Annotated in this window: 50 protein-coding genes and 1 pseudogene (1 of these 51 running past the window's edge); 33 read left to right on the top strand and 18 right to left on the bottom strand. The window is 66.9% G+C overall.

Annotation, left to right across the window (positions count from 1 at the left end; genetic code table 11):
* Nucleotides 1-181: hypothetical protein (locus SPI01S_RS22900; protein WP_218017616.1), on the top strand; the 181-nt coding region annotated here is incomplete at its 5' end.
* Nucleotides 154-2091 carry a DUF6972 family protein gene (locus SPI01S_RS14115; protein ID WP_066723687.1) on the top strand — a complete coding sequence of 646 codons (1938 nt, stop codon included), beginning with the start codon at nt 154-156 and terminating at the stop codon, nt 2089-2091. The genes SPI01S_RS22900 and SPI01S_RS14115, both read left to right, overlap by 28 nt.
* Before the next feature lie 495 nt (nt 2092-2586).
* On the opposite strand, the gene SPI01S_RS22345 is transcribed toward SPI01S_RS14115, so the two are convergent.
* Complete coding sequence (locus SPI01S_RS22345; RefSeq protein ID WP_157084699.1) at nt 2587-2745, bottom strand: hypothetical protein; 159 nt, start codon at nt 2743-2745, stop codon at nt 2587-2589.
* Nucleotides 2746-2898: 153 nt separating this feature from the next.
* Between SPI01S_RS22345 and SPI01S_RS23370 the strand changes: the two are divergent.
* The 6 genes and pseudogenes from SPI01S_RS23370 to SPI01S_RS14145 all read left to right on the top strand — a co-directional run.
* Nucleotides 2899-3081, top strand: a pseudogene (locus tag SPI01S_RS23370) (hemagglutinin repeat-containing protein); the annotation flags it as partial.
* On the top strand, nt 2993-3682 hold the full coding sequence (locus SPI01S_RS14125; protein WP_373278318.1) for an aldo/keto reductase: 690 nt from the start codon (nt 2993-2995) through the stop codon (nt 3680-3682). The pseudogene SPI01S_RS23370 and the gene SPI01S_RS14125, both read left to right, overlap by 89 nt.
* Before the next feature lie 257 nt (nt 3683-3939).
* A complete protein-coding gene (locus SPI01S_RS14130) occupies nt 3940-5046 on the top strand; it encodes an alpha/beta hydrolase (RefSeq protein ID WP_066723694.1) in 1107 nt (368 codons plus the stop codon).
* An 861-nt stretch (nt 5047-5907) separates the two neighbouring features.
* Nucleotides 5908-11484 (top strand): beta strand repeat-containing protein, encoded by a 5577-nt coding sequence (locus SPI01S_RS14135; RefSeq protein WP_169804516.1) that lies wholly within the window; start codon nt 5908-5910, stop codon nt 11482-11484.
* A gap of 4 nt (nt 11485-11488) precedes the next feature.
* Nucleotides 11489-13240 (top strand): ShlB/FhaC/HecB family hemolysin secretion/activation protein, encoded by a 1752-nt coding sequence (locus SPI01S_RS14140; RefSeq protein WP_066723704.1) that lies wholly within the window; start codon nt 11489-11491, stop codon nt 13238-13240.
* Entirely contained in the window at nt 13237-14124 is an 888-nt protein-coding gene (locus tag SPI01S_RS14145) for a sulfotransferase family protein (RefSeq protein WP_084253473.1), read from the top strand. The genes SPI01S_RS14140 and SPI01S_RS14145 overlap by 4 nt, the downstream gene beginning before the upstream one ends.
* A gap of 208 nt (nt 14125-14332) precedes the next feature.
* Here the strand turns inward: SPI01S_RS14145 and SPI01S_RS14150 are convergent, their stop codons facing one another.
* Entirely contained in the window at nt 14333-14956 is a 624-nt protein-coding gene (locus tag SPI01S_RS14150; protein WP_066723707.1) for an arylesterase, read from the bottom strand.
* Between the two features lie 50 nt (nt 14957-15006).
* Between SPI01S_RS14150 and SPI01S_RS14155 the strand changes: the two genes are divergently transcribed.
* From SPI01S_RS14155 to SPI01S_RS14165, 3 genes are read left to right on the top strand one after another with little or no spacing between them, the layout of a single operon-like run.
* Nucleotides 15007-15705 carry an ABC transporter ATP-binding protein gene (locus tag SPI01S_RS14155; protein WP_066723710.1) on the top strand — a complete coding sequence of 233 codons (699 nt, stop codon included), beginning with the start codon at nt 15007-15009 and terminating at the stop codon, nt 15703-15705.
* Nucleotides 15702-18197: an ABC transporter permease gene (locus tag SPI01S_RS14160; RefSeq protein WP_066723712.1), complete on the top strand. Its 2496-nt coding sequence runs from the start codon at nt 15702-15704 to the stop codon at nt 18195-18197. The genes SPI01S_RS14155 and SPI01S_RS14160 overlap by 4 nt, the downstream gene beginning before the upstream one ends.
* Nucleotides 18198-18231: 34 nt before the next feature.
* Nucleotides 18232-18570, top strand: a complete 339-nt coding sequence (locus tag SPI01S_RS14165) for a hypothetical protein (protein WP_066723714.1) — start codon at nt 18232-18234, stop codon at nt 18568-18570.
* Between the two features lie 23 nt (nt 18571-18593).
* Here SPI01S_RS14165 and rsgA read toward each other — a convergent pair whose 3' ends face one another.
* Nucleotides 18594-19631, bottom strand: coding sequence for a ribosome small subunit-dependent GTPase A (gene rsgA, locus SPI01S_RS14170; RefSeq protein ID WP_084253474.1), 1038 nt, complete (start codon nt 19629-19631; stop codon nt 18594-18596).
* Between the two features lie 447 nt (nt 19632-20078).
* On the opposite strand from rsgA, the gene SPI01S_RS14180 reads away from it, so the two are divergent.
* The 3 genes from SPI01S_RS14180 to SPI01S_RS14190 all read left to right on the top strand — a co-directional run bounded on the left by SPI01S_RS14180 (nt 20079) and on the right by SPI01S_RS14190 (nt 22529).
* Nucleotides 20079-20573, top strand: coding sequence for a DUF427 domain-containing protein (locus SPI01S_RS14180; protein WP_066723928.1), 495 nt, complete (start codon nt 20079-20081; stop codon nt 20571-20573).
* A gap of 155 nt (nt 20574-20728) precedes the next feature.
* Nucleotides 20729-22276: a hypothetical protein gene (locus tag SPI01S_RS14185; RefSeq protein WP_157084702.1), complete on the top strand. Its 1548-nt coding sequence runs from the start codon at nt 20729-20731 to the stop codon at nt 22274-22276.
* A gap of 10 nt (nt 22277-22286) precedes the next feature.
* Nucleotides 22287-22529 carry a hypothetical protein gene (locus SPI01S_RS14190; protein ID WP_157084703.1) on the top strand — a complete coding sequence of 81 codons (243 nt, stop codon included), beginning with the start codon at nt 22287-22289 and terminating at the stop codon, nt 22527-22529.
* 114 nt (nt 22530-22643) lie between these two features.
* Here SPI01S_RS14190 and SPI01S_RS14195 read toward each other — a convergent pair whose 3' ends face one another.
* The gene (locus SPI01S_RS14195) at nt 22644-23237 is read right to left on the bottom strand and encodes a cysteine hydrolase family protein (protein WP_066723721.1); all 594 of its coding nucleotides are present in this window, start codon (nt 23235-23237) and stop codon (nt 22644-22646) included.
* 77 nt (nt 23238-23314) lie between these two features.
* On the opposite strand from SPI01S_RS14195, the gene SPI01S_RS14200 reads away from it, so the two are divergent.
* From SPI01S_RS14200 to SPI01S_RS14210, 3 genes are read left to right on the top strand one after another with little or no spacing between them, the layout of a single operon-like run.
* A complete protein-coding gene (locus tag SPI01S_RS14200; protein WP_066723932.1) occupies nt 23315-24049 on the top strand; it encodes an NUDIX hydrolase in 735 nt (244 codons plus the stop codon).
* Nucleotides 24049-24882 (top strand): band 7 protein, encoded by an 834-nt coding sequence (locus tag SPI01S_RS14205; RefSeq protein WP_066723724.1) that lies wholly within the window; start codon nt 24049-24051, stop codon nt 24880-24882. Before SPI01S_RS14200 ends, SPI01S_RS14205 begins: the two co-directional genes overlap by 1 nt.
* Nucleotides 24883-24889: 7 nt before the next feature.
* Nucleotides 24890-25789: an NAD(+)/NADH kinase gene (locus tag SPI01S_RS14210; RefSeq protein ID WP_066723727.1), complete on the top strand. Its 900-nt coding sequence runs from the start codon at nt 24890-24892 to the stop codon at nt 25787-25789.
* A gap of 297 nt (nt 25790-26086) precedes the next feature.
* Here the strand turns inward: SPI01S_RS14210 and SPI01S_RS14215 are convergent, their stop codons facing one another.
* From SPI01S_RS14215 to SPI01S_RS14260, 10 genes are all read right to left on the bottom strand, one after another.
* Nucleotides 26087-27580: an ABC transporter permease gene (locus SPI01S_RS14215; RefSeq protein ID WP_066723729.1), complete on the bottom strand. Its 1494-nt coding sequence runs from the start codon at nt 27578-27580 to the stop codon at nt 26087-26089.
* Nucleotides 27580-28488 (bottom strand): ABC transporter ATP-binding protein, encoded by a 909-nt coding sequence (locus tag SPI01S_RS14220; RefSeq protein ID WP_066723732.1) that lies wholly within the window; start codon nt 28486-28488, stop codon nt 27580-27582. The genes SPI01S_RS14215 and SPI01S_RS14220 overlap by 1 nt, the downstream gene beginning before the upstream one ends.
* Before the next feature lie 67 nt (nt 28489-28555).
* Nucleotides 28556-29368: a hypothetical protein gene (locus SPI01S_RS14225; RefSeq protein ID WP_066723735.1), complete on the bottom strand. Its 813-nt coding sequence runs from the start codon at nt 29366-29368 to the stop codon at nt 28556-28558.
* Nucleotides 29369-29460: 92 nt separating this feature from the next.
* Nucleotides 29461-29868 (bottom strand): hypothetical protein, encoded by a 408-nt coding sequence (locus SPI01S_RS14230; protein ID WP_066723737.1) that lies wholly within the window; start codon nt 29866-29868, stop codon nt 29461-29463.
* A 31-nt stretch (nt 29869-29899) separates the two neighbouring features.
* The gene (locus SPI01S_RS14235) at nt 29900-32110 is read right to left on the bottom strand and encodes a YqhG/Tai3 family protein (protein ID WP_218017617.1); all 2211 of its coding nucleotides are present in this window, start codon (nt 32108-32110) and stop codon (nt 29900-29902) included.
* Between the two features lie 206 nt (nt 32111-32316).
* The gene (locus SPI01S_RS14240; protein ID WP_066723741.1) at nt 32317-32928 is read right to left on the bottom strand and encodes a DUF4852 domain-containing protein; all 612 of its coding nucleotides are present in this window, start codon (nt 32926-32928) and stop codon (nt 32317-32319) included.
* Between the two features lie 176 nt (nt 32929-33104).
* A complete protein-coding gene (locus SPI01S_RS14245) occupies nt 33105-33980 on the bottom strand; it encodes a hypothetical protein (RefSeq protein WP_157084704.1) in 876 nt (291 codons plus the stop codon).
* 11 nt (nt 33981-33991) lie between these two features.
* Nucleotides 33992-34843, bottom strand: coding sequence for a hypothetical protein (locus tag SPI01S_RS14250; protein WP_157084705.1), 852 nt, complete (start codon nt 34841-34843; stop codon nt 33992-33994).
* 188 nt (nt 34844-35031) lie between these two features.
* Nucleotides 35032-37971: a CHAT domain-containing tetratricopeptide repeat protein gene (locus SPI01S_RS14255; RefSeq protein WP_084253475.1), complete on the bottom strand. Its 2940-nt coding sequence runs from the start codon at nt 37969-37971 to the stop codon at nt 35032-35034.
* A 72-nt stretch (nt 37972-38043) separates the two neighbouring features.
* Complete coding sequence (locus tag SPI01S_RS14260) at nt 38044-38595, bottom strand: hypothetical protein (RefSeq protein ID WP_066723750.1); 552 nt, start codon at nt 38593-38595, stop codon at nt 38044-38046.
* 88 nt (nt 38596-38683) lie between these two features.
* Here SPI01S_RS14260 and SPI01S_RS14265 point away from each other — a divergent pair, with 88 nt between their 5' ends.
* Nucleotides 38684-39376 carry a response regulator transcription factor gene (locus SPI01S_RS14265; protein WP_066723752.1) on the top strand — a complete coding sequence of 231 codons (693 nt, stop codon included), beginning with the start codon at nt 38684-38686 and terminating at the stop codon, nt 39374-39376.
* A complete protein-coding gene (locus SPI01S_RS14270; RefSeq protein WP_066723755.1) occupies nt 39373-40695 on the top strand; it encodes a sensor histidine kinase in 1323 nt (440 codons plus the stop codon). The genes SPI01S_RS14265 and SPI01S_RS14270 overlap by 4 nt, the downstream gene beginning before the upstream one ends.
* 161 nt (nt 40696-40856) lie before the next feature.
* Here SPI01S_RS14270 and SPI01S_RS14275 read toward each other — a convergent pair whose 3' ends face one another.
* Nucleotides 40857-42314: a methyltransferase gene (locus tag SPI01S_RS14275; protein ID WP_066723757.1), complete on the bottom strand. Its 1458-nt coding sequence runs from the start codon at nt 42312-42314 to the stop codon at nt 40857-40859.
* 117 nt (nt 42315-42431) lie between these two features.
* On the opposite strand from SPI01S_RS14275, the gene SPI01S_RS14280 reads away from it, so the two are divergent.
* From SPI01S_RS14280 to SPI01S_RS14310, 7 genes are all read left to right on the top strand, one after another.
* Nucleotides 42432-42746, top strand: coding sequence for a hypothetical protein (locus tag SPI01S_RS14280; protein ID WP_157084706.1), 315 nt, complete (start codon nt 42432-42434; stop codon nt 42744-42746).
* Nucleotides 42747-42890: 144 nt separating this feature from the next.
* Nucleotides 42891-43823 carry an aKG-HExxH-type peptide beta-hydroxylase gene (locus SPI01S_RS14285; RefSeq protein WP_169804519.1) on the top strand — a complete coding sequence of 311 codons (933 nt, stop codon included), beginning with the start codon at nt 42891-42893 and terminating at the stop codon, nt 43821-43823.
* Entirely contained in the window at nt 43813-44973 is a 1161-nt protein-coding gene (locus tag SPI01S_RS14290) for a hypothetical protein (RefSeq protein ID WP_066723763.1), read from the top strand. The genes SPI01S_RS14285 and SPI01S_RS14290 overlap by 11 nt, the downstream gene beginning before the upstream one ends.
* On the top strand, nt 44970-46157 hold the full coding sequence (locus SPI01S_RS14295) for a radical SAM protein (RefSeq protein ID WP_066723766.1): 1188 nt from the start codon (nt 44970-44972) through the stop codon (nt 46155-46157). Before SPI01S_RS14290 ends, SPI01S_RS14295 begins: the two co-directional genes overlap by 4 nt.
* Complete coding sequence (locus tag SPI01S_RS14300; protein ID WP_066723769.1) at nt 46154-47305, top strand: aKG-HExxH-type peptide beta-hydroxylase; 1152 nt, start codon at nt 46154-46156, stop codon at nt 47303-47305. Before SPI01S_RS14295 ends, SPI01S_RS14300 begins: the two co-directional genes overlap by 4 nt.
* A complete protein-coding gene (locus SPI01S_RS14305; protein ID WP_066723772.1) occupies nt 47302-48585 on the top strand; it encodes a YcaO-like family protein in 1284 nt (427 codons plus the stop codon). The genes SPI01S_RS14300 and SPI01S_RS14305 overlap by 4 nt, the downstream gene beginning before the upstream one ends.
* Nucleotides 48582-49697, top strand: a complete 1116-nt coding sequence (locus tag SPI01S_RS14310; protein ID WP_157084707.1) for a TfuA-like protein — start codon at nt 48582-48584, stop codon at nt 49695-49697. The genes SPI01S_RS14305 and SPI01S_RS14310 overlap by 4 nt, the downstream gene beginning before the upstream one ends.
* A 301-nt stretch (nt 49698-49998) precedes the next feature.
* Here SPI01S_RS14310 and SPI01S_RS14315 read toward each other — a convergent pair whose 3' ends face one another.
* The gene (locus SPI01S_RS14315) at nt 49999-50292 is read right to left on the bottom strand and encodes a hypothetical protein (protein ID WP_218017618.1); all 294 of its coding nucleotides are present in this window, start codon (nt 50290-50292) and stop codon (nt 49999-50001) included.
* 255 nt (nt 50293-50547) lie between these two features.
* On the opposite strand from SPI01S_RS14315, the gene SPI01S_RS14320 reads away from it, so the two are divergent.
* From SPI01S_RS14320 to SPI01S_RS14325, 3 genes are all read left to right on the top strand, one after another.
* Complete coding sequence (locus tag SPI01S_RS14320; protein ID WP_066723780.1) at nt 50548-51357, top strand: hypothetical protein; 810 nt, start codon at nt 50548-50550, stop codon at nt 51355-51357.
* A 251-nt stretch (nt 51358-51608) separates the two neighbouring features.
* A complete protein-coding gene (locus SPI01S_RS22910; RefSeq protein ID WP_218017619.1) occupies nt 51609-51755 on the top strand; it encodes a hypothetical protein in 147 nt (48 codons plus the stop codon).
* A 209-nt stretch (nt 51756-51964) separates the two neighbouring features.
* Nucleotides 51965-53041 carry an MBL fold metallo-hydrolase gene (locus SPI01S_RS14325; protein WP_066723783.1) on the top strand — a complete coding sequence of 359 codons (1077 nt, stop codon included), beginning with the start codon at nt 51965-51967 and terminating at the stop codon, nt 53039-53041.
* Nucleotides 53042-53051: 10 nt separating this feature from the next.
* Here the strand turns inward: SPI01S_RS14325 and SPI01S_RS14330 are convergent, their stop codons facing one another.
* Nucleotides 53052-53948, bottom strand: coding sequence for a LysR family transcriptional regulator (locus tag SPI01S_RS14330; RefSeq protein WP_066723786.1), 897 nt, complete (start codon nt 53946-53948; stop codon nt 53052-53054).
* 118 nt (nt 53949-54066) lie between these two features.
* Here SPI01S_RS14330 and SPI01S_RS14335 point away from each other — a divergent pair, with 118 nt between their 5' ends.
* The 3 genes from SPI01S_RS14335 (at nt 54067) to SPI01S_RS14345 (ending at nt 56025) form a co-directional block, all read left to right on the top strand.
* The gene (locus SPI01S_RS14335; protein WP_066723935.1) at nt 54067-54867 is read left to right on the top strand and encodes a type 1 glutamine amidotransferase domain-containing protein; all 801 of its coding nucleotides are present in this window, start codon (nt 54067-54069) and stop codon (nt 54865-54867) included.
* Nucleotides 54868-54935: 68 nt separating this feature from the next.
* Nucleotides 54936-55232 (top strand): putative quinol monooxygenase, encoded by a 297-nt coding sequence (locus SPI01S_RS14340; protein WP_066723790.1) that lies wholly within the window; start codon nt 54936-54938, stop codon nt 55230-55232.
* Nucleotides 55233-55260: 28 nt separating this feature from the next.
* Nucleotides 55261-56025, top strand: a complete 765-nt coding sequence (locus SPI01S_RS14345; protein ID WP_066723792.1) for an alpha/beta hydrolase — start codon at nt 55261-55263, stop codon at nt 56023-56025.
* Between the two features lie 52 nt (nt 56026-56077).
* Here SPI01S_RS14345 and SPI01S_RS14350 read toward each other — a convergent pair whose 3' ends face one another.
* A complete protein-coding gene (locus tag SPI01S_RS14350; protein ID WP_066723795.1) occupies nt 56078-56803 on the bottom strand; it encodes an SDR family oxidoreductase in 726 nt (241 codons plus the stop codon).
* Between the two features lie 120 nt (nt 56804-56923).
* On the opposite strand from SPI01S_RS14350, the gene SPI01S_RS14355 reads away from it, so the two are divergent.
* Nucleotides 56924-57671 carry the 5' portion of a LysR substrate-binding domain-containing protein gene (locus tag SPI01S_RS14355; RefSeq protein WP_066723798.1) on the top strand. It continues 176 nt past the right edge of the window, so the window shows 748 of its 924 coding nt (coding positions 1-748); it begins with the start codon at nt 56924-56926; the stop codon falls past the right edge of the window.

Genomic DNA, 57671 nt, shown 5'->3' on the forward strand with positions numbered 1-57671 from the left:
CCCGTCGAAGAACAGCCTGACCACCGGCACGCTCCACGCCGGCGACCTCGGGAACCGGGAGACCTGGGACGCCAGCCAGACCTCGATCGGCGGCGGCATCGGCGGGATCAAGGCGGGCAAGCCTCGCAGCAGGGCGCCACGCCGCTGCCGGGGATGCCGATCAAGGGCATCGGCACGGTGAGCGCGACGCCGCCGATGGCGATGGGGGCGAGCGGCGACCAGTCCGGTACGACCTGGTCGGCGATCGCGAACGGCACGATCACGATCACCTCGGGCGACGCCGCCAGCGCCGCGCTCGCCCAGACGATCAGTCGTGACACCAGCGGCGCCAATGCCGGCGCGCTGGTCCAGCAGTTCGACGAGGCCAAGCGCCAGGACATCGCCCAGGGCTTCCAAGCGGCGCAGACGCTGGCGGCGGAGACGACTGCGTTCCTGAGTAGCCAGGCGTCCAAGGCCGACAAATGGACCAGGGAGCATCCCAACGAGGATCCGAAGTCCAACCCCTATGCGATCTGGGGTGCCGGTGGCGCCGGGCGGCTTGTGCTCACGGCGATCAACGGCGCTGCCGGATCGGACGTCGCCGGCTCGCTGACCAGTCTCGTGCAGGGAGCGGCGGTCAACGTGCTGCAGGGCCTGGCGACGAGCAAGGTCAAGGACATCGCCGACAAGCTCCGTAGCGAAAAGGCCCGCGCCGCGCTGCAGGGGCGGGTCGGCTGTGCCGGCAGCGCCGCAGGGGGCTCGGGCGACCGTGCCAGCGGGGCGATGGGGGCGGCCGCAAGCGTCGTGCTCAACAACCTGCTAGCGTCCATCGACCAGAAGGCGTCCGAAACGATCTCGGTGGACGCGCAGGGCGCTGTCGTGCGCACCTACACGCAGCAGGAGCAGCAGGCACGCAGCAACCTGGTCGGTGCCCTCGTGGCCGCCATCGCGCAGACAGCCGGGCTCGACACGCAAGCTGCCACCCTTTCCGCGCAGGTCGAGACGCAGAACAACGCGTCCAAGAACGTCTCGAGCCCCGGGGGCACGGTGAAGATATGCACCGTCGGCGACAATGCGTGCGCAGGCGCGCATCCCTTGAACACCTGGAAGCATGGTACCAAGGCCGAGCAGGAGCGCTGGAACGCGTTCGCGGAGCTATATCCGGGGGCAAGCGACGAGCAGATCATCGCGGCGATGGACCGCTTCTATGATGCTGCGCGGGCCAAAATCGCGGACCCTAAGGCGCCGACGCTGACGGAGGCGCAGGCGATCGCGCAGGTCAAGCAGGACGATGTAGCCGGACAACGGCAGGCGGATGCGTGGCTCTGCAACGGAAATACGCCGTTTCTGTGTGCGGTTCAGAGCGTCAATGCTTTCAACCAGACGCCGACCGGGGTGCGACTGGTCGGCGGTATGCAGTTGGTCGGCGGGGGACTTGAGGCGCTAGGAGGCGTCGCCACGATCGCCGCAGGCGCCGCCTCTTGTCCGGAAAGTCTGGGTCTGGGTTGCGGAGGTGTTGTCCTTGGTGTCGCGTCTATCGGCATGGGGGGTGATCAGGCGGTGTCCGGGCTGCGCGCGTTGTGGAGCGGTACGCCAGTAGGGACACTTGGTGGATATGGACTTTCTGCTGCCAGCGGGATGTCCCGGGCAGAGGCGGAGGCTTGGTATGGCCAGGCAAACATGGTGGTGGGCTTTGCGTCGGCTGGCTTCGCAAATGCTGCCGAGCTTTCTGCACTGGCTAATGTCAGGAATGGCTACGTCTATAGCGTTGCCGCAAAGGGTGTTCCCACCGACGGGTTGGCATTTGAACTAAAGTATCTGGACCGCCATATTGAGGGCGCAGCGCAAGCTAATCGGATGCTTAGGAAGGGCGAAGCGGTTCACGTTTTCGAAACGAAAACAGCAGCAGGCGATGTTGCTCAGGCGATAATTGAACGCGGGGAATACACCGGCAGTCGCGGAGGTTTTGATCGCTACGGCCTTCAATTTGATGCTCCAATTGGCTATCGGATTGCGCCGGAAGGTAGCCGGATTCCATTGTCATACGGTCAGCTTAAAGTCAGACCGGATGGAATGTATCATGTCATTCCTAGAACGGGGCCAGGTCAATGAGTGAATATGCGTGGTATGAAGTTTGGGCCGATGACACTGCGCGGCCGCCATATATCTTACTCTTGCTCGGGAACGATTCGAAGCAATTGTTTGACATTTACGACCCTGGTGAAAGGTCTATGCAACATTCTGCAAGCTCATATCAAGACGCTATGTTCTGGCTGACAGAAGACGAGTACACGAAAGTAGATGGAAGGATGGATATCGAATAAGTCTCAAAGGATTTGTTCGCCGTAGTATTAAGGTATTGGTTATTGAAATACGCGGCGTGATCTTATTGTTAAAGATTGGGGCGAGATGGGGAAAATTTTTCTACGAACTCAATAGAACTGTTTATGCGCGCGCGGGTAGCCAAATATTATTTTCGTAGTGAGTGATGTTGGCGGATGCATGGCCTGGCTTTGGTGCTCCAACACTCCGCGATATACTCTTTCAGAGATTTTAGATTGAGGGTGGTGGCTTGGTAGTCGCCAGCTCATCCGCACGGCCACTTGGCTAAAGATCGTCCATCATCAGCTTGGCGGCGAAGCGGATCCGCGCCAGTGCATCCTGCGCGCCTATGACAACATGCCCGACGTCGCGCGCCCGGCGTTCGTCTAGCGTTTCGCCGGGCGGATCTACGCCTTGGGCAATCTCTCGAATGGCAACCAGCATGGGAATTACGGTGACAGTTTACTAAATACCCGAATTTCATTTTGCTTTGGGGTCGGGCTTGTGCGCTGCTAGCGTTCCCCGGTGCGCGCACCGGCCGGCGCGACCTTCGGCATCTCCAGGTCGAGCGCGACCAACACCACGCACGACGAGACGGTGGTCGGCAGCGCGGTGCACGGCCGCGACGTGACGATCGTCGCCAACGGCACCGGCACCGGCGGCACGATCGACGTTCGCGGTTCCACCGTCGATGCCGCGCGCGACCTCACCCTCGCGGCGAACGGCGCCATCACGCTGGCGGCGGCGACCGAGGAGGACCGCCAGAGCGGCAGCGCCAGGAGCAGCGGCTTCACGCTGGCGGTCACCTCGGAGATCACGCTCAACAAGAGCGGCGAAGGCGTGGAAAGCGCGACAAGCCCAGTGGGCGGCTCTCCTGGAAATCCAGCGCAGCGGCAAGGCGCCCGCGGTTGGCGTCAGCAACTATGGCCGGCATCACCTGGAAGAGATCGCTGCGGCCGGGCTGGAGATGCCCGCGGTGAACCAGATCGAGCTCAATCCCTGGTCCCAGAAACCCGATCTGATCGCCCATATGCGCGACCAAGGCATCTTCCCGATGGCCTATAGCAGCCTTGCGCCGCTCTCCACCTGGCGCGTCGAACCCGGCCAGGACAGCGCCAAGACCGCGGATACGAAGCGGGACGATGCGGTCTTCTCGGCGATGGCAACCAAGTACGGAACCACCGAGGCCCAGCTTCTGCTGCGATGGGGCATCCAGAAGGGCTATGCCGTGCTGCCGAAGAGCCTGAACGTGGCGCAGATGCAGCAGAACCTGGCGCTGGCCGGCTTCGCCATCGATGCAGGCGACATGGCCGTGCTGGAAGGGCTCGACCGCGGGTTCGGCGTCGCGTGGTCCGTCGGCGATCCCGTCGGGATGAAGTAGGGCGGCAGTGCGGGGCGGTCGGATTCCGGCAGGAATCCGGTTGCGTCGGCCGCCGCCGCACCCTCGTAACGCTCGGGAACTGCGCCAGAAGGCAGTTCAACGATGCCTGCAGGCTATAGGCCTGTGCGCGCAAAGCATGAGCACAGCTCATCGCCTCATCAAGGCGGCGCGGGACTGATGAAGCCGGTGCCGGAGCGTATAAACGGCATGCAGGATCCGGCGGCATTCGCGAGCCGAGATAAATCGAAAGCAAGGTCATGGATTTTTCAGAGCAGAACGGCAATGTCGCCACGAACCACGAAGAGGCGCGTTTTCGACGTCGAACGATGCTGAAGATGTCCGGCATCGGGCTCGCTGCCGCTGGTGTTTCCTCGATCGCCGATATCAGCAATGCGGAGGCGGTGACGATGTCAGCCGAATGGGACAAGCTATTTCCCCGGAGCGACAAGGTCGATCACCAGAAGGTCAGCTTCCAGAATCGCTACGGCATCACGCTCGTAGGCGATCTATACCTGCCCAGGCGCCGCGGTAGCGAGCGCCTGCCGGCAATCGTGGTCGGCGGGCCCTTCGGTGCGGTGAAGGAGCAGTCCTCGGGTCTCTATGCGCAGACCATGGCCGAACGCGGTTTCGCCACGCTGGCTTTCGATCCGTCCTACACCGGCGAAAGTGGTGGAGCGCCCCGCAACGTCGCGTCGCCCGATATCAACACCGAAGACTTTAGTGCTGCCGTGGACTGCCTCGGCTTGCGGCGCGAGGTTGATCGCGAGCGGATCGGCATGATCGGCATCTGCGGCTGGGGCGGCATGGCGTTGAATGCAGTCGCGGTCGACAAGCGGGTCAGGGCTGTCGCGGCCGTCACGATGTACGACATGACCCGCCTCATGGCGAAGGGGTACAACGACAGCGTGACCCTGGAACAGCGCACGCAGGTGCTGGAGCGTCTGGGCCGGCAACGATGGGCTGACGCCGAGAAGGGCGCGCCGGCCTATGGTCCACCGATGAACATACTGAAGGGCGGCGAACCGCAATTCGTGATCGACTATCACGATTACTACATGACGCCGCGCGGCTATCACAAGCGAGCGATCAACTCGGGCAATTCTGGGACGATCACGACGCCGCTATCGTTCATGAACATGCCGCTGCTGACGTACATCAAGGAGATATCGCCGCGGCCCATCCTTTTCGTTCATGGCGAAAAGGCCCATTCGCGATATTTCAGCGAAACCGCGTACGCGAATGCGGCAGAGCCCAAGGAACTGGTGATCGTACCGAATGCCGTCCACACCGACCTGTACGACAAAGTGGACGTGATCCCGTTCGACAAGCTGACGGCGTTCTTCACCCAGCATCTGGCAGTGTGATCTTTGGGCTCGTAAACTTGGAAGCGGCCTGTTGTTGAGGAACAGGTCGCCGTCTCCAGGCTGGCTATAGCAAGACGGCACAGGCCCGCACCTCGCCGTGATCGAGGAGGCCAGCTTGCCCGCTCAACCAAGGTTGGGCGGGTGTGCACCTGCCAGATCGATCCCGCCTGGCGCGCGCCGTTGCAGGATTGATCGACTATCCCCTTCAAGAATGAAACGAGCGCGCCGCGCACCATTTCCGGCCGCCTGAACCGCCGAGCGATCACCGGGGGCGAACAGATCGCGGATAGCGAGAAGGGGCGGTCCTCCTTGCCGAACGCCGCCCACCATTGCATGCGGTCTGTGGCCCTTTCGCGATCTGCGGATCGACGTCGTTGCCGCGAACCCAGGCAGTCGCAACGCCCGCCGCGCAGCTCGAATCGTGCAAAACGTCTCAATCACCCTCCACCGCGTCTCAAAGCGCGCCGCGTGTCTTGACGGGATCGGCGCGTGCTTGCCTTGCAGGCGCGGGGCAACAGAAAGCGGGGGGGGCATGATGCCTAGCGGGGGTAAGGCATCATCGAACGCGGCAGTGGCCCGGCCGGGGGTGGTGGCCGGTCGTTTGAAGAAGGAACGTGGCACGACCTAGCGTGTGCGTCGCCCAGTGGCAGGCGCTGCGTCGTCCGCGGAACCCTTGCCCCCTCGAAGCCCCGGGCGCGGCGATGGTGCCGTGCCCATCCTATCGTCGGTACGAGAGAACGAGGCATGTCGATGCGACGCCGTGGCGCGATGGCACAACCTGTAATGGATGCGCCGCATTCAACCGAGAGGCGGCGTCGCCGCCTGCTGCTGTGTGCCACCATCCTGGGTGGGGCCGTTCCCGTGGCCGCGCACGCCCAGACCGCGCCGGCGGGCGCCACGCTGCCGTCCGGGGGGACGGTGGTGTCCGGGCAGGCGTCGATTTCCCAGGCGGGCGGGGCGCTCGCGATCCACCAGTCGGGGGATCGCGCGATCATCGACTGGACCGATTTTTCGATCGGCGAACAGGCGAGCGTGGTGTTCAACAACGGTTCGGGTGCGACCCTGAACCGGGTTTCTGGCGGGTCGGTATCGACCATCGACGGGCTGCTCCGCGCCACCGGATCGGTGTATCTGGTCAATCCGAACGGCATCGTCATCGGCGCGCGCGGGGTGGTGGAAACCGGCGGCAGCTTCATCGCGTCGACGCTGGATCTGCCCGACGCGGCGTTCCTCGGCGGCGGCAGCATGACCTTCGCCGGCACGTCGCGCGCGCGGGTCGTCAACCTCGGCAAGGTCGGCGCACTGGGCGGGAACGTCGCGCTGATCGGCGCGATCGTCGAAAATCGCGGGAGCGTATCCGCGGCGAACGGCACCGCCGGGCTGATCGCCGGCAGCAAGGTGCTGATCCGCGACGGCGCCCATGACGGCGGGGGGCTGTTCTCCGTCCTCTATGGCGACGCTTCGACCAGCGCCGCCAATGGCGGTGCGATCGATGCCGCCAATGTCGAGCTGCGCGCGCAGCAGGGGAACGTCTATGCCCTGGCGGGGAACACCGCCGGCACGATCAATGCCACCGGCGTGCGCACCGGCGACGGCAAGGTCTGGCTGGTCAGCGAAGCCGGCACCACGGCGGTCGCCGGCGCGATCCGCGCACGGGGAGCGAGCGGATCGGCGGGGGCGATCGAAACGTCCGGCCATCTGCTCCATATCGGCAATTCGAGCATCGACGCGCAGGGCGGCACCTGGCTGATCGACCCCGAGGACCTGATCGTCGACAGCGCCGCGGCGACGACGATCAACGGCACGCTCGGCAACAACACCAGCGTGACGCTGACCACCACGGCCGGCGGTGCCAGCGCCTATGGCAACGGCGCAAGCAGCGGCGCGGGCGACATTCTGGTCAATTCCGGCCTGTCGTGGAACACCGGGGCTACGCTCACGCTCGATTCCTACCACGGCATCGCGGTCAACGCGAACATCGCGGTCAACGGATCGGGATCGGTGGTGCTCCGGACCAATAATGGCGGCAACGGCGGCGACCTCACCTTTGCCCGCGGTAGTTCGATCGCCTTTGCCGATGGGAATGGCGGGCAGTCGCTCACCATCGACGGGACCGCCTATTCGCTCCTCTACTCCTGGGGCGATCTGCAGGCGATCAGCGGGCGGAGCGGCGCCTTCGCGCTGGCGCACGACCTGCAGCCGGCAGGGTTTACTGCCGCCGCCGTGACCAGTTTGAACGGCACGCTAGAGGGGCTGGGGCACGCCCTAGATATGTCGATCTCGCCGCACAACATCTCCGATGTCGGCCTGATCGGCACCATCAACAGCGGCGCGGTGGCGCGGGATCTGGTCGTTTCCGCGACGGTGCTCGACTGGTCGACCAACGGCAGCAGCCGGATGGGCGTGCTGGCCGGGACCAACAACGGCACGATCCAGAACGTCGCCACCGCCGGCTCGGTAATGACGGGCGATGGCGATAATATCGGCGGACTGGTCGGGAGGAACACCGGCGTCCTCCGCAATACGTCGTCGAGCGCGTCCGTGACCGGCGACAACGCCGTGGGCGGGCTTGTCGGCCAGAACCTCGGCCAGATCAGCGCGTCCTACGCCACCGGCGATCCCTGGGGCGCCTACCGGGTGGGGGGCCTTGTCGGAGAGGGTCTGGGCGGATCCATCACCGATTCCTATGCGACCGGCCCGGTCATCGCGAATCGCTATTATGTGACGAGTTCGAACGGCACCTTTGCGGCGACCCCCTATGCGGGGGGGCTGGTCGGCCTCAACTACGGCACGGTCACCCGCTCCTTCGCGACGGGGAGCGTAAGTGGATCGAGCTATGTGGGCGGCCTCGTCGGTGCGCAGATGCTGGGATCGATCAGCATGGCCTACGCTACCGGTGAGGTGACCGCGTTTTCGATCGCCGGCGGGCTGGTCGGCAGCCAACGCTATGACTCGACGATCCGCGACAGCTATTCGACGTCGGCCGTAAAGGGCGACGATACGCTGGGCGGCCTGGTGGGCTATTCGACCGGACCGATCGAAAATTCCTACGCCCTCGGAAAGGTGACGGCGACAAGTCTCATCAGTATCGGCGGCGTGGCTGGTTTTACCGGTGGCATCGACCAGATGACCGGCGTTCGCTGGGATGTGTCGAGCACGGGGCAGTCCCGGGCGGTCGGCGATCAGATACCCGTTACCGGCGCCAGCGCCATGGGTGGCAGTTCGGTCATGAAGGCCTCTACGTACGAGGGCTGGGACCTCGATACGACTGGCGGCCAGTCCACCGTGTGGCGCATCTATGAAGGCTCGACCGCGCCGCTGCTCAAGGCGTTCCTCAAGACGGCGAACGTCACCCCGGGGGGCGGGGCGTCCGCCAGCGTGGTCTATGACGGCACCAACCAGGCCGGCCGTATCACCACGACGGTGCTCGACCAGCGCGGGAATGCCGTGGATGCAGCGAAGATCCTCGGCACCGCCAGCTTCGCCTGTTCGGGCGGGGACGCCTCCTGTTCGAACGTCGGCAGCTACGGCGTTCGCGTGACGGGCGGGCTGTATTCGACGCAGTCCGGCTATGACCTGGTGTTCTCCAACGCACAGGCCAGCCTTGCCATCACCCCCCGCCCGCTCACGGTGAGCACAAACTTCGGCACGATGGTCTATGGCGATGCCGTTCCGACGCTGACCTACGCGTCGGGCGGCCTGGTCAACGGCGACACGCTGAGCGGGGCGCTGACGACAGCTGCGAGCTCGGCGAGCGGGGTCGGCAGCTATGCGATCGGCCAGGGCACGCTGAGCGCGGGGGCGAACTATGCGTTGAGCTTCTTCGGCGCGAACCTGTCGGTCACCCCGCGCCCGTTGGCGGTAACCGCGAACGACGGCACGATGGTCTATGGCGATGCCGCGCCCACGCTGACCTACGCGGTGGGCGGAAGCGGCCTGGTCAACGGCGATACGCTGAGCGGCACGCTGGCCACCGCTGCGGGCGCGACGAGCGGTACCGGCAGCTACGCGATCGGCCCCGGCACCCTGACTGGGGGCGCGAATTATGCGCTGAGCTTCACCGGCGGGACCATGTCCGTCACCGCGCGTCCGCTGACGGTGACCGCGAACGACCGCACGATGGTCTATGGCGAGAACCTGCCGACGCTCGGCTACACGATCGGCGGAGGCGGGCTGGTCAATGGCGACACGCTGAGCGGCGCGCTGGCCACCAGCGCGAGCGCGACGAGCGCGGTCGGCAGCTATGCGATCGGCCAGGGCAGCCTGGCGGCGAGCGCGAACTATGCGCTGAGCTTCACCGGCGGCAGCATGTCGGTCACTCGCCGTACGGTGGCGGTGACGGCGACCGATCGCACGATGGTGTATGGCGAGAGCCTGCCGGCGCTCACCTATTCGGTAGGGGCGGCGGGCAGCGGCACCGGCCTCATCAATGGTGACATGCTGAGCGGCGCGCTGTCGACGGGGGCGAGTGCGACCGCTGCGGTCGGCAGCTACACGATCGGGCAGGGCAGCCTGACGGCGAGTTCGAACTACACGCTGGACTTCACCGGCGCGAGCGTGTCGGTCACCCCGCGTCCGCTGGCGGTGAGCGCGACCGATCGCACCATGGTGTATGGCGAAGCCCTGCCGTTGCTGACCTATGCGGTGGGAGCCACCGCGACCGGGACCGGCCTGGTCAACGGCGATACGCTGAGCGGGGTGCTGACGACGGCTGCAAGCGCGGCGAGCGGTGTTGGCAGCTATGCGATCGGCCAGGGATCGCTGAGCGCGGGGGGCAACTACGCGCTGCGTTTCACCGGCGCGAACGTATCGGTGACCGCGCGGCCGCTGACGGTGACCGCGAACGACCGGACGATGGTCTACGGCGATGCCGCGCCCATGCTGACCTACGCGGTGGGCGGAAGCGGGCTGGTGAACGGCGACACGCTGAGCGGCGCGCTTGCCACCGCCGCGAGCGCGACGAGCGGGATCGGCAGCTATGCGATCGCCCTTGGCACGCTGAGCGCGGGCGCGAACTACGCGGTTAGCTTCACCGGCGCGAACGTTTCGGTCACCGCGCGGCCGCTGACGGTTACGGCGACCGACCGAACGATGGTCTATGGCGATGCCGTGCCGACGCTGAGCTACGCGGTGGGCGGAAGCGGGCTGGTCAACGGCGACACGTTGAGCGGCGCGCTCGCCAGCGCAGCCAGCGCGACGAGCGGGATCGGCAGCTATGCGGTCGGCCTCGGCACGCTGAGCGCGGGTGCGAACTACGCGGTTAGCTTCTCCGGCGCGAACGTTTCGGTCACCGCGCGGCCGCTGACGGTGACGGCGAACGACCGAACGATGGTCTATGGCGATGCCGCGCCGACGTTGACCTACGCGGTGGGCGGAAGCGGGCTGGTCAACGGCGATACGCTGCACGGCGCGCTGGCCACCGCTGCAGGCCAGGCAAGCGGGGTCGGCGGCTACGCGATCGGCCAGGGCACGCTGCGTGCGGATGCCAACTACACGCTGGACTTCACCGGCGGGACCCTCTCGATAACCCAGCGTGCGCTGGTCGTGACGGCGAACGACCGCGCCATGGTCTATGGCGACGGCCTGCCGGCGCTCACCTATTCCGTGGGCGCGACGGGCAGCGGCACCGGCCTGATCCAGGGCGACACGCTGAGCGGCGCGCTGACCACGGCTGCGACCGCGGCGAGCGGTGTCGGCAACTATGCGATCGGCCAGGGTACGCTGAGCGCGGGCGGGAACTACGCGGTCAGCTTCACCGGCGGGACCGTGTCGGTCACCCCGCGTCCGCTGGCGGTGACTGCGAATGACCGGACGATGGTCTATGGCGATGCCGCGCCCACGCTGACCTTTGCGGTGGGCGGGGGCGGACTGGTCAACGGCGATACGCTGCGCGGCGCGCTTGCCAGCGCAGCAAGTGCGACGAGCGGTGTCGGCAGTTATGCGATCGGCCTGGGTACGCTGGGTGCCGGGCCGAACTATGCGCTCAGCTTCACCGGCGGGCGCGTGGCGGTCACGCCGCGCCCGCTCACCATCGTCGCGGAGGACCAGGTCAAGCTGGTGGGGGCGAGGCTCGATCTCGGCGGTTCGGCGTTCCAGGCGATCGGGCTCGTCAATGGCGATCGGGTCGACGCGGTGCGGCTGGCCAGCGACGGGGCGGCCGCGGACGCGCCGTTCGCATCGAGCCCCTATGCCATCACCGTCTCCGACGCGGTGGGGGCGCGGCTGTCCAACTACGCGATCACCTATCAATCCGCGCCGACCGGCCTGACCCTGCGCGCGCCAGACGTGCGGCCCAGCCCCATCACGATCCGGCTGGCGGGCGACGTGGTGCCGGCCGGAAACCCGTTCGGGATGACCGGCGCCGTCCCGGTGCGCCGGCAGGACGGTGCCGTCGCGATGCCGCGGTGGCCGAGCATCTTCTTCAGGCAGCAGAACTGATCCCGTGCATATTTCGCATTACAGCTTCGGCGCCCCGCGCGGCGCCGGCCTTCTCCTGCGGATGGCGTTGCTTCCCTGCGCCGCCTTGCCGCACCACGCGTTCGCGCAGGGCATCGAGCGGAACCCAGCGCCGGTTCTCCGGCCGGAGCCCGCCGATCCGGCGCCGCCGCTCGAAATCGACCGCAACGACGATCCCACGCCGCTGGGGGTGACGCTGACTGGGCTCACCCTCGTCAGGGGCGACGCCGCGCCGGATCCCGGCGGCCCCGGCGTCACCCTGAAGGGGTTGGCGGACGCGCCCTGGCTCGCCGATCGCCTGCGCCATTTTATCGGCACCCCGCTCTCGCGGCGCGAGATCAGCGCCATCAAGGCGGCGATCGCCGGGGCCTATCGCGATCGCGGCCGTCCCTTCGTCCATGTCTCGGCACCGGAGCAGGATATCTCCGCCGGCCATCTGACGCTTCGGGTCGAGCCGTTCCAGCTGGGGCAGGCGCGGGTATCCGGGCGCGGCGCAGCGGATGCGAAGCACGTCGCGGCGGCGATCCGCCAGCAGCCCGGTGCGGCCATCGACGCGCAGACGATGAGCGACGATCTCGACTGGCTGAACCGCTACCCGTTCCGTCGGGTAGAGGCGGTGTTCGAACCCGGCCGCGACTATGCGACGACCGACGTCACCTATGTCGTGACCCGCGAGCGCCCTTGGGCGATCGGCGGCGGCTATGCCAATACCGGCAGCCCGAATACCGGGATCGCCCGCTATTTCCTCTACGCGCTCGCCGGCATTCCAGGCCTGCGCGATGCCTATGGCAGCTATCAGCTCACCACCTCCGGCCAGCGCCTGGCGGGGCTCGGTGCCGACCCCGGGGGCAGCCGCCGCTATGTCAGCCATGCAGGGCGGATGTGGATCGCGATCGCGCCGCGGACCAGCCTGGAGGCGAATATCGGCGACATTCGTTCCAACCAGCCGTTCGAGGCGTTCGACGCGCGCCAGCACACCCGCGAAGTTGGCCTTACCCTGCGCACCTCCCTGGCGAATGTGGCGGCGGGCGTGCGGGGCGAGGTCTATGCCGGGCTCGACTGGAAGGAGCAGACCAGCCGCCTGCTGTTCGGCACCATGCCCGTGCGCCCGCAATCGCGTTTTCATGTGGGGCAGGTCACGGCGGGCTATGCGCTGCAGGCCGTCGACGGGATGGGATCGACGACGCTCGACATTGCCGTCCATGTCAGCCCCGGCGGGATCGACCGGTACAGTACGGCTGCGGTCTATGAGACGGCGTCGCTCCACCAGTTCGGCGCGGCGCGCTATGCCTATGTCAGCGGCCTCGTAGCGCGGCGCACCCGCTTCCGCGGGTTCAGCCTGGTGCATCAGCTGAACTGGCAGTTCGCCGGCGTCGCGCTGCCGCAGACCGAACTGCTCGGGCTTGGCGGGCGGAACCAGGTCCGCGCCTACACGCTCGACGACGGGGCGTTCGATCGCGGCTTCGTGCTGCGCAACGAGATGCGGCTCGATCCGGTGCGGATCACGCAGGGTGCGCTTCCCTCGACGATCGAGCCGTGGCTGTATCTCGACGGCGGCTATGCCGGCCGCCTGCGCGGGGGGGCGGGCGGCCCGGTCGCCGCCGCCGGGGCGGGGGCCGACTGGGGGCTCGGCCGCCGCCTCGTCGTCTCCGGCGACGTGGGGGTTGCAATGCGGACGCTGGGCAATACCAAGGCCGGGGACGTCAGGGCGAATATTCGGGCAACGGTGAACTTTTGAGCAGGACCGGGGGCAACAACGAATCCGACGCGGCGCGCCCGACGGCCGGTGCCGCGCCGGGCCTGGTGTGCGTCACGGGGCTGCCCCGCGCCGGGTCGACCCTGCTGTGCCAGATCCTTGCCGCGCACCCCGCCATCGCATGCGAAGGGTTGAGCTCTCCCCTGTGCAACACGTTGCTGGCGATCCGGCGACAGGTGAGCCAGGACGACTTCTTCCTCTCCCAGCTCGATCACGCGCGCGACTCTGCCTATGGCCGTCTCCAGGCCGCGATGACCGGCTATCTGCGGGGCTGGCTGGGCGGGGCGGACCGAACGCTGGTGGTCGACAAGAACCGCGCCTGGCTGCACTGCATCGAGATGCTGCTGGAACTGGCGCCGGAGACGCGGATGATCGTCTGCCTGCGCGACCTGACCCAGATCGCCGCCTCGATCGAGGCGCAGCACCAGAAGAGCATCCTGATCGACTTCGCCGACGGTCTGGCCGATTTCGACCGGTTCGGGCGGATCGACGCGCTGTTCGGCAAGGGCAGGGTGGTGGGCGATGCGCTGGTGTCGCTCCATGCGATCAACGATCTTCCGGATGCCGTGCGCGAACGCCTGTTCTTCCTGCGGCTGGAAGATCTGCTGGCGCACCCCGCCGCGGTAACCACGCGCCTGTTCGACTGGCTGGGGCTGCCGGCGCACGCGATCGATTTCAACGCGCTCCCGCTGGGGCCTGCCGAAAGCGACAGCCATTTCCGCCTGAAATATCCGCACACGCGCCACGCGCGACTGGCACCCTTGCCCCGAAGGCCGCTGCCGCCGCGGATCGAGAAACAGATCCACACCGCGTGCCGCTGGTATTACGAACAATTTTATCGCGATGCGCTGCTGTCCATAAACTAGGTTTCGGCTGCGCAACGGCCCTGGAGTGATCCGCTTTCGCTGGGATTTGCGCCACAAGGCTCAACGACGACCAGCGAATCGCCCGCTTTTGGCGGCGAAATCCCGAGCTACGCGATCACGCCGGAGGCGCTGTCGACCGACGCGGACGATTTCGACAATATCAACATCGATGCCGATCGGGGCTAGGCGCTCGAGAGGGCGGAGCCGGTCATCCTCCGCGCGCCGCCTGCCCGCGCAACGCCTTGCGCACGCCAGCCACGATGCGGCCGACGATGACCTCGACGCCCCGAGCATTCGGGTGCATCCCATCCGCCTGGAGCAGCGCGCGATTGCCGGCCACCCCGTCGAGGAAGAACGGGTAGCGCGCGACGCCGTGCTTCCTGGCGAGCGCGGGGTAGATGCCGTCAAAGGCGCCCACATATTCCGGCCCCAGATTGGGCGCGGCGCGCATGCCGGCGAGCAGCACAGGGATGCGCCGATTATGCAATTCGGTGAGGATCGCATCGAGATTGGCCCTGGTCTGCGCCACCGGAAGGCCGCGGAGCATGTCGTTCGCGCCGAGCTCGACAATGACGAGATCGGGCGTCGTTCCCAATCCGCGCAGCCCCCACCGCAAGCGGGCGCGGGCCTGCGCGGCCGTGTCGCCGGCGACGCCGCCGTTGCGCACCGTCGCCTTTACGCCTGCCCGACGCAACGCCGCTTCCAGCCTGGCGGTGAACCCCAGGGCAGGGGGGAGGCCATAGCCGGCGCTGAGGCTATCCCCGAACGCCCAGATCACCGGTGCGCGCGGCGCGGCATCGGCGCTCGGCGCAAATACGAGGACCGAGAGCATCGCGAGATGGACAATCCCCCGCAACCCTCCATATCGCTTCGGGCGTGACCATGGCATCCCCCTCCGATAGCGCGCTGATCGACGCGCGCAACGTTTCGCTGTCGCTGGGCAGGGCCCCCGCCCGGGTGGAGATTCTCCGCGGGATCGACCTGCGCGTGTCCGCCGGCGAAAGTGTTGCGCTGCTCGGGCCCTCGGGATCGGGCAAATCGTCGTTGATGGCGGTGCTCGCCGGGCTGGAACGCCCGAGCGGTGGCACCGTCTCGGTCGCCGGACTGGACTTCACGGCGCTGGACGAGGATGCGCTCGCCGTCGCGCGGCGCGGCCGCATCGGCATCGTGCTGCAGGCCTTCCACCTGCTGCCGACGATGACCGCGCTGGAAAATGTCGCGGTGCCGCTGGAACTGGCCGGCGCGCGCGACGCGTTCCCCCGCGCCGAAGCCGAGCTCGCCGCCGTCGGCCTCGCGCACCGGACCGGCCACTATCCCGCGCAGCTCTCCGGCGGCGAGCAGCAGCGGGTAGCGATCGCCCGGGCGCTGGTCGGCGGCCCGGCCCTGTTGTTCGCCGACGAACCCACCGGCAATCTCGATACCGCCACCGGTGCCGCGATCATGGACCTGCTGTTCGCGCGGCATGCTGCCAGCGCGACGACACTGTTCGTCATCACCCACGATCCCGCCCTGGCGGGGCGGTGCGCGCGGGTCGTCACGCTCGCCGACGGGCGCATCGCCACCGATCGGCAGCGCGCATGAGCATCGCCTGGCGGCTGGCGCTGCGCGACCTGCGCCGCGGCGGGCGCGGGCTGGTGCTGCTGATCGCCTGCCTCTTCCTCGGCACCGCCGCGCTGGCCGGGATCGGCAGCCTCGCCGCCAGCATGATCGCTGCGCTCGACGCGAACGGGCGGCAGATCCTGGGCGGCGATGTCGAATTCACCGTCTCGCAGCGCCGCGCCACGGTGGCGGAGCTTGCCGCCTTCGCAGAAGCGGGCCGCGTGTCCGAGACGGTGTCGATGCGCGCGATGCTGCGGAAAAGCGCCGACAGCCCCGCGATGCTGATCGATCTGCGCGGGACCGACGCGGCATGGCCGCTGGTCGGGCGCTTCCGGCTCGCGACGGGGGCGCTGTCCGGCCGCCCCCAGGGTCGCGAGATCGCGATCGCGGCGGCGACGGCCGATCGGCTGGGCGTGAAACCCGGCGACCGCGTGCGGCTGGGCTCGGCATGGCTGCGGGTGATCGGGATCATCGCCGAGGAACCCGATCGGCTCGGCGCGGGGTTCACGCTCGGGCCGCCGGCGCTGGTCGACCTTGCCGGACTCGACGCGACCGCGCTGGTGCAACCCGGCAGCCTGTACGAAAGCCATTATCGCATCGCGCTCGCGAAGCCTGCGGACGCAGCCGAGGTGCAGAAGCGCCTGCTCGTCCGCCTGGGCGGCGCGGGCTGGACGGCGCGGACCAGCGACCGCGCAGCGGGCGGGCTGCGGCGCGGGATCGACCAGTTCGGCCAGTTCCTGATGCTGGTCGGGCTCGCCGCGCTCGCCATTGCCGGCGTCGGCGTGGGGAGCGGCGTCGCCGCCTATCTGGCGGGCAAGACCCGGATCATCGCGACGCTCAAGGTGTTGGGCGCGACCTCGCGGACGATCGCGGCGATCTTCCTTACGCAACTTGGGGCAGTCTCGGCGCTCGGGATCGGCAGCGGCCTGCTGGTCGGCGCGGCCGTGCCCTGGCTGCTGACCCGCTTCGTCGGCGCGGCGCTGCCGGTGCCGCCGCGCCTTGGACTCTATCCGCTGCCGCTAGCCACCGCCGCGGCGCTGGCGCTGCTGGTGGCGTTGCTGTTCGCGCTGCCGGCGCTCGCCCGGGCGCGCGACGTGCCGGCGGCGACCTTGCTGCGCGACGCGCTCGGCATCGGGCGCAGGCCGTCGGCGATCGTGCTGGGCCTGATGGCATTGCTGGTGGCGGCGCTGGTCGCGCTTGCCGTCCTGACCGCGTCGGACCGGCTGCTCGCGCTGGGCTTTGTCGGTGCGGTGGCGGCGCTCATCGGGCTGTTGTGGAGCTTCGGCCTCGCCATCCGGTTCGCCGCTTCGAAACTGCCCCGGGCGCGCACGCCGCTCCTGCGGCTGGCGATCGCCAACCTGCATCGGCCCGGCGCGCAGACCGATCGGCTGGTGGTCGCGTTGGGCCTGGGCTTCTCGCTGTTCGTCGCGCTGGCGGTGATCGATGCCAGCCTTGCCGCCGAACTGCGCAATGCCGCACCGGCCAAGGCCCCGCGCTTCTTCGCGATCGATTTGCAACCGGAGGATGCCGCGACCTTCTCCCAGGCTGTCCGGAGCGTTGCGCCGGGTGCCACGATCGAAACGCTGCCGTCGCTGCGCGGATCGGTCGTCGCGCTGCGCGGCCAGCGGGTCGCCGACATGAAGACGCTGCCCGAAGGCGCCTGGGTGCTGCGCGGCGACCGCACCCTCACCTGGTCGGCCACGCTCCCGCCCCGCAACACGGTCGTCGCCGGACGTTGGTGGCCGGCGGACTATCGCGGCCCCCCGCTCGTCTCGCTGGAAGACAAGGCGGCTGCCGCGCTGGGCCTGAAGGTGGGCGACAGCATCACCGTCTCGGTGCTCGGCGTCGACGTGCCGGCGCGGATCGCGGCATTGCGCAAGATCGACTGGGGCGGGCTCGGGCTCAACTTCGCCATCGTCTTCTCGCCCGGCTATATCGAGGAGGCGCCGCACGGCCTGCTCGCCAGCGTCTACGCAGACCCCGGGCGCGACGGCGCGGTGATGCGCAGCGTGGGAACCGCGCTCCCTTCCGTCACGCTGATCCGCGTCGGCGACGTCATCGGCCAGCTCGGCGCGGTGCTCGGCCAGGTCGCGGTGGCGATCCGCGCGGCGGCGGCGGTGACGGTGGCGGCGGGCATCGCGGTGCTGATCGGCGCGGTCTCCGCCTCGGCCCGCGCGCGGCGCTACGATGCGGTGATCCTCAAGCTGCTCGGCGGCAGCCGCCGCCAGGTGCTGGGCGCACAGGCGCTGGAATATGCCATGCTCGCCGCCGCCCTGGTGCTGGTGGCGGTCGGCGTCGGCACGGGCGCGGGATGGTATGTCGTGACCCAGGTGTTCGCCATCGCCTGGGCGCCGCGCTGGGACATCGTCGCCGCGACGGTGGCGGCCGCCGTCGCAGCGACGCTCGGCATGGGGATCGTCGGCAGCCTGCCCGCCCTGCGTGCCCGGCCCGCCGCGGCGCTGCGCGACCTGTAGCGGCGGGTCGCCAAAGCGGGTAGGAGCGCTGCCCATGAACCGCAGACAGTCGAAGAAAGACCCCTATGGCGAGTTGCTCCGTGCGGAGGAGCCGCCCGAAGCGCCGGTGTTGTGCTGGCTGTGCGGCCGACCGATGGGCAAGACGACCGTCTGGCACCATCCGGTGCCGAAGAGCCGCGGCGGGCGCGATGTCGTGCCGATGCATGCGATCTGCCAGCAGACGCTGATCGCCAACTTCACCAACGCCGAACTGCAGCGCCACGGCACCGACGTCGAAGCATTGCTGGCGAACCCCAACGTCCGAAAGTTCGTCGACTGGGTGGCGAACAAGGATCCCGATTTCACCGCGACCACCGCCAAGAAGCAGCGCTGATCCGCGTCACGCGGGTCACGCCGTCAGCGCCTCTTGCCGCCCTGCTTGCGGGAGCGGCGAAGCCCGGGCGGGCCGCTATTCTCGCCATCCTCCCGGGCTAGCTTGCGCCAGCGTTGCACGCGCGCAGGGTCGAGCGTTCCTTCCGCGATGGCGGCACCGATAGCGCATCCGGGTGCATCGAGATGGCTGCAATTCGTGAATCGGCATTCGAGCGCTACGGCGGTCACGTCGTCGAAGACTTCGGTCACGCCGGTCGCGACGTCGGCCATCTGCAGCTCGCGCATGCCGGGCGTATCGACGAGCCAGCCGCCCCCGTTCACGCCACCGCCGAGGCGATGCATCTCGCGGACGGTGGTGGTATGCCGGCCCTTGCCGTCGTCCGCGCGGACGGCCTGGGTCGCGATGCTGTCCGAACCGCGCAGCGTGTTGACCAGCGTCGACTTGCCGACGCCGGACGATCCGACCAGCGCGACGGTTTCGCCCAGGCCGCAATAGCCCGCGAGACGGGCCGCCTGCGCCGGATCGCGGCCGTCCAGCACTTCGACGTGCAGGCCTGCCTGCAGCGCGCGTGCTTCGGCAACGAAGCGCTCCGGCGTCGCCGTCAGATCGGCCTTGGTGAGGACGACGACCGGACGCGCTCCGACTTCGCGCGCCAGCACGAGATAGCGCTCGATCCGCGCGACGTTGAAATCCTCGTTGCAGGAGGTGACGATGAACAGCGTATCGACGTTGGCGGCGATCAGCTGCACCCGGCGATCGTCGCCCGGCGCCGGCCGCTTGAACAGGCTCGTCCGATCGAGAATGCGCACCAGGCTTCGGGTTGCCCGGTCGATCAGCAGCCAGTCGCCGACCGTGGGGCGATCCTCCGGGCCGCCCGGAGTGGGCAGGGTGGAGGCAATCGAATCCTCGAACCCCTCGCCCAGGACGGTCACTCTTCCGCGATGCACCGAAAGCACGCGGACGGGCTGGCATTCGAGGCGCTGCTCGGCGGAAAGCTGGTCGCTGAAAAAGGCTTTCCAGCCGAGCTGCGCAAGCGTGGAATCGGTCGTGTCGGTCGACACCTATCCGGCCTGCGGGTCGGCGGACTCCACCTCGTCGGCCGTTCCCTGCCCGGCAGCGCGCTTCTCTGCCTTGGCTTGCGCCTTCTTCGCGGCCTCCGCTGCCTTGTTGCGCTCGCGCTCACGGCGTTCGAAGTCATAATTGGGTTTGCGTGCTATGTCGTTCTCTCCAGAAGTCCCGGTCCGATCCGGGCAAAACGCTCGGGACCGCAGCCGCATTGCTACACGGATCCGTCCTGCACGGCTAGCCGGCCGGCAGGAGATACGCGTGCAGGGGCCCGGTTGCCCCGCGCCATTCGTGCGCGCTCCGTTCCGGTGGATCGGTTTCCCGGTGCCCCTTGGAGCAGCTCGCGCCTTCCCCAGCCATGGGCTAGTATCGTGTTGTAAATATTGGCCCACATTCGAATGGAGGCTCCCGCGCATGAGGCCCGCCAACGCCAAGGTCCGGCCGTGAGGCCGCGCCCCGATCCGGTCGGCCCGGGCCAGGAAAGCGTGTGGGACTTTCCTCGCCCCGCCGTCGCGCAGGCGATCGACGCCCATATCCAGATCGAGCATCACGGTCGGATCCTGGCAGACACGCGGTCGGCGATCCGCACGATCGAGACGAGCCACCCGCCGAGCTATTACATCCCCCGCGCCGATATCGCCGAGGGCGTGCTGCGTCGTGCCGCCGGCAGCTCCTTCTGCGAGTGGAAGGGAACGGCCGGCTATTGGGACGTGGTCGTCGGCGATATCGTGCTGCCCCGGGTCGGCTGGAGCTACGCCGATCCCACGCCGGGCTTCGCCGCCTTGCGCGATCATGTCGCCTTCTATGCAGCGCCCTTCGATCGCTGCCGCGTCGACGGGGAAGTTGTGATCCCGCAGCCGGGGGACTTTTATGGGGGCTGGATCACATCGCGCGTGGTGGGGCCGTTCAAGGGCGTGCCCGGCAGCCGGGGGTGGTGACGCCGTAAGAGCAGCGATGGCGAACGTCTTGCCCGTGACGTGGGTGCAAGCCAGGCAGACCTTCTCCCCACGCGGCCCTGCCATCTAATCGAATCGATGATGGCAGGGGCACGCGAGACACCGCATGATCGTCGCGCGATCAAAGGAGTTCCGCGATGACATCGATAGGCTCGTCTCTCGCTGCAGGAGCGTCCGCCGGAATCGGGCTGTCACCGCCGAGCCCGCCCGATTGGGCTGCCGAGGTGATGCGCTGGGCCTCGCCCGACGGATTGATCCTGCATGCGGCCCGCCCGGTATTGGCTGCGGGACTGCGCCAGTCGGGCGCGGGCACCGGCACGGACTGGGGGCAGAGCCTCCAGCGCATTCTCGACGACCCGCGCTCCGTCGCATCGTTCCAGGCGGGCATGCGGCAGGGCATCTTTGAAGGCGGAAAGTCTCTCGTGGAAGGTGTCTGGGGCCTCGCGAAGACCGCCTATAATGCCGGCCCCGCCGGGTGGCTGGTCGAAGGGGCGCAGCGGATCGGCGTGCTGGGCGAGGTGCCGTCCTGGGCACCCGATGCGAGCCGCGTGACCGATCAGGGGGCGGCCATCGGTGGCGCGATCACCGGCTATATGCGTGAGGTCGCCCATGATCCGGCGAAGCTCGGCAACGACGTGAAGGGCTGGATCGCTGCGAACTGGGACGGCCTGAAGGCCGATCATGCTGCTGCGGCCGCCAGGGGGCCTGCCGCCGAGGCCGAATGGTGGGGCAAGATCACCGGCCGCGCGACCTTCGAGGTCGCGGCCATGGTCGTACCCGTCAGCAAGTTCGCGACGGTCGCGAAGGCCGGCGAGGCGCTGAATCTGGCGGCACGCGCGGGCACGATCGGCAAGACCTTCGCCGAGGCGGCCAAGGCCGGCAAGCTCGACACGCTGTTCACCGCCGCTCGGCACGCTGGCAGGACGGCGGAGCTCGTTGCCGAAGCGCGGGTGGCCGGACGCCTGCCCGAGCTGGTTGCCGCGGCCCGCAAAGCGCCCGATGGCGTCGGGGCCCTCGCGCGCGAGGGCAGGCTCACGCTGGGCGACATCGCGGGCCTGCAAAAGAGCGGTGGCATCAGCGGCGTGGAGGCAACGACGGCGCGGCGCGCGGTTGCGAGCAGCGCCCTGCAGACCATGCTCCAGCGCGCGCCTGCCGCCAAGGCCGAGGTCGATGCCCTGGCGGACAGCATTGCCGGCGCGTTCGGCGGCCGGGTCGCCAAGGCGCCCGTCAAGAGCGAAGGTCGCGCGATCGAGAAGATCATGGCGGATTACGCGGGCGATGCGAGCCGGATCAAGGACCTGGTGCGCAACACGATCATCGTCGATGCCAAGGACATCGGGCGGGTGGTGTCGCGGCTGGAGGCCGCCGGTGCCAAGGTGAAGACCGTCGCCGCGGCCGGCGATCCGCTCGGCTATAGCGGTATCAACGCGACCATCGTCACCAAGAGCGGTCTCACCGCCGAGATTCAGGTCAATACCGCGAAGATGATCTTCGCCAAGGAAAGTGCCGGCAACGCCCGCGCGATCCTGGGGGATGCCACCTACCAGGCGATCGCCCGCGAAGCCGGCGTGCCGGGCGGGCGCGGCCATGAACTCTACGAACAGTGGCGGGCGCTGCCCCCCGATTCCGCGCAGGCGAAGGCCATTGCCGCCGAGAGCCGCGCTTATTATGCCCATTTCCGCTGAGGAACGACGGATGACTGGAGTCATGACTATGGAGAAGGGCGACTTCTTCCAGGAACGGGACCGCTACCTGTTCGAGCCGTTCGAGGAAGCGTTCTTCCACTGGGACCATCGCCGCCGCACCGTGCACATGAAGTTCGTGGGGCAGGATTTCGACGTCGAGGTGCCGCACGACCATCGCATCTTCAACGATGCGATCCTGAGCGGACGCGAGGTGGACAAGACCGCCTATGAGCGCGGGAGCGCGCAGGGCTGAGCCCCGCCCCGAGGCGGTTCACAGGGCGCCGGTCAGGACGCGCGGGGAGATCGCTTCTTTGACAGGGCAGTGAGCACCCGACCCGGCCGGTATTGCGGACCTGCCTCTGGGACTTCAACCGTTGGTCGCCAATCGCACGGGCGCGTCCGCAAACGCTTCCGCGACGACCTGCCCGATCTGCCGTGCAATCCCCCGGGTCAGTTCGGGCGGCACCTCCACGGCAAAATCCCGCGCAACAAGCCCGTCGATTGCCCACCGGACACAATAGTCGGCGGCGACGCCGATCACGGTGACCTGCTCGATGCCACCCGCCCGCAAGCCTGCAAAGAACGCGTCGCGAGCCTCAGTTTCGCCGGTCCCGATCGCCTCGATCACCAAATCGGGCTCCGCCCACATGTCGAACACGCCCTTCTCGATCCGGTACGTTGGAATGCCCGGCGCTATGGCATTCGCGTCGAGCACATTTTGCCAGCCTGGCGTGCCCCGTACGCAGTGGATCGGGAATTGCTCGGCTTCGGCAGACCCCGGGTAGCTGTCGGCGAGGTGGGTGTCGAAGGTAAACAGAACGCCCGCCGTTTCCGCCGGATCGAGCGCCGCCAGCCAGGCCTGCATCGGCCCGATCAGCGTCTCGGCGCCGTCCACCGCCAGCGCGCCATCGGCGTGCATGAAGTCGGCCTGGGTATCCACCACCACGATGAAGCGCTGCATGGTCTGTCTCCTTGTCCGTTTGACATATATGCAATCCGCGCATAAGTAAAGTGCATAACGCATATAAGGTCGAGTCGATGGACGAAGCAGCCTTTCTCGAAACCTATGACGCCGCCGCCTATGAACGTCCGTCGGTGGCGGTCGACCTCATCCTGATGAGCGTGGTCGACGGCGCACCGGCGGTGCTGCTGACACGACGCGACCAGCCGCCCTTCGCCGGTGCCTGGGCGCTGCCCGGTGGCTTTGTCGGGATTGGGGAGAGCCTCGACGAGGCGGCGCACCGGATCCTTGCCGCGAAGGCACGGATGGCGGACGCCTATGTCGAACAGCTCTACACCTTCGGGGCGGTCGAGCGTGATCCGCGCACGCGCATCATCAGCGTCGGCTATTTCGCGCTGCTGCCCGCCGATCGCTTCGCCGCTGCGCTGAAGGCCGCGCCCGAGCTGGCGCTGGCGGAACTCACCGTGCCGTGGTCCGGCGAGACGGGCGGCCCGGTCGAGGCGCGGATCGGCGAGGAGGATCCGCTCCCGCTCGCTTTCGATCACGGCGCGATGCTCAGCCTCGCCGTCCGCCGGCTGCGCGGCAAGCTCGATTATTCGGGCATCGCCTTCGCGCTTCTGCCTGAGCGGTTCACGCTCCGCGCGCTGCAGGACGTCTATGAGGCGATCCTCGACACCAAGCTCAACAAGCCGGCCTTTCGCCGCCGCATGCTCGATCGCGGCTGGCTGGAGGCGACCGGCGAACGCGAGACCGGCGCGTCGTTCCGGCCGGCCGAACTCTACCGGTATCGCAATCCAGAAGGAGACGCATGATGGCCCAGGTTCGCAACTTCCCGTTCGTCGCCCAGTTACGCGCGGACGCGAGCAGCCATGTGATCCGCTATCGCAAGGGGAGGGTCCGCCAGAGCGGGCGGGGGCTCGTCTTCTGGTTCCGGCCGGAAACTGCCAGCATTGCCGAGCTGCCGATGGACGATCGCGAGATGGCGCTGTTCGTCAAAGGCCGCAGCCAGGATTTCCAGACGGTGGCGGTGCAGGGCACGCTGACCTGGCGGGTCGCCGATCCGGAGCTGCTCGCCGCGCGCGTCGACTTCACCATCGGCCTGAACAGCGGCAGCTGGACGGCCGAGCCGATCCAGCGGATCGAGACGCGGCTTGCCGGGCTCGTCAACCAGGCGGTGCTGCAATATCTGGCGCAGGCGCGGGTGCAGACGCCGACCTTCGAAGCGCTCCAGCAAAAGGCCGACCAGGCGACCTTCGAGCGCCGCGCGCTGGCGGTGGAGAAGGAGCGGGCGATCGCCGAGAACGAGCTCGCCAACCGCACCGAGCTCGCCCGCCGCGAACAGCAGCTGATCGCCGAGGAAGCAGCGAACGCCCGTGCGCGCGCCGCCGGTGTCGCCGAAGCGCAACAGGTCGAGACCGCCGCCGAGGCGGAGCGCATCCGCGCGGTTGAAAGCGCCAAGGCCGAGGCGGAGCTGGCGCACATGGCGGTCTATCGCGACCTGCCGCCGGCGGTGCTGCTGGGGCTCGCCGCGCGCGATCTGGCGGGCAAGCTCGACACGATCGAGCATCTGAACGTCACGCCGGACCTGCTGGCGACATTGCTCGGCGAGTTCCGCCGCGTCGCGCCCGCGCTGCCGGCGAAGTGAGGGGGCGATGCCGACCAACAGCCCCCGCGCGGTGTTCGTCACCCGCGAGACTGACTATGAACTGCTGCTCGCGCGCCATGCCACGCGCGAGCAGGCCCGCTTCTTCCTGGAGACGCGCGGCCAGCGGATTGAAGTGCTTGAAGAGCGCGACCGCCAGCTACACGACGCGCTGAAGCAGGCGCGGCTTGCGGTGCCGGGCGACTGGCGGCAGGCGCATGTCCGCCGCCCGGATCTCGACCGGTTCCTGTTCGGTCCCGAGGACGTGATCGTGCCGGTGGGGCAGGACGGGCTGGTCGCGAATGTCGCCAAATACCTGACCGGGCAGCCGGTGCTCGGCGTGAACCCCGCGCCCGATCTGTACGATGGCGTACTGGTGCGGGTGGACCTGCGCCATTTGCCTGAGCTGCTGCGCGCCGGCGCCGCTGGGAAGGCGCCGATCGAGCACCGGACCATGGTGGAGGCGCGGCTCGATACCGGCGAACGGCTGCTGGCGCTCAACGAGGTGTTCATCGGCCATCGCAGCCATCAGTCGGCGCGCTACAGCATCGCGGTTGGCGGGGCAGGGGAAGACCAGAGCTCGAGCGGCCTGATCGTCGCCTCGGGAACCGGCGCGACCGGCTGGGCGCGCTCCATCATGGAGGCGACCGGCACGCAGCTTCCGCTGACGCCCGAGGAGCGCGCCATCGCCTATTTCGTCCGTGAGCCCTTCCCGAGTATCGCCACCGGCACGTCGATCCGCGCCGGCAAGCTTGCCGAGGGCAGGCTGCAGGTCACCTCCCGGATGAACGACGGCGGCCTGATCTTCGCCGACGGGATGGAGCAGGATTTTCTCGGCTTCGACTGGGGCCGCCGCGTGTCGGTCGCGCCGGCTGCGGATGCGCTGCGCCTCGTGGTGGCAGGAGGCTGAAGGAAAGCGCTGCCGCCCGCATTCCGCCCGCGCCTTGTCCGCACCAACGGGTCTACGCTTTCCAACCCGACCATCGCCAAGGCTTGCGGCTTCGATGCCGTATCGAAGGCCAAGCTGGTCGCCCGCGAGGCATCCCGATCCGCAATCATCCCGCCTCCGGAATGCGCTTGATCCTCGAGCCTCGCTTCATGGCGTCCTTCGGCGCCGTGAAGAACGCTCGTGGCTCGAGCGAAATCATTCTGTGGTCGCTCGCGGGCATCGGCGAAGCTCTTCGCCTGACGCCGTTCCATGCCGCGCTCAGGCGTCGGCGCGCCGCATCAGGGCCGCGATCTGGCCCAGGCTCCGCTTCCCGCCGCCTGCAAGCAGGCTGGCGCGGAACACGCGGCCCAGCAGCCAGACTTCCAGGACGATGAACGCCGCCAGCGTCACGCCGGAGCCCAGCACCTCCCAGGTCGGGATCCCGCTGCCGAGCCGTGCCAGCACCGTGAAGGGCGTGTACAGTGGGATCCAGGTCAGCACTTCGACCCCCACGCCGCCGGCCCCGCGCAGCACCGCCTGCACCAGCAGCGTGAACGGCATCATGATCACGAGGATGACCGGCGTGAGATAGCCCTGCGCGTCCCGCATCGAATCGCTCATCGCGCCGATCACCAGGAACAGCATCGACACCATCACATAGCCCGCCGTGAAGAAGTAGAGGATCGCGGCCACGCTGCCGATCGACGATACCGGCGCCAGCGCCGGGCGGATCAGCTCGGCGATGGCGCCGTGGGTGGCGTAGGCGGCGAAGGCGCCGCAGGCCGCCCAGGTGACGATCATCGACAGGCCTACCCCGACGGTGCCGACCAGCTTGCCGTACATCAGTTCGTTGGGCGAGACGCAGGCCAGCACCGTCTCCAGCAGCTTGTTGCTGCGTTCCTCCACCGTGCCCTGCAGCATCCAGCTGCCCGAGAGCACCAGCGACATCATCAGGATATAGGCGCAGGCCAGCGGCAGAATCGAGCGGATGAACACGCGCTCGCGCCCGCTGCCTTCGGGCGGCGTGGTCACCTGGATCGCCGGCCCGATCGCGCTGGCGGCGACGGCAGCCTGGGGCGGCAGGCCGTTCGCGGTCAGATAGCGGGTGCGCAACTCCTGGGTGAGCACCGTCTGCAGCTTGGCGACGAACGCGCCGCGCGGCACGCCATTGGCCCAGAGGCGGACCGCCGGCGAGGCGCCGAAGTCGCGCGGGATAAGCACGACATAGTCGATCGGCCTGGCCTGGGACTTTTCGCCCGGGTGGAGCAGCGGTTCCAGCGCCTTGTCGATCGCGCCCGGTGCCGCGCGCACCACCGAGGCGGGAGGCTCCACCACCCGATAGCCGGCCTCGGGCGCCTTGAAGCCCTCGGCATCCTCTCTCGAAACGCGGGCGATTGCCCGGCGCGCGCCTTCGACACCGCCTTCGGCCGTGAAGCGTGCGACATCGGCGTCGCTGTACCAGCGCTCCGGCTGCGCCCAAAGCGCATCCGGCGCGGCCTTTTGCAGGTCGTGCCGGCGGACATAGCGGGCCAGCGCATCCAGGGCGGCGCGCTGCTCGTCCAGCTGGATCCGCTGGCGCAGCGCGGCGCCGACGGTGCCGCCGGACTGGTCGACCAGCATCACCGTCTCGGTATCGGACTTGTCGAGGAAGCGCGAGAAGACCGGCCCGAAGCCGAACGCCGCCGGCAGGATCAGCAGGGTGAACCAGAAGCTGCGCGTCATCGCGATCTGGCGGAACTCGCGGGCCGCCACGAGCATGATATGCTGGAGCATTAGCGTGCCTCCCCGCCGACGATATGGAGAAAAACCTCGTGCAGGCTGGCGCGACGCTGCTCGAACCGGCGCAGCGTTACCCCTTGCGCGGTGCAATATTCGAGCAGGTCGCCGGGATCATGGCCCGGCTGCAGACGCACCGTCCATTCCTGCCAGGCGCCGTCGCTGCCGCGCAGCTGCGCGTCGATCACGCCGGGCAGCCCTTCCGGGGAGCGCTGCGCGGCGAGGTGGATCTCGACCGGCAGCGTAGCGCGGGCCGCATCCTGCGTGCCTTCGAACAGCTTGCGCCCGCGGGCGAGCAGCAGCAGGCGATCGCACAGCCGCTCCGCATGCTGCATGACATGGGTGGAGAAGACGACGGCCGCGCCGCCCTTGGCCGCGCGGACGATCTCGTCCTCCAGCAGGCCCTGGTTCACCGGATCGAGGCCGGAAAAGGGCTCGTCGAGCAGCAGCAGCTGCGGCTTGTTGACCACCGCGGTCGCCAGCTGGACCTTCTGCGCCATGCCCTTGGAAAGCTTGTCGACCGATGTCTTGGCGAACGCGGCGAGGCCGAACCGCTCGAGCAGCACCTTGCCCTCGGCGCGCGCATCCGCCGCGGCCATGCCCTTCAGCCGCCCGAAATAGACGATCGTGTCGATGGCCGTCATCGATCGGTAGAGGCCGCGCTCCTCGGGCAGGAAGCCGAGCAGCGCGCTGTTGCCGCGTCCGGGCGCCCGGCCCAGCACGGCGATGGTTCCTGCATCGGGGCGCAGAATGTCGAGCACCATCCGCAGCGAGGTCGTCTTGCCGGCGCCGTTGCCGCCGAGAAACCCGAACACCTCACCGGCCGCGACGGAGAAGCTCAGATCCTCCACCGCCGTGAAGTCACCGAAGCGCTTGACGACATTCTGCAGGCGCAACGCATCCATTACCGACCCCCCGATCCAGCCCGGAAGTCTAGCGGGTGTAGCGATCGGCTACAACAGTCGACTGTGCTCAGCCCTGGGAAGGCCGTCGCACCGCATCGAGCGCAGTGAACACCAGACCGGCGCCACACGCACCGACAACGAACGCGCCGAAGCCAAAGCCAAGCGTTTCGGCGGCACCTCGCAGCGCAAAGCCAAGAAGGCCATCGTCATACGCCGCGAAAGCGCTGCGGGTTGCCGGAATCAGCAGGAGCGTGGCCAGCGCCCCCAGCCCTACGACGCCCTCCACCGTGTGACTGCGATCCCCTTTGATTTCCCGGAGCATCACGGCCGCAGCGCCCAACGGAATGAGCCATAGCGCGTAGCCGAGCCAGGGTGCGACCTGAAAGAATATCGTCGACCAGCCACCATTGTTCCGCGCCCGCTGGCGTTCAATCTGTCGATGAAAGTCGAGCGATGCGAACTGCCGATCGACGGCGTCGGACGCGGTCCGCGCGGCCGCGATGCCGGAATAGACTTGGTAGATTCCGGTCAGGCTCGCGCAACATTTCTCGTCGCCGGAGCCGTTGTCGATAAAGGGGAGGAAGAGCGCGGCAAGCAGCAACAGCAGCGCCAGCAGGAACGGCGGGCGGGTTGCGAAGGACGGAAGCCGGCCGCCCGCGGTGCCTTGGCCAAGGCCTTGCACCGACCATGCGGGGGCCGGGGACGCCTGCATTCTGTAGATTTCCGTCGCCTGGCCGCTCAACGCGACGAAATCGACCTGGTCCTGCGCGGCCGGCGGCTGCACGTCTTTCCAGTCGAGGGGCGTGAAGCGATAGCGTTGCCCGTCTTCGCCAAGGATGATGCCGGATCCGCTCTCTACGCCCAGTATCTGCCCTTTCATATATTGTCCCTCTCTGGCGGCTTCCCACTACCGCGCGTCGTCCGTCGCGGTTCCATCGTCCGGCTGGTCCAAGATGCCCTCGGTCGGCGGCATCATCGGCGACACTTCATGCCCACGCCGCTGGCGATACGTGTTCCGATCGGGCACTCGCGCACCGAGGACACTGCGCGCGCCGAACTGGATATGCCGAAGATGCGTGTCTTCCCAGGTGCCAGCTGCATGCGAAAATAGCTGCCGAACTGCGGATCGCAGGAGCTTCGACTACCTTGTTGATACACCGCTGCGACGCACACAAAGGCTTCAACCGGCTGCGTGCAGCTGTTCGTCATCTCAAGCCGCGAACTGTCGTAATAACCATGTTTTTCGATGATGCGGTTGGTGGTGAAGCAGGTCTGGCCGCCGGGGGGAAAGGTATCCTGGGCCGAGGCCGGGGGCACCGTGGGCGGCAGGATCAGCAGTCCGGCTGCGGCACAGGTGAGCAGAGCGATCCGAAAGCGCATCGAGACAATCCTTTTGCTGGAGGAAGATGCTTCACCGACAGACATAGTCCTCGACCTCGACGGCCGACTTGCGCCCTTCGGCGATGTCGATCACGAACCCGCCATCACCTGCGCCCTGGTACATGCAGCCCGGCGGAAGGGGCACGCGCGCCGTGCCGCGCAGCCGTTTTTCGGCGGAGAAGCTGCCGTCGTCGCGCTTGGTGACCTGAACGTAGAAATAGTCACCGCGACCGATCCGGGCGCCGAGCGGCACCGGGAATCGCGACGCGACCAGCGACATCTCGCGCTTCGCAGGGTCCCGGTGGAAGGCGTCGATCACTTCATCGAAGCAATAGCCCTTGAGCAGCATCGTCTCGGGCCCGCAGCCCCCGCCGGGCTCGACGAGGTAGCGCGCCCGTCCGGCGGCCGTGACGACCTGCGGCGGCGGTGGTGGCGGTTGAAGTGCAGCTTCCTGTGCCAAGGTCTGGGCGATTGCGGCCCGGTTGTTGGCGATCGCCGCGCGCATCGACTGTTCCGCCGCAGTGCCCGCGGTCAAAGCCAGCCGTGCTTCCGGCTTGTCCACGCGCAGATATTCCTGCCCCGCGAAGCCGCGCTCGTCGCAGGTGCCGATCGACAGGGTCTTGCCGCTGAGCAGCACGCAACTCCCGTCGAACATTGCCCCGGTGGCGGGCTGGTAGCCGAAGTCGTTGGTATTTCGTCCCGAAAGCGTGCCCGCATTCTGGGCCAGTTCGAAGATGGTGCGGCTGACATAGCCGCTGGGGGACGTCGCCGTGCCGGCATAGGAGAGCTGGGTCGGTCGTGCGCGTGCGGCGCGGGCGATCGCGTCCGCACCACCGGTATAGAGGAGCGCGAAGCCCTCGGCGCTGCCCAGAAAGCTGCTGGCGCCCCAGAAGCCTGCCTGCGAGCAGCGCCCCTTGTAGCTGTTGCTTTCGATCTTCAGGGTGCAGACCCCGTCCTTGATCTTGCCGGTAACGGGCGAGCTGCGGGACAACCCGGCCAGGAGTCCGCGCGTGGCCGCCGCGCCCGAAAGCTTGCCGCCCGCCTGGTTGAGCGTGACCGTCACCGTTTTGCTCTCGCCGCCGGTTGACAGGAGTACGCCGCTCCATTCGGCGGCGGTGCCAAGCGGTGGAGCAGGATTCGCCAGCGCCAGGTCGAAGGGCTTCAGCGTCGCGATCGGAGGGCGTGCGGCGGCGGGCTCGGCGATCGCTGCGGACGGCACCTCGCCGGAGCCGTCCGACTTCGTGCAATCCCCTTCGACCTGGTAGCTGCCGCGCGCTGCATACCAGGTGGCATAGTGCGGGCGCGTTCGTTCGAGCTTCAGATAGTCCGGATCATCCCGGGGGACGTCGAAATAGCATGCCTTTGCAGCGCTCCCGTCGGGTGCAATCTCAAGCCGGACGATATGGTTGTTGCAGTCGTGGCTGCGACATGCCTGGTACACGATCCACCCGCGCTCGAGTTCCAGGGGGCTGGTGGGGCCCCCCTCTGTCAGGATCGAGTCGCGGACGATCTTGTCCGGGACGATTGCCCTGACCCGTTGCTGAACGATTGGGTTGGAGAGGAACGTACTGCTACCGACCCGATCAGACGCATATTTCCCGATATAGCGGCGCAGGGCGCCCGGGCTCGGTCGTGCAGCCGCCTGTGCCTTGGGGGGCGTCGCGGCGGGCGGAGCCAATGCACGAAGATGGGCTTTGAGGCTCGGCATTTCCGGCAGGTTCTCAACGTCCGCGATCCGCCAGCCATTCGGGCGCTTTACAAGCACCAGCACAAGCGTCCGGTGCGCTGCCGCGTTTGCGAAGCCGAGTTCAACCCGAACGCGAGCGGCTGCCCCTTCAGAACGCAGCAACGTCGTGCGGTAGGTGGAGAAGCGGTCCTGGCAGCCGCAGAGCGGCTCGAAGTCGATTGCGCCGACGTCATCACCTCGCGCCTTCGCTGCCGTATCGGCTGCACTGATCAACGCGAGCAGCGTCGGATCGTAGATCGTCGCGCGCCGTGGCGACGAATCCGCTCGGCGCGTGCGCAGGTCCTGATAGACGCTGTCCACAAAGCGCTGCGGGGTTTGCGCCTGCGCTCGCGGCGGCGTTCCTGGCGGCTTGGGCGTCGGCCTGGATGGCTTGTCGCCGACGCCGACATAATCCAGCCAGCCGTTCTGGAGCCCCATGGTCCCGTCCTGTGCGTTCGCGGCGCAGGGGGCGATGCCGGTAAGGGCGGCAATCAGCAGCAGCGGGAGCGTGGACACGCGCATGGGACCCCTGGAAGAACGGTGGCGGTCCTGTGGGGGAGGCGTTGCTTGGCCGCCGGCTACAGGCGCTGAAGATGTTGCCGCATCGGTGGCACCGCCAGCGTCGTTCCCATCGCTCGCGCAGCGCGGGACAGGGGCAGCTATTGTGCACGAATCCTTGCCAGGCGAAGAAACCAGATGTTGCCGCAGGGCGCGAGGGGCCGTCACGGCTTCGCGGTGCCGACGACGGATACGGAGCCAAGCCGCGCATCCTGCCAGCGGCCGTCGACGACGTAGCTGAGCACCCGGCCTTCCAGTACACCGCCGTCCGCGCGGGCATGATGGCCCACCAGATCCACCGTTGCGGTGACGACGATCGATCGGTTTCCGCTGTTGCGCTCCAGCACCTTCGCCGCGGCATCTGGGGCCAGCGACCAGCCATGCGCATCCTCGGCATTGACGAAGTCGATCTGGAACTGCTTGCCGCGATAATTCCAGCTCATCGTGGTGCCGTTGCTGAACAGGTCGATATAATATTTGCCGGCCTGCGCATCATATTCGCTGAGATTGGCCTGGACGTGCAGCACGACCCGGCCGACGGCGGCTGCCTCGTCGCTCAGCCGGCGGAACTGCGCCTCGAGCTTCTGGCGGACGGTGCCGCGCTGGAACTCGTTGGCGCCGCTGCGACGGACATCGTCGTCGATCCATTCCTGCAGCGGTGCCGGCGGCGCGAACGAATAATAAAGCAGCGCGACATTCTGGTCGTCGGGATTGTCCAGCGTCGTCCCGTTCGGCCGCAGCGGCGCGGTGGGAGCCGGTGCATCAGGAGCGACCACTTCCGTACCATTTGATGCGCCGGATGAATCCGCGGACGGGGGAGGGGGCGGTGGCGGCGGAGTGACCGCCGGCGATCCGCTATTGTCGGCAGAACCTGGCGCGGCCGGGGCGAAATAGTCGCATCCCGAAAGCGTCCATGCGGATCCCAGCGCCAGCAAGGTGAGGGCGGTGCGGTTCATAGCGTCGTCTTCCCGGCTTGCGCGGCGGCGCGCTGCTGCTCCTGGCGTTGTTGTGTCTCGGCCAGGGCACTGATCTGGGCCTCGGCGTCCTTGATGGCGCGCAGCGCCGCGTCATGGTCCACCAGCGCGACGCCGACCCCGGCGGCCACGCCTTGCTGTCTCGCAACGGTGGAAATCTCCTGGATCATCCACGCGTTGACCGTTCGCCGGCAACCTTCCCGCAACCGCAATGGTGCATCGTTCCCGAAGCCGGCGGTGTCGCGGCACGGGGCGAAATCAGGGTTCTGCGCGCTTATCCTTTGGCCGCGACTGTCGAAGATCCAGCTATAGTGCGGGCTGAAATCGAGGTTCCTGTCGGGCTGCTGGCCATATTTCGCCACGAGGTCGCGCTCGACGACGGCGATGTCGCGTTGAGCGTCGGCGGGGAATTGCTCCTCCCGCATGACAGCGATCACTCTTTCCTTGCCTGGCAGGCCGGCGAGGTACAGCCGCACTTCCTCATCGACCTGCTCGAAGCTGGGTTTCTCCGCCGTGCATGCCTTCAAGGTGCTCGGGTCCGCCGGGTCGCACCCCGCGATCTTGCCGCGCTTGGCCGTGAGCATGGTCAGGGACGGCTTGCCGTCGGGCAATGCAGGCAGCCGGAAGCCGGCATGACCTTCGTAAAAGTGAAAGGCGCCGTTGCGGCAGCTCAGCAGCGTTTTTGCCGTGGCCAGGTTCATCCCCAGCCGGATGCCGGTCACGTCGTCGGCCCCTGCGCCTCCGCCCGGTGCCGGGCAACTCGCCTGCTTGGCCGCCGCGTTCTCGCCGGTTCCGCCGTTGCACCCGGAGACCAGGGCAAGGGCCAGCCCCGATACGCAGGCGGCGGGGAGCATCCACCGCGCCCTCACAGCCCCGGCGTCCTGCGCAGGAGGCCAAGCGCAGTGAGGATCAGGCCGACGCCCGCCAGGCCGATGATCCAGTCGCCCCAACCCAGCGACACCGCGCTGCGAACGGCTGCCTCGGCAGAGCCGAACTCGTTCGACAGCGCCTTCGCCAGCAGCTCGCGCCCCGCCCAGGTCGCGCCAAGGCTGACCGCGGCGAGCGCGCCGGTGACGAGCTCCACGATCCGCATCCGCTTCTGCCGATACTCCAGTACCAGCAGCAATGCGGCGCCGGCGGGGATGAGGTAGAGCACCCACAGGAAATCGATGATGGTGAGGGCCAGCGACGCGGTGCGTAGCGCGGCCTGCGATTCCGCCAGTGCCTGTCCGCCATAGGATGCCGCCCCCGCGCTGGCCGAGAACTGGCGCATCATCGCCACCGATTCGGCGAGCGGCGCCCGAACCTTCCCGGCCATGTCGACAAAGCCGCCGAGCGATAGATCGGCGCCGCCGACCGACAGCCAGGTAAGGCCGAAGGTGGCAATCAGGATCAGCATCGCGAGAATGACTTGCGGTCGGATCGCCAGCGCCGCTTTCAGCCGCGGCAGCAGCTGGCTCGCGTCGCCCTGGCTGAGTGCCTGCTCCGCGGCAGAGAGCCGCGACTGGACGGCGTTGCCGATCGCGCTGCCGATGTCTGCCCCCTTGAACGGGTAGATCTGCTCGGCTTCGCTCCCGTTATCGACGAAATCGACCGCGTCGCGGGGTGCCGGCGCCGTCGGTCCGCGCCATTCGCCCAAGATGAAACTGTACCGCTTGCCGTCTTCGCCAAGTATGGCGCCGATCGAGCCGTCAAATCCCAATATTGTTCCCCGCATCTCTGCCCTCCACAGGTGGCGCATGGGTTCAACGTGGAAAGCAAAGCTTCCCGCGCCCATTCCACCGGTTCGTTTCGATGGGGAAAGATTGCCGTCGTTCTACGATTCACGGCAAGCGAATTCCGGATCCTTAAGCCAGAACTCAGGTTGGTTAATGGAAACTGTCCGGCAGTTGCTGGTGCGGAATTTTATCGGCCGCTTCCCAGCAGGACGAAGCCCGCCCAATAGCGCGGATCGGCCCACTTTCCGCCCGGGGCGGTGCGCACCGCCCGCATCGCAACCTGCAGCGCCTCCGTGGCGGGAACGCCGTTGGCGAGCTGGTTGAGCAATTCGGCGATCAGCCGCGCCGTTGCCGCATCGCTCACCCGCCACTGGCTTGCCACGACCGAATGTGCGCCCGCGACGAGGAAGCTGCGCGCGAGCCCGGAAAAGGCTTCGCCGTCGACCGAGCCGTCGCCGGCACCGGTGTCGCAGGCGGACAGGATCACCATGTCTGCGGACAGGTTCAGCATCGCCGCTTCGGGGGCAGAAAGAAACCCGTCCTCCTGCTCCATGCCGGCGGGGCCTGCGAGCGCAATGCCGGGATCGCCATCCGGCCCCCTGGTCAAGCCGTGCGCAGCGACCAGCACGAAGCGTGCGCGCCCCAGATCGGGGTCGTTCTGCACTTGGGCCTCTCGCGCATCCGCCACGACGCGTGCCCGGGTGCCGAAGCGCTGGCGGGCGGCATCCGCCTCGGCTGCGGTCAGCGCAGGCAACTCGGCGCGCCAGCTTCCCGGCTTCGATCCGAGCGCTGGGTTCGCCGCGACGAACGCAAGCAGATCGAGCCGCTGTTCGGGCGGGCAGGGCAGGGCACCTCCCGTCCCGCAGCCGCGCGGCGCCAGCATCGTCGGCGTGGCGATATTGGCAATGGCGAAGCGATCGGCGACCCAGCTTCCCTGCCGGTCGATCAGCAAACTAAGCGGCAGCGACGCCAGGGGCCCCGAACCGGATATCAGCAAGCGCTTGCGAGTTCCCAGTGCGGGCTCGAACGGTAGCAGCAGCTTCTGATACAGCGCTGTCGCCTGGTTGCGATCGAACGGGCGATCCGGAACGGCGCCTACTTGCGAGCGGCCATCCGCGACCGTGCCCGGGCGCAGCGACTGGACGAGCGCGGTCAGCGGCTTCCGTCCCAAGGAGGTTTCGCGATGCCAAAGCACCTCGTCTCGCGTGATCAGCCAGAGGTAGCTCGCCTCGTCGACGGTATAGGCATGCAGCAGTGCCTCGTCAGGCGCGAGCGATGCCTGCACGCTGGCGATCGATACCGGTTTGAGGCGATCGAGCGCCGTGTCCGCCGCGCCCATGCGGGCGAGCGCGGCTTCTGCTTCCTGCAACGCGCGTTCCGCTGCGACGCGTCGTTCCCGGGCGGCGGCATGCTCCGCATCGTTTCGCGTCGCTGTCACCAAGTCTCGTCGCAGCGCCGCGTCCCGCGCGATCGCTCGCGCATCGCGTTCCTTCAGCGCCGTGCGATAGGCGGGGTTCGCTGCGACCACGCCGCCGACGACGCTGGCTTCGGCGCGTTGCGCGACCTGGAATGCGTCGTCGCGGGCATCCGCCACGCGGGCCTTGTTCTGCGCGGCCTTGTTCCAGTCCGCATCGATATGAACGTCGAACGGCGCCGAAAGATTGTGGCGATCGCGCCGTGCATCCGGGTCGAGACCGGATCGCCGCGCCAGCCGCTGGTCGGCACCCGACATCGCCGCCTCGATGAGCGCATCGGCGCGGGCCGGATCGCCGGCGTTGGTCGCGTACAGCGCGCGACCTAGCGCTGCCGCAGCGCGGATGCGGATCGTATGGTCGCTGGGCAGGGTCGCATCGGCCAGCTTGACCGCCTCCTCCAGCAGCGGCAGTGCGGCCTGGGCATCACCCTGCTCCGTGAGAATGTCCCCGGTTCGGGCCAGCGACAGCGCGAAATCGGGGTGCTGCGGACCGAGCAAGTGCCGGTCATGGTCCAGCGATTGCAGCAGCAACCTGCTTCCCTCGTCCTTGTTGCCGGTACGCAGAAGCGCGTTGGCCAGCCAGAACTCGTGCTCGGCCGCCTTCCGATAGTCGTTTCCCGAGATCTGGCGCAGCTTTGCGATGGCCGGGCGAAGCACCTCGATGCTTTCCCCGTAGCGGCCGCTATCGGCCAACGCCTTGCCCAGCAGCGCCTGGCTGTGCGCCTCGCCGACAGGCAGGCTGGCCTTGCCCAGGATCCGGGCGCTTTCCTGAAGAAGCGGGATGGCTTCCGATGCGCGGGATGCCCGGAGCAGGCTGTCCGCGAGGTTCTGCATCGCGGCGCCGATGGCGGGCGATTCCGGCGGCATCGTCTTTTCCACGATCGCCAGCGCCTCCCGCATCATCGGCAGCGCTTCCTCGTCGCGTCCAAGTGCTTCCAGGATCGTCCCCGTGTAATAGAGGCTGCGGCTCACATCGCGCGAGCCCGGACTGATCCGACGGCGGATGTCGAGCACCTTCTGCTGGATCGCCAGACCCTCGGCGTAGCGGCCCTGATAGCCCAGGTTCATCGCCAGGCTGGTATACCAGCGGAGCAGATAGGGGTCTTCCGCTCCCAGCGTCCTCTCGCCGATCGCAATGGCGCGGCGATGCAGGGTTTCCGCCTCCGAATGACGACCGTTCTCGTCGAGAAAAATCCCCAGATTGTCGTAGCCTACGGCCGTGTCCGGTGCATCGGCCCCATAGATGACGAGGGAGAGTTCGTTGCTGCGTCGATAATTGGCTTCCGCTTCGGCCATCCTGCCAAGGCGCTTCTGCGCGCCCGCAAGGTTGCTGACGGCATTCGCCTCATCGACGATGTTGTGCGCCTTGCGCGTCAGGCGCAGCGCCAGCAGCGACAGGCGCTCGGCCTCGCGTGGGTTGTCCGCCTCGATGGCCGCCACAGAGGCATATAGCGCGTCGTCAATTTGCTTTTGCCAGCGGGAAGGGGGCGGTGCGGGCTGGGCGGGAGCCGTTGCCGCGGACGTGCCGGCGGCAGGCTGTGCGGTCTGCGCTGCGGCAGGCAGTGCCGCGACCTGCATGCCCACCACCACCGCACAGCATAGTCGCTTGCGGCCGCTGCGGCCGATGCCCCTCGATATGCCCTGCTTCTGCATTTCCTCCGCCCCCCGAAGATGAGTCTTGCGCCGACCCGTTGATGCCTTCCGTTCGATTCTTCCCGTTCGTGTTCAGTTCGTGAACAGCTCGAACGACATTCCGCGTGCCCCTGAAATCGTGATGATTGCCTCGCCCGTAGCCCGGGGCCTCCACCGGCACAGCGCCCGCCCGCTGGCGCGTCGTGCGGTACATTGCGTCCGGCCCTCGGCCTCCACCTTCAGCGTGATCGGCGATGCGGACGAAGCTTTGACATAGACTGCGGCCAGTTCGCCCCCCTTGAAGGTCAAGGGTTGCTGCCAATAGGGCCTGCTCGACGCGAGCCGGAGCGGACCGGCCGCGGCCCCGCGCTCGACATCCGGCAGTTGCTGGATACGCGCGCGCAGCGCTGCATCCTGTCCAGCGAGCGCAACGGCTTCGGCATGGCGCTTCGCATAGCCGATGTCCGCGAGTTTTCCGCCGGGCGCGAAGACACGGCCGTTTACGCTTGCCGCAAGTTCGAGCGATTCTACCGCCAGTCGCCCATCGTGATGAGCAAGTGCCCGCGCGCGCAACCTGTCGCTGCGCACGAGGCTGGAAATCGGATCTTCCTGGGCAACCGGGCTGCCGATCAGGGTAGCTGCCATGACGAACCTAAGAAACATCGTTAGATGCGAACCTTCATCGATGCCGCTATATCGTAATCGCTCCGAAACGATTGGGCGAGAATTTTCGATGCTGGTCGCGCTCCTCGAAGATGAAGGCTTTTGGGCGGAAGAGGTCGGTGCGGTGATCTCGCGTGCGGGATTTCAGCTGATATGGCATGGGACGCCGGAGGCGATGCTTGCCGACCCCCGCGCGCTGCGTGCGGACGTAATCATCAGCGATGTCCACCTCGCGACGTCTGAGGCGAACGGACGGGATTTCGTCCGCGCGCTGCGCGCTCGTAATATCTCGACCCCCATCATGATGCTGACCCAGTTCCCGGAGCAGCACAGCGCCGCCGAGTCCTTTGCGGTTGCAGCGGACGATTATCTGGCAAAGCCGTTCGATCCTGAAGAATTGCTCGGCCGGATCCGCGCACTGGAGCGGCGCTCGCGGGTTGCCGATTATGGTGCTGTCCGCGTTGAGGCGCTGAAGCTTAGTCCGGAGTTTCGGGTCGCCTATTGGCTGGATCGCAAAATCTCTCCGCTGACCGACCAATCCTTCCGCCTGCTTCTCTGCTTGGCAGAGACGCCCCGGCAATCCGTGTCGCGCGAGCAGCTCTGGAAGCGATGCTGGTCGAAATGGGAGAATCTGGCGTTGCAGCCTTCGGTGCTGGATGCCGCCATTTCAACGCTCCGACGTGAGGTGGCCGCCTATTTGCCCAAGGACGCGATCGTGACCGTTCGGGGCAAGGGCTACACGCTGATGCTCGGTTCCGAATGACGGTGCGAGCGCGCTTCTCCCATGTTCCGGTCGCGGTCATTCTCGCGTTGCTCGCGCTGGCGGGCGGACTGTTGCTGTCGTTATACGTCGCGCTGGCCGCCGACCTCCGGACGCAAATGCGCGCCGAACTGCAGGCCGATATTCGTGCCGTACGCGCGGCGGATCGGCTGCAGCCGGCGGTGGCTGCCATCGCAGTCCTGGACGACCAGGCTCCATCCGGAAACGGTTATGGTCCTCGATACATTCTGCTCGATCCGGAAACCGGCGCCGCGTTGGCGGGCACGCTGCCGTCGTGGCCCAGGATCAGCCTTGATGCGGCGGGATGTGGCGAAGCGGGCACGCTCATTGCCTGCACGACGCGGTTAGACGATCATTTTCCCCTGCTGATTGCGCGCCCTACGCTGCCCATCACATCCGCAAGGTCTCGCATCCTGCTGGGTCTGGGCGCGCTGGTGGTTCTGGTGCCGCTCATCGTCGCGGGCGCTGCGCTGGTGCGCATGTCGGCGATGCGCCGTCGAATAGAGGGTATTGAAGCCGCGCTCGATTCTTTCACGGGTGGCGAGCTGAAGGCGCGTCCACCCGCCTTGGGGAACGACCTTGTCGGTCGGCTCGCGGACAAGATCGGTCTGGCGATGGAGAAGCTGGCCGCGCTGATCGCGCGCCAATATGTCACTGCCGAGCAAATTGCGCATGAACTGAAGCGCCCCGTCGCGATGGCGGCACAGATGCTGCAAGGCACCCCCAGCGCGGAACGGATCGATGCCTGCCGGGAACAGATGCTCGAGATGAACAGCCTGGTGAACGCCATTTTGTGGGTGAGCACCAAATCCACCGATGTGGTGCGCGTACCGATCGCGCTGGATGGGCTGCTTGCCAGCGCCGTGTCTGTCTTTGCGGGTTTCGCGGCCGAGCGCGGCGTTCGGATCGATCTCGAGCTTGCAGAGGTCTCGATCGACAGCGAGCCGGACCTCCTCCGTACGGCGTTCGTCAACATGCTCGATAACGCGATCAAGTTCACGGCGTCCCCCGGCACGGTCACCGTTCGCTGCGCGCTTCAGCGGGGCAGCGCGACGATCACGATCGAGGATGAAGGGCCTGGCTTATCCGCCTTCCCGCCGGAGCCGGGATATCTGATCCGGGGACCGGCTGCTGCACATGTGCCGGGCTCCGGGCTTGGCCTCGCGCAGGCCCAGCGCATCATGGCATTGCTAGGCGGGACCCTCATGCTCTCCGACCGCAAAGGGCGCAGCGGATCGATGGTGGCGCTGCAGCTCCCGCTTTCCCATGCCGCAAGCGATGGCGCCGAGATGGCGTTGTGAAGCAGCCGCCCGGTGCTGTGCGCAGGCTGCGGCGGGAATTCAATATCCTGTCTTGAACCCTTGGGGCGGCTTCGCGCTGGTATCGCAAACCGGTTCAAACGGGAGCGTTCCCCCACGCGGCGCCATTATGGCGCAAACTGCTCCGGCGACGATCTTGGTGATCACGCGATTCCATCCTCGCCGTCGCGCAAGCCATCCATCGTCAGAAATCCCTTTTCGATTGCGGTCACGACAGTGCGGAAAAGCGCGGGAATCAGCGGCGGGTCTGCTTCCTCGAGCATGTCGCCGATCACGGCGCCTAGGGTCTTTTGGCCGTCGACGCGTTCAAACAGCCGCGCAGATGCCGGATCGAGATACTCGCTCCAGCACAGTCCGTCGGCTAAGCTCGCGCGAACCTCACCACCGATCCACGGACCGTTGTGGAAATGCCCGGACTGGGCCAGCCGCAAGTTCGATGCGCGGCGCAGCCGCAGGTCCAGAAGGTCGCCGTCGAGCGCCCGCAGCTGACGTTTTCTCGCGAGGAAGGCCGCCAGCGCGTCTCCGCACGGCATAACATAGGTATCTGGCGCCGCGTCGATCGCGAAGCTCGCGGCGCCTTCGGTGCGCTGGATCGTGACGAGGCCGTAGGCGATACCGCAAATCCCCCGCCGATCGAAATAATCCATCCAGCGAGCAAAGGCGGGCTTGTCCGCGGCGAGCGCTTCAGGATCGCTCTGACGGAGCCATTTGATCGTGTAATCGGCAGGCGCTTCGGTCACTTCGTGCAGGACCGAGACATGGCATCCGCTTCCGGCGAACCATTGCTCGAGGCGCTGCGGCCAGGCGTCCTTTTCGTGAACCGCCCAATTGGCCAGATACTGTGCTGTGCCGTCCGGGCGCAAAAGTCTGGGCAGCAGTCCGGCCAGGTGGGCGCAGACACCATCCTCTTCCCGGCCGCTGTCCCGATACGGGTGCGAATGATCGGGCGAGATCACATAGGGCGGATTGCAAACCACCATCTCCGCCGCGCCATCGAGGGCGAAATCGAAGAGGTCGGCTTCGACCATGTCGATATTGGTGATGCCGTTCAGCTGCGCGTTCAGGCGCGTGAAATCGAGCGCTCTCGGATTCACGTCGCAGGCAAGCACGCGCGCGCTATGCCGCGATGCCAGCAAGGCGTGCAGCCCGCTGCCGCAGCCGATATCAACCGCCAGCGAGGCCGGTTTCCGGATCGTCAGATCCGCAAGCGCGCGGGTCGGGCCGCTGAGGCCCATGACATAGTCGCTCTCGTTCCGGCGTCCCCGGGGATCGGAGGCGACGAGCAGATCGCCATAGGCTTGAACCATGACCACGGGTAGCAAATCCGTGCCGGATTCCTCCACGAACCCCGTCTCCTTCAAGGCGGAGACAGTCTCGGCGCCAAACACTTCCCGGGCGACATCTGCCCGACAAACCATGCCGAGGAAGAACAGGGTGAACAGGAGATCCGCGCGCGATCGGTCGTCCAGATAGTAGAGAATTGGCGCAAAGTCCTCACGGTCGACGAGCTTGCGCCAGTTCTTCGGCAGGCTGTCGCTTTTCGACGGATCGAGAAAGTTGCTTCCCCGAAACAATTTTCTGACCAGTGTGAAGTTTTCCATGGGATGCCCCTATGCAATAATCCTCTCGGAGGTTCAAAATACATAACGGTAGATTTAATTGCCATCTCATGTATTATGCGAGTCGCTAAATAATTGGCGACGAAAGAGGAGGCTTCTATGGAAGAAGGTGAACTCTCTAAGTTGAATCCGGATGCGCGTTCGCGTGTTGAAGAAGCGATGAAGCGGGCGATCGAGAGTGAAATTGCTCGCGCCGCCACGGGCGTGGCCGGCGACGAGCTGATGGCCCATTCGCGGTCAAAAGGATTTTTCTTCAGTCGATCGAAGACTACCGACGCGCTCAAGGACCGCATCAATCCGGTGGTAGATCTTGATCGCGCACTGCTCCGGAACGTCGAGTCTCTCGACGATGCGGCATTTTCGCGCTTCGCCGACCGACTGTCGAAATTGCGCGATATGAAGCCCTCAAAGTAAAACGCTCACTTCATGTGCGCGACAGGCAATCCCTGGTCCTGGCGGACCTCACCTCGGCATTGGTATGCTCTGAGCGCTTCGCACATCGGGAACTGGGCTCCGGATCGTTCCCTGGGTCTGTCTCCGTCGGTCCGCGACTGCCTGATGGCGGCAGCGGCAGCGGAGGCGTCCTGGCTTTACCACCCGGTGGCATGCGCGGTGATGGCGCGCCCCACGATCGGCCGCGACCTTAGGCTCGCCGTGTGGGCAGCGGCAAATGTGGGAGACGATCTCGGCGAAGTGACGCTGGAGGCTCCGGAATGGATCTGGGGCTCGGGAGGCGGCGCTTCGCTCGAACCTGGCCGCTACGCGCTTTGCAGCCTGGCGGAGCAGATATGCGCGCAGCCTGAAGAGATCGAACACTTGGTTGCGCTGGACCCCTGGTGTGACAGCGTCGGCCTGCCGCTCGACGAGGGCATGGTGGACACGCCCGAATGGGGCTGGCCCCACCGCCAGCCACTGAATGCGGAGGACGAGCAGCGGCTCCGCCGGGGACTCGTGTCGTTCATGGAGGCCGGCGCCCGCCTTAGCCGGCATCTGCCCGCCTGCGCGGATTGGGTGCGCCAATCGACCAAGGTCGTGGTGCCGCTTTACAGCAACGGCGCGCATCGTTTCCGGTCCGGCTCCTGTGCTTCTTTACCCGGTCTTGTGTTCAGCGATCTCGAGGGGCCGCACGAACAGATACTCGAGACGCTCGTGCATGAATCGGCGCATCACTGGCTGGTCATCGCCGAGGCCGAGGGTCCCCTCGTCGATCCGTCGCACCATGCCAGCTATGCATCTCCGCTACGGCAGGATTTGCGGCCGCTGCGCGGCATCTTCCTGGCGTTTCATGCATGCGCGTTCATGACCGCATTCTATCAGGACTGGTTCCTTGCGCTCGGTGCGGGAGAGAAACAGCGGCAACTCCAGACGCAAACCCGCGCGCTTCGCGACGATGCCTACGCCACGCTCCACCGCGCGCGCTCGGCATTGACCGACCTGGGCCGCGATCTGCTCGACACGACCACCGCGCGCGTGGTGGCCTATGTCGACTGAAACGGCATCTCCGATCGACTTCGAAGCCGCAGTGGAAACCTGGCTGCCCGAGGTGCTCGACTTTTCGTTCGGAAATACGCTGGAGTCGTTGCGCAGCCGTTTCATATTGTTCGTGTCGGAACGCTGGGGGGGCTGGATCGGCGCTCTCACGCTTGCAGATCACGAAGCGGGCGAAAGGCTTCAGTCCCGGATTTCGGACCTGCCGCTCGAAGCGCTCTGCCGGATCCTCCTTGCCCCGGAATCCATCCGGCGATTGCTGTGGGCCAGCGGGGAACCAGCGGATCGAGAGGAGAGTGTCCGCTTCTTCGTGCGCGCCGTGGAGGTCGAGCGCGCTTCGTGCGGGCTCGACCATCAGCTGGACGATGTCGTCTGGAGCGCGATGGGCGACCGCCACAGCCTGTCTCCCGACCCCCATACGACACGATGTGGAGACCTGCCGCGGCTGGTGATCGGGGATCCGGCGACAAAGCTGCCGTCCACGCAGCCCCCCGGGAGCCCGCCGGAACCATGGCCGGCGCTTCCGGCGATGGTGGCGCGTCTGCAGGAAGCACAGGCGCTTCTACGTGCAACCGATCCGAAACTGGCGGATTTCGCGCGGGACTGGAACACGACACTCGTGTTGCGCCACGCGCCGTCGTCGCGGGGGTTCCAGTCCAGCTCGCCCGAGCGCTATGTCGGCCGGTCGATCCTGTGGGATATGGATGATCCGGCCGTTGGCACCGACGCGCTGGCCGAAGCCATGATCCACGAAGGCCTGCACACCGTGTTCGACATGGCCGATGCCATGCTTTCGCGGGTGACGCCCCGGCGGGCGCGCTGGGTGACGGATCCCTCGCTGTACGACGGTGTATCCCGCACCGTCTCTCCTTGGACCGGCAGTCGGCTCGACGTTCCCACCTATGTTCACGCTTTCCTGGTATGGTTCGGGCTGCTCGGCTTGTGGGCAAAAGTGGCGAGCCGGGGAACGTTCGAGCCCCAGGTTGCTCGCAAGCGACTTCTGCGCGCCGGCGTGCCCTTCGCGACACGCACGGCCTTCATGCCTCTCGAGCCCTTCGCTGAACAAATTCGCCCGGACGTCCGGGACCTGTTGCGGCAGTTCGAGGACCAGGCCAGCCAGGCGTTCGATCACCTCGCGGGAGAAGAACAGTGACGCGAAACGCGCATTCTCCGCTCAGCGTCACGTTCAAGATCGCTTCGCGCTGCAATCTCAATTGCAGCTATTGCTACGTCTACAACAAGCTCGACGACTCCTGGCGCAGCCAGCCGGCCAGGATCTCCGACGAGGTGATTGATGCCAGCATCATCGCGCTCCGGCGGCATTGCGCGAAATCGGGTCAGCATCTGCTGCGGATCGTCTTTCACGGTGGAGAGCCGCTTCTGGTTGGTCACGACAGCTTCGATCGCTGGTGCCGAAAGCTGCGAACCCTCGACGACATCGTCGAGGTCCGTTTTGCGCTCCAGACGAACGGCGTGCTGATCGACGACGAATGGGCCGAACTGTTCGCCGCCCACAAGGTCGTCGTGGGGATCAGCATCGACGGCACGCCCGATGTGCACGATGCGCAGCGTGTCGATCACAAGGGGAGAGGATCCTATGACGGGGTGCTGCGCGGCGTGGAGGCGCTGCGCAGGAACGCCGTCGAGTTTTCACTGCTGAGCGTTATCTCGCTGGCGAGTGATCCCATCGCCACCCACCGTCACCTGCTGTCGCTCGGGCCGGCACAGATCGAATATCTCTTCCCCGATCAAACGCATGACACGATCGGCGCTCTCCGCGCGCTCCATGGTCCGACGCCTGCCGCCGATTTCCTGATTCCGATTTTCGAGGAGTGGTGGGGGAGCGGCAAGGAGGCGGTTCAGGTGGGTCCTTTCATCGCAATCGTCAGGGCCATTCTAGGGGGAGTGTGCGAAGTCGATTTCATCGGCAACAATCCGCTCGGCTATGTCTTCATCGAGCCCGATGGGGCGATAGAAGGCCTGGACGTGCTGCGAACCTGCGGCCCCGGACTGGCACAAACAGGCCTGAACGTGCGGACGCATGACTTCTCCGACCTGGAAGACCATAGCGAATTCCACTATAAGGCGATCTTCGAAGGGTTGCCGCTGCCCAGCGGATGCCGAGATTGCCGCGAGCGCAGCACGTGTGCAGGTGGCTATCTTCCCCATCGCTACGCATCCGACGACGGTTTCGATCATCCCTCTGCATGGTGCGCGGACATACTCCGGCTGTTCGACCATCTGCGCGGTCGTCTCGGGGTGCCGCCGAACGACACCCATTTGCGACGTGAGGCGCTCGCCAGTCTTTCGGTGGACGCAGAAGGCGTTTTGTCATGACCGCGCCCTGTCTCGACCTGCCGGTCGGCGCCGTGGCCGGGGCGAAACGCATCTATGAGGCGGCGGCGGTGCTCGACTGGCAAGGTGCGAGCGGGGCACAAATCCAGCGTGAGTATGTGCTGTTTGTCGCCGATCAACTGGGCGTGGCGCTGGCGCAGGTTCCCAAGGCGGTAGCGGACGAGCTCCGCAGCGCGCTGGACACGCTGCCGGACCAGAATTGGCTGCGGCTCGTCACCGCGCCGCGGATCACGTACCAGCTCCTCTGGCCCTCGCGCCATTCGGCGGCCGATGTCGCGGACGCGCTCGGCGCGGCGCTCGCCGTCGAAAGGGCGCGCGGGGACGCCGATGCTGTCACCGACGAAGCCCTCTCGCCACCGCCCCAGACGCTCTGGTCTGTCGTCGGCGACGGCTGGCTGGGACCAGAAGGCAACTTCGTGGCGGGGCCGGCGCTGCCCGGACTGCCGGCGCTCGATTTCTTCAGCCCACACGCGCTTGCCATCGACATCGAGGGCCAGATCGACGAAGTGAACGTGCCGCGATCGCCCTATTCGCCCGCCGAGGCCCGGCATATCCTCTCGCTGCTTTCAGAGGTCCGGGAAAGTCTGGCCGCCACCAACGCGGGGATCGCCGGCTTCGTCGAGGCATTCACCAAGTCGCTCGTCCTGCAGCGGGATCCGCAGGCGCCCGAGCTCTTCTCTACCGGCTCGTCCGCGCAGTATGTCGGTCGTTCGGTTATAGGCAATCCGCATCTGGCAAAGGTTGATTCCGCCTTGCTGGCCGAGGGGCTGGTGCACGAGTCGATCCACTCGCTGCTGTACATGAGCGAACGACTTGAGCCGTGGGTCAATGACGAGGAGGTCTATGGTTCGGAGCTTCGGACCCGATCCGAATGGACGGGAAACCCTCTACCGCTCCGTTCGTACCTGCAGGCCTGCTTCGTCTGGTATGGACTTGCCATGTTCTGGGCCCAGGCTTTTGCGCTCGGCACGTTCGAGGCGGAGCGCGCGAGGGAACGGCTGGAGTTGGCGCTGCGCGGATTTCTGAAGGGGAATGTTCTCGACCAGGTGCGGCCCTTTTCCCAGCACATCAACCCCGAGGTGCTTGATACGATCGACACCTTGCACGCCCGGGTTCGAGACGCATTGTGAGTCGGCTGGAGCAGGACCTGCAGCAGCTCGAACGCGGCACGGAGCCTTTGAGCGGCGGGGACGTGGCCGGCTGGACCGACCTGCTGACGACAAAGGTGGAAAAGCATTTCGCTTCGGGAACCCAGCGCATGCGGGCGCCCGAGGAAACCCTGGCGGCTGTGCGTCCGCATCTCGGCGCGATGGGCATCACCCGGATCGCCAACATCACCGGACTCGACCGCATCGGCCTCCCGGTGGTGCTGGTGTGCCGGCCCAACTCGCGCTCGCTGTCCACGTCGGTGGGCAAGGGACTCGATCTCGTCAACGCATCGGTTTCCGGCGTGATGGAATCGATCGAGCTGCATCACGGCGAACATGTGATGCAGCCGCTTTTGCTGGCCAGCGCGGCCGATCTTCTGGCTTCGGGGAGACGGACCGTGGACGTTTCGCGGCTGCCGCGGGTGCGCAACGGCCGCTATCACTCCAACCTTCCCCTTCTGTGGGTCGAAGGCTTCGACCTGCTCGGCCGCCAGCCCGTTTGGCTCCCGTTCGAGACGGTGCATGCGAGCGCCCTCAGCGAAGCGCCGACCGGAAGTGGATGCTTCACGGCAACCTCCAACGGCCTTGCCTCCGGCAATCACCTGCTCGAGGCGATGGTCCACGCCATGCTCGAAGTCATCGAACGCGATGCCGCCTCGTTGTGGAGCGCGGGCGGTGCAGCGCATCGGGCGGACACCGCGGTCGATCTGGATAGCATCGCTGATCCAGCGTGCCGCGACGTCATCAACCGCTGCCGCGCTGCCGGGATCCTGCCGACCGTGCATGATATCGGGTCGGATATCGGCGTGCCGGCATATCTCTGTGAAATCCGCGAGGCCGGCCACTGGCAGACAACGCCGGTATTCTCGGGCCTGGGCTGTCATTTCGAGCCGCGCATCGCCCTGCTGCGTGCCGTTACCGAAGCTGCGCAGTCACGACTGGTGCTCATCGCAGGTTCGCGCGACGATCTCAGCCGGCGAGACTATGCCGCCACAGGGCATCCGCCTCCGGATCGCGCCAACAGGCCTTTTCCCCGCGAGGTCGTCGATGTCTCGCGCCGCACGTTCAATGAGGATGTCGCGGATCTCGCCGCACGCCTTCAGCGCATCGGGATAGACGAGGCGATCGCGATCGACCTGACCAGCACACGCTATGGGATCCCGGTGGTTCGGATGGTCATCCCCGGCCTCGAGGGGCCGGACGACGATCCCGAATATGTACCGGGCAGCCGGGCGCTTGCCTTTCGGGAGTGCCTGTCGTGATCGTCGTCTTCCTGGGGCCCACCCTTCCGGCGACAGACGCCGCGCGGGAACTCGAGGCGCGCTACGCTCCGCCCGCAGTGCAAGGTGACATCTACAGGGCGGTGCGAGGGGGTGCGACGGCCATCGGGCTCGTAGACGGCCATTTCGAAAGCGTGCCAAGCGTCTGGCACAAGGAAATCCTGTGGGCGCTGGATGCGGGTATTCCAGTCTATGGCAGTGCCAGCATGGGGGCATTGCGGGCCGCCGAACTGTGGAACTTCGGCATGGTAGGTGTCGGCTCGGTCTTCGAGCGCTATCGCGACGGAGACCTCGTCGATGACGACGAAGTGGCGCTGTGTCATTTGCTGGCAGCACAGGGCTATCGCCACATCACCGAACCCTTGGTCGACATGCGCGCGACGATCGCGGGTGCCGTGGACGCGCAGGTTTTGGGAGTGGCGGCGGGCGAGGCGCTCGTCCGCGCCGCCAAGTCGCTGCACTACAGCGATCGCACCTATTCGCAGCTCGTGGCGGCAACTCGGCCGGCGGCCGATGACGCGGAACTGGCCGCTTTCGAACGATGGTGGCCAGAGCACCGCGTGAGCGTCAAACGGAACGATGCGGTGTCGATGCTGCGCACGATGAAGCAGGCGCTCGGCGCGGGGGAGCCCGTGGCGCGCCCCTTTTTCTTCGAACGAACTGCACTTTGGGACGATCTAGTGCGGGAGGCGCTAGATTGGGACGGGAGGGCCGCTACGCTCGAAGGGACCGCCAGGATCACGGCCGCGGACAGCGACGCGAGCGCGGATCTCGTGGCGCGCGACCTTGCCCTGGCCCGCATCCTGGCACGCGATCAGGCGCAACGCCACAGCTTCAGGCTGGACGAGAACAGTCTGGCGGAGGCGATTGTATCGATTCGAACGCGGCTGGCGCTGAACGACGCAGACGCGCTCGACGCATGGATGCAGCGCAACGACCTGGATCGTGGGCAACTCCTGCGCTTTGCCGCGGACGAGGCGCGACTTCTGTGGGTGCGAGCTGTCATGCGAGAAGAAATCGATGCCATGATGGCGGATCAACTGCGTTCGTCAGGAACGTACCGTCAGGCGGGCGGCACGGGGGCAGGGCGCTGATCGGTGGGATGCGCCTGAAATCGAGGCACAGTTCGTGCGCTGGTTTTGATGCATCGCCATCGCCCTTCCTCCATTCTGCGATGCACGAGGTCAGGTTGACCCCGATTCAGGCATCCTATCTGAAGCGGCGGCAATCCCATTCGTTCTCGCAACGCATGCAGGGAACCTTCTCGCGCCACGCCTGCGGAGCACATGGTGGGGCGCTGCAGCCAACGGGTGAAGAAGCGGTCTGAGGCACCCCAACGCTGCGGCGCCTCTCAGGCACGGTGCCCGCCGCGGCTCACGGGTGATTGCTGATCGGCTACTTGACGCAGCGGACGAGATCCGTCGAACGATCGGAGCCGAGCATTCGACCTCCGTCCGCGGAAAGGCGCAGAACGCCCTTGGAAGGCTCCTCGCCGTCGGTGGAGATGTACATGCTCGTATAGGCAAGGCTGCTAGGTCCGGTCATCCGAACCTGCTTCACCTCTTCGTGATCTTCGTAATAGACGATGGTCCTGGCGGTGACCGTAAACCCGGCGCTGTTCTCCCCTCCACGCAGGTTACAGTCTCCCAGTGTGCGGGCCCACTCACCCCGGAACTTGGCCGGGATCACGGAGCCTGCTTGCCCGACCGTACCGCTCGCGAGGGCGGTGGCTGTCGCGAGAAGAAGTGGCAGGAGGTACATCATTTTCCCCAAGGCGGATCGTGGCCGCCGCTATACCTGCATGCGCTGGTATAGCCAGACTCGACGACAGGCCTTGCCGCCCGCTAGGCTCGGGTCGAGCACGCCGGGACAATGGCTTAGGCGAAGCACATGAGGCCGCGTACCGCAGTTCTGCCTGCATTCTCACACAAGACGGAGACTCTGATGATCGCGGGGAAATTGCTGATGGCAGCGACACTGGCGCTCGCCGCGCAAGCCAGCCAGGCTGCGGTTGCCGCACCACCAGAAGGACCGGCGGCGCCGCGCGCCATCGATCTCGCGAAGGCCTTCAACACGCGCTCTCCCTGGATGTTCACGCCGCTCCAAGGGCCGGACATCGTCGATCCGATCATGGGCGAACCGGACGCGACGGCCCCGGGCGAGATCCGCATGTGCATCAGCAAAGATCATGGCAGGACCTGCTCGCCGGTGCTGGATGGCGCTCTTGTCGTGCGGGGCCAGCGCGACACGTTTTCCGAGGCGCACTATCTCAACCAAGCCCGGATTGTGTATCCCGCCGCCGGGAAGCCCATGCTGTTGCTCCAATTTGGCAGCCTCCGGAGCATGAACGGGGATCAGCGGATCGCCACGGTGGCGCTTGCCTATGATCGCACCAAGGACGCGTTCTTCGTCGCGTATGATCGGCGTACCGGCCACAACAACAATCAGGAAGTTCGGTACATTGCCGAAGGGCCGCTACGTGGCGCCATTCTCTCGGCCGAACCTACCGAGAACGCGCCATTCGGCTTCTGGATGACGGTGAACCGCATCGGCCCCGACAATCGCTATGCTGAAGTCCTGCGCTACCGCAGTGCCACCCGCTATGGTGACGGCAATCCGCTAGCGGTCATTGATTCGGAAATGCCGAACCTGCATCGGCGGCTGGGGTTCTGGCGTCCCGGGGCGCCGTTGCCGGTTCCCCCCGGCAACTGCTCCAAGCCGCATTTGGTCAGCGGCGCACTGTGGTGCCGTTGAGTCTGGTGCCGCCCACGGCAGGAGCACGCGCATACGGCACCGCCGCCTCCCATTGCAGGAGGACAGACAGCGCGGACTCGATCGCGGATCGACAACGGCTGCTGCCGGAATGCGCATCCGAGGATCGAGATGTGCGAGTCTCTGGGCGCATCGTCATCAGGGCGTTGCGCTACAGCGCGTCGAAGCAGGTGGCGGACGTCCCGCTCGGTTGGGCAACGGTCTGCGGAACTGGGTAAAATGTCGGCACCGAGGTGGGGCATCTCGGATGCGATGAGGGCCATTGGGCGGTGCCGAGCGAGCCGAGCGGCAAATGGTCCGGGCTGGTGCTGCCGATGGCACGGCGGATCGTGTTCGAGTGGTTCGACGAGCGGATCATGCTCGCGGAACGCGCCGACTGACACGCGGTCAGGTGAAGCCGGCGTCCGGCACGTCGGGTCGGCGGCAAGCAACCCTTCTCCAGAAGGCCGATAAACTTCGCAACTTGCCCATATATCCTGACCAGCGGATGTGGCGCAGGCACCGGGCACGAGCGCAGGTCCGGCCGCGCCAGAGTCTGGTTGGTTCTGCTCGGCTTCCATGCGATGCTCGTCTGCGAGCGGAGGCGTCGATGCAGATTGATCGTAGAAACGTCCTCAAGGCGGGCGCCGCATCCCTCCTGATGGCAGCGGCCAAGCCGGGCAGCGGCACGCTTGCGGTTCCGACGGTCGATGGGCTGGAACTCACCATCTTGATAGACGGCACGACTGCCGTGTTCGGCGCTGCCGTCAGCCGCGCAGGCTTTCGTTCGGTGCCGCCGCCTATCACCCACGACTACCACGCCGCCTTTGCCGGCCAATGGGGATACTCGCTGCTCGCGCGGTCGATGGTCGGCGGCACGGTTCGGCGGACGCTGGTCGATTTCGGCTACACGCCCGAAGCGCTGCTGAACAACATGGCCCAACTCGACGTCGATCCCGCGACGATCGACGCGGCGGTGCTGAGCCACGGGCATTACGACCATTTCGGTGGCCTTGACGGCCTGCTGGCCACCGGCAAGGTCCGGCGCGGCATTCCCTTGTTCGTCGGCGGGGAAGAGGCGTTTTGCGCCCGCGTCCGCGGCATCGAACCGGACGGTCCTCCATTCGGCGCGGTCGACCGTCCCGCCCTCCGCGCCGCGGGTGTGGATCTGCGCGTCTCGGCGGAGCCCGCGATCGTCGCCGGCCACGGCTTCACGACAGGTAGGATTCCGCTCACCTCGCCCGAGCATCCGCGCGTACCGACGGGGATGATGCCGGGGCAAGGATGCTCCCGGCAACTGCTCGACGGGGACAAGCAAGCCGCCGCCTTCCTCGTCGACGATGCCGTGCACGAGCTGGGAACTGCCTTCCACCTGCGGGACAAGGGGCTGGTCGTGATCGGCTCCTGCAGCCATCGCGGCATCATCAACACCGTCCGGCGTGCCCAGGCCGTATCGGGGATCGACAGGGTGTATGCGATCGTCGGCGGCTTCCATCTCGTCCCGCCGCAGACGCGCGAGCAGGCGCTGGAAACCGTGCGTCTGATGCAGGCGCTCGACCCGGACTATATCATTCCCGGTCATTGCACGGGCGAGACCTTCATCGCCGCGGCGCAGGCAGCGATGCCGGACAGGGTGCTGCGCTCCATCGTCGGTACGCGCTACCAGTTCGGAACAGCTGCCGCCTGAGGATGCGGGCCTAAAGCGCGGCTGCGACCTCGCTGATGAGGGTGCGCAGCCAGCGATGCGCAGGGTCGTGGCGATAGCGGACGTGCCAGGCCATCTCGACCGGGAAGGTGCCCAGGTCCACCGGCGCCTCGAGCACCTTCAGCCGGGGATCGTGCGCCAGCCTGCGACAGATCAGCGCGGGCAGCGTCGCGCAATAATCGGTGACGGCGACCATCTCCGCCACGGCGAAGAAGTTGGTGACGGAGATCGCCACGTCGCGCTTCAGCTGCTGCTGCGCCAGCGCCTGGAACAGCCCGGCGCGCATGCGGCCCGGCGGCACGATGTTGACGTGCTTCATGCCCTCGAACTGCTCGCGGGTAATCCTGTCCCCCACCTGGGGATGATCGGCCCGCACCACGCAGGCCAGCCCCTCGTCCATCACATGCTGGACGACGAGATTGTCGGGCGGGTCGATGACCCGGCCGAGCACCAGCGCCGTCGTGCCGGAGACGACGCCGGTCTCCGCCAGATCGTTGCCATAGGGGGTGAGGCGCAGCTTGATGCCCGGCGCCGCCCGCTGGAGCCGCGCCACCACTGCGGGCACCAGCACGAACTCGACATAGCCGTTGGGCGCGATGGTCAGCAGGCGTTCGGCGGTGGCGGGATCGAATTCCTGCTGGCCAAGCACTGCATCGTCGAGCCGAGCCAGCGCTTCGGCAATGGCGGGCGCCAGTTCCAGCGCGATCGGCGTCGGCTGGATGCCGTAGCGCTCGCGGATGAACAGCTGGTCCTGCAGCATCAGCCGCAGCCGGGCGAGCGCGTTGGATAGCGCCGGCTGCGTCATCCCCATCCGCTCCGCCGCGCGGGTTACGCTGCGCTCTTCCATCAGCGCGACGAAGATCGGCAGCAGGTTCAGGTCGTAGCGCATACAGTCATATCGCGGACAGCATATCTACAATCAAGAAGATAAACTTCTGAAATATGTCGTGACGCGCCATCTTGCACCTGCCGCAGCGGTTGCGGCGCAGCGCACGAAAGGCTCCATCATGACCAAGGCAACCATCCTCATCCTCGGCTCCAATGCGACGCAGATCGAGCTGCGCGGCGGCGGCAGCGCCACGATCGGCCAGTATCTGAACGAGACGGTGGTGCCCACGCTGGCGCTGATCGACGCCGGCTACGATGTCGTGCTCGCTACGCCGAACGGGACCAAGCCGATCCTCGACGCGGTATCGGACACGGTGGACCATTTCGGCGGGGACCAGGCGGCCTATGACCGCGCCCGCCGCTTCTTCGCCGACGCGCCGCAGATGAACGCCGTGCAGACCCTGCGCGCGGTGATCGAAGGCGGGCTGGACCGGTTCGCCGGCGTGTTCGTCCCCGGCGGCCACGCACCGGCAGTCGACCTGATTCAGGACGCCGCGATCGGCACCATCCTGCGCCACTTCCACGACGCCGGAAAGCCGACCGCGCTGCTCTGCCACGGCCCCGTCGCGATCCTTGCCGCCCTGCCGGAGGCATCGGCCTATCGCGCGGCGCTGATCGCCGGCGACTCCGAGAAGGCCGCCGCGCTGGGCCAGGACTGGATCTATGCGGGCTATGCCATGACCGTGTTCTCGGCCGAGGAGGAGAAGATTGCCGAGGCACAGCTGCTGGGCGGCGAACTCTATTTCGACATGGAGCGCGCGCTGAAGACGGCGGGTGGCGACGTGTCGGTCACGGCGACGAACTTCGCGCCGAACGTGGTCGTCGATCGCGAACTGATCACCGGCCAGAACCCGTCCTCGGACCACCAGCTCGCCACGGCGCTGATCGACGCGCTGGACCGCGCACGCGCCACGGCGTGAGCACTCGCATGACCGGTGGAGCGCTTCGCCTGCGCTCCGCCCCGCCTCATCCAAGAAGGAACACCACCATGTCCACCCAAGTGAAGACCGTCGCGATCCTTACCGCACATGCCGGCAAGGTACCGGAACTCCGCCAGCTCCTCGACGCCATGCTCGCGCCCAGCCGCGCCGAGCCGGGTAATCTGCGCTACGATCTCTGGCAGGACCGCGACGAGCCGGCCCGCTTCGTGCTCGACGAACTCTATGTCGATGCGGATGCCGTCGCGGCCCATCGCGCGAGCCCGCATTTCCAGGCCTATGCCGCCAGGATTGCCGATATCGCCGAGCGGACCGCGATCCCGCTCATCCCCGTCGCTGTCGCCTGACCCGCGCGCCTTTTCTCGGGGAAGCATCATGACTCGCCCGTTCGCCACGTTGCTCGCGCTCACCGCTTCCCTCGGTTTCGCGGTTCCCGCCCTCGCTCAAGCGGCGGAAAAGCCGGTCTCGATCGTCCTCGTCCACGGTGCCTTCGTCGATGCCTCGGGTTGGCGCGGGGTGTATGACCGCCTGACCAGGGACGGGTACGAGGTGCTGGTGGTGCAGAACCCGACGATCACGCTTGAAGACGACGTCGCGCGCACCCGCCGCGCGATCGCCAAGGCACGGCATCCAGTGGTGCTGGTCGGCCATTCCTATGGCGGATCCGTGATCACCGAGGCGGGCAACGATCCCAAGGTGCGCAGCCTCGTCTATCTCGCCGCCTTCGCTCCCGATGCGGGCGAGTCGGTCGCCAAGCTGGCCGAGAAGCCGGTCCCTGGGGAAGCCGGCGCCCCCCTGCTGCCGCCCGAAAACGGCTTCCTGATCGTCGATCCGGCCAAGTTCGCCACAGCGTTCGCGGCCGATGTCGATCCCGCCGCGGGCGCGTTCCTCGCGAACGAGCAGGTGCCCTGGGGGCTGAAGGCCGTGGGCGGCGTGGTCGGCCACGCGGCGTGGCACGCGAAGCCGAGCTACTTCCTGGTCACCACGCAAGACCGGATGGTGCCGCCCACCGCGCAGCGTGGCATGGCAGCACGCGCCCATGGCATCGTGCAGGAAATCGCCAGCAGCCACGCGGTGATGCTCTCCCATCCCGACGCCGTCGCCGGCTTCATCGAGCGCGCCGGGGGTACCCGGCGCTGAGGGGGGCAGGGGCGCGTCGTCGATCTCCCTCGATCGGCGACGCGCCCGCGGCTTACCAGGGCACCTGCTGCTGCTCGAAAAAGAAGCGACCCGTCACCTCGTGAGCCGCTTGGGTTGCCAGCCAGACGATGCCTGCTGCCGCCTGCTCGACGGTGCGATAGCCCGAATGGCCGTTGAAATCGGTCGCGGTATAGCCGGGGTCCGCCGCGTTCACCGCGATGCCGTACGCGGCCAGGTCCTTGGCGAAGGCGAGCGTCACTGCGTTGAGCGCGGTCTTGGAGCTATTGTATCCCAGGATGTTGACGGCGTGGTGTGGATTGGCCGGATCCGACAGCCAGCCCAGCGAACCGAGCCCGCTGCTCACCATCACGACGCGGGCATCGTGCCCCGCCTTCAGCAGCGGCAGGAAGGCCTGGGTCATCCGCATCGGCGCGAAGACGTTGGTCTCGTACACTGCCCTGATGTCGTCGAGCGGCTGCTCGCTGGGGCGGATGGGCTGCATGCCCGGAATGCCGGCATTGTTGACCAGCAGATCGAGCTTGCCGTCCGCTTCTCCGATCCGGGTCACCGCCGAACGGACGCTCGCGTCGCTGGTCACATCGAGCGTCACGGTGCGGACATCCACCCCTTCGGCGGCAAGACGGCTCGCCGCCTGCGCGCCGCGGTCCGCGTCGCGGCTGCCAAGCCAGATGCGAAGGCACTGCCTGCCGAGCTGGCGAGCGGTTTCGTAGCCGATGCTCTTGTTGGCACCGGTGATGAGGACGGTTCTGTCTGTCAATGCTCTGCTCCTGCGCGAGGGGCGGTGGCGGCATGCCAAGGGCGCCTTCGCGGCATACCGAACAATATCGGCGTTCGGAGCGCTTTGATAATCCAGCCAGGATCGAATAGGCTGATCGGTATGCCGAACAATGTGGAGGTGACGAGCCTCGATAGTCTGCGCGTTTTCCTGTCGGTGGTGGACGCACGCGGCTTCCGTGCCGCGTCCAAGCAACTGGGCCTCTCGCCATCCACCGTCAGCGAAAAGATCGCCGACCTCGAGCAGCAGCTGGGCGTCCCCCTGCTCACCCGCACGACCCGCAGCGTCGTGCCGACCGAGGCGGGACTCGCCCTTGCGACGCGCATGGCACCGCTGCTGGCCGAGGCACGGGCAGCGCTTCAGGACGCGGCGAACTCCCAGGCGGATGTCCGCGGCCTGCTCCGGCTGAACGTGACCGGCGCGGTGATGATCGATATCCTGCCGCCGCTGCTGGACCGGTTCCTGAACCTGCACCCGCACGTCCGGGTCGAGATCGTGGTGGAGGATCGGCTGGTCGATATCGTGGCGGCCGGATGCGACGCAGGCATCCGCTATGGCGAGCATCTCGCCAAGGACATGATCGCGGTCCCGATCGGACCGAAGGAGCAGGCGCTCGCCTATGCCGCCGCGCCATTCTATCTGGCACGCCGCCCCGCGCCGCAAGGCCCCCGGGACCTGATGGCGCATGACGCGATCAGGCTCCGCTTCTCTAGCGGCGCGCTCGTCGCCTGGGAATTCGAGCGAGAACAGGAGACGATCACGATCGACCCGCCCGGCAGACTGATCATCGGGGTGGATGGGGCACCTGCCGCCATTGCCGCTGCGTGCGCTGGACACGGCATCATCGGTA

Source organism: Sphingomonas pituitosa NBRC 102491 (assembly GCF_001598435.1).
GTDB classification, from domain to species: domain Bacteria; phylum Pseudomonadota; class Alphaproteobacteria; order Sphingomonadales; family Sphingomonadaceae; genus Sphingomonas; species Sphingomonas pituitosa.

Bases quoted from the DNA above. Each gene is read 5' to 3' on its own strand.
- SPI01S_RS14330 (WP_066723786.1), bottom strand. From the start codon at position 53,948: ATGCGCTACGACCTGAACCTGCTGCCGATCTTCGTCGCGCTGATGGAA.
- SPI01S_RS14205 (WP_066723724.1), top strand. From the start codon at position 24,049: ATGGCCCAGGTTCGCAACTTCCCGTTCGTCGCCCAGTTACGCGCGGAC.
- SPI01S_RS14280 (WP_157084706.1), top strand. From the start codon at position 42,432: ATGGAAGAAGGTGAACTCTCTAAGTTGAATCCGGATGCGCGTTCGCGT.
- SPI01S_RS14265 (WP_066723752.1), top strand. From the start codon at position 38,684: ATGCTGGTCGCGCTCCTCGAAGATGAAGGCTTTTGGGCGGAAGAGGTC.
- SPI01S_RS14160 (WP_066723712.1), top strand. From the start codon at position 15,702: ATGAGCATCGCCTGGCGGCTGGCGCTGCGCGACCTGCGCCGCGGCGGG.
- SPI01S_RS14215 (WP_066723729.1), bottom strand. From the start codon at position 27,580: ATGCTCCAGCATATCATGCTCGTGGCGGCCCGCGAGTTCCGCCAGATC.
- SPI01S_RS14200 (WP_066723932.1), top strand. From the start codon at position 23,315: ATGGACGAAGCAGCCTTTCTCGAAACCTATGACGCCGCCGCCTATGAA.
- SPI01S_RS14210 (WP_066723727.1), top strand. From the start codon at position 24,890: ATGCCGACCAACAGCCCCCGCGCGGTGTTCGTCACCCGCGAGACTGAC.
- SPI01S_RS14185 (WP_157084702.1), top strand. From the start codon at position 20,729: ATGACATCGATAGGCTCGTCTCTCGCTGCAGGAGCGTCCGCCGGAATC.
- SPI01S_RS14275 (WP_066723757.1), bottom strand. From the start codon at position 42,314: ATGGAAAACTTCACACTGGTCAGAAAATTGTTTCGGGGAAGCAACTTT.
- SPI01S_RS14340 (WP_066723790.1), top strand. From the start codon at position 54,936: ATGTCCACCCAAGTGAAGACCGTCGCGATCCTTACCGCACATGCCGGC.
- SPI01S_RS14250 (WP_157084705.1), bottom strand. From the start codon at position 34,843: ATGCGGGGAACAATATTGGGATTTGACGGCTCGATCGGCGCCATACTT.
- SPI01S_RS14335 (WP_066723935.1), top strand. From the start codon at position 54,067: ATGACCAAGGCAACCATCCTCATCCTCGGCTCCAATGCGACGCAGATC.
- SPI01S_RS14220 (WP_066723732.1), bottom strand. From the start codon at position 28,488: ATGGATGCGTTGCGCCTGCAGAATGTCGTCAAGCGCTTCGGTGACTTC.
- SPI01S_RS14155 (WP_066723710.1), top strand. From the start codon at position 15,007: ATGGCATCCCCCTCCGATAGCGCGCTGATCGACGCGCGCAACGTTTCG.
- SPI01S_RS14165 (WP_066723714.1), top strand. From the start codon at position 18,232: ATGAACCGCAGACAGTCGAAGAAAGACCCCTATGGCGAGTTGCTCCGT.
- SPI01S_RS14300 (WP_066723769.1), top strand. From the start codon at position 46,154: ATGACCGCGCCCTGTCTCGACCTGCCGGTCGGCGCCGTGGCCGGGGCG.
- SPI01S_RS14260 (WP_066723750.1), bottom strand. From the start codon at position 38,595: ATGGCAGCTACCCTGATCGGCAGCCCGGTTGCCCAGGAAGATCCGATT.
- SPI01S_RS14245 (WP_157084704.1), bottom strand. From the start codon at position 33,980: ATGCTCCCCGCCGCCTGCGTATCGGGGCTGGCCCTTGCCCTGGTCTCC.
- SPI01S_RS14125 (WP_373278318.1), top strand. From the start codon at position 2,993: ATGCCGCGCGCGACCTCACCCTCGCGGCGAACGGCGCCATCACGCTGG.
- SPI01S_RS14230 (WP_066723737.1), bottom strand. From the start codon at position 29,868: ATGCGCTTTCGGATCGCTCTGCTCACCTGTGCCGCAGCCGGACTGCTG.
- SPI01S_RS14190 (WP_157084703.1), top strand. From the start codon at position 22,287: ATGACTGGAGTCATGACTATGGAGAAGGGCGACTTCTTCCAGGAACGG.
- SPI01S_RS22345 (WP_157084699.1), bottom strand. From the start codon at position 2,745: ATGCTGGTTGCCATTCGAGAGATTGCCCAAGGCGTAGATCCGCCCGGC.
- SPI01S_RS14320 (WP_066723780.1), top strand. From the start codon at position 50,548: ATGATCGCGGGGAAATTGCTGATGGCAGCGACACTGGCGCTCGCCGCG.
- SPI01S_RS14290 (WP_066723763.1), top strand. From the start codon at position 43,813: ATGTCGACTGAAACGGCATCTCCGATCGACTTCGAAGCCGCAGTGGAA.
- SPI01S_RS14115 (WP_066723687.1), top strand. From the start codon at position 154: ATGCCGATCAAGGGCATCGGCACGGTGAGCGCGACGCCGCCGATGGCG.
- SPI01S_RS14130 (WP_066723694.1), top strand. From the start codon at position 3,940: ATGGATTTTTCAGAGCAGAACGGCAATGTCGCCACGAACCACGAAGAG.
- SPI01S_RS14345 (WP_066723792.1), top strand. From the start codon at position 55,261: ATGACTCGCCCGTTCGCCACGTTGCTCGCGCTCACCGCTTCCCTCGGT.
- SPI01S_RS14255 (WP_084253475.1), bottom strand. From the start codon at position 37,971: ATGCAGAAGCAGGGCATATCGAGGGGCATCGGCCGCAGCGGCCGCAAG.
- SPI01S_RS14150 (WP_066723707.1), bottom strand. From the start codon at position 14,956: ATGCTCTCGGTCCTCGTATTTGCGCCGAGCGCCGATGCCGCGCCGCGC.
- SPI01S_RS14195 (WP_066723721.1), bottom strand. From the start codon at position 23,237: ATGCAGCGCTTCATCGTGGTGGTGGATACCCAGGCCGACTTCATGCAC.
- SPI01S_RS14285 (WP_169804519.1), top strand. From the start codon at position 42,891: ATGGCGGCAGCGGCAGCGGAGGCGTCCTGGCTTTACCACCCGGTGGCA.
- SPI01S_RS14270 (WP_066723755.1), top strand. From the start codon at position 39,373: ATGACGGTGCGAGCGCGCTTCTCCCATGTTCCGGTCGCGGTCATTCTC.
- SPI01S_RS14325 (WP_066723783.1), top strand. From the start codon at position 51,965: ATGCAGATTGATCGTAGAAACGTCCTCAAGGCGGGCGCCGCATCCCTC.
- SPI01S_RS14225 (WP_066723735.1), bottom strand. From the start codon at position 29,368: ATGAAAGGGCAGATACTGGGCGTAGAGAGCGGATCCGGCATCATCCTT.